This is a genomic window from Kitasatospora sp. SolWspMP-SS2h, assembly GCF_003259315.1.
Classification (GTDB): domain Bacteria; phylum Actinomycetota; class Actinomycetes; order Streptomycetales; family Streptomycetaceae; genus Kitasatospora; species Kitasatospora fiedleri.
On the sequence record NZ_QLLT01000010.1, the window covers coordinates 111,483 to 168,776 of the forward strand.

Here is a 57,294-nt window from a genome sequence, read left to right on the forward strand (position 1 = left end):
CATCAGCTTCTTCGTCACCCAGGCGTAGGCGCCGCGCGGCACCGAGGTGGCGATGGTGGGGATGCGGGCCTCGTGCCAGCCGATGCCGGTGTTGATGATCGTCGCGCCGGCCGCCTCGACCTCGCGGGCCAGGCGGACCACCTCGTCGAAGGTGGAGCCGCCGGGGACGAGGTCGAGCATGGAGAGGCGGTAGATCAGGATGAAGTCCGGCCCGACCCGCTCGCGCACCCGGCGGACGATCTCGACCGGGAAGCGCATCCGGTTCTCGTAGGAGCCGCCCCACCCGTCGGTGCGGTGGTTGGTCTGCGCGGCGACGAACTCGTTGATCAGGTAGCCCTCGGAGCCCATCACCTCCACGCCGTCGTACCCGGCGGAGCGGGCGAGTTCGGCGCAGCGCGCGAAGTCCTCGACCGTCCGCTCGATCTGCTCGGCGGTCAGCTCGTGCGGTACGTACGGGCTGATCGGGGCCTGGAGGGCGGACGGGGCGACCAGGTCCTCGTGGTAGGCGTACCGGCCGAAGTGCAGGATCTGCAGCGCGATCCTCCCGCCCGCGGCGTGCACGGCGTCGGTGATCGCCCGGTGCTCGGCGGCCTCGGCGGCGGTGGTCAGCTTGGCGCCGCCCGACCAGGGCCGGCCGGCCTCGTTGGGGGCGATGCCGCCGGTGACGATCAGGCCGACGCCGCCGCGGGCGCGCTCCGCGTAGAAGGCCGCCATCCGCGCGAAGCCGTCCTCGGCCTCCTCCAGCCCGACGTGCATGGAGCCCATCACCACCCGGTTCGGCAGGGTGGTGAAGCCCAGGTCGAGCGGGGCCAGCAGGTGGGGGTACGCAGCAGTCATCGACGCCTCCGGTCGGGATTTGTTACCCAACGGTAGGGCGCGGCGGACCGGCCATGCAACTAGTTGCACAAACGCGGGCGGACCGGCGGCTCCCCCGTCACCGCCGCCGCCCCCGCCGGGTGCCCTCCGCCCACCGGACGGCGGGGACGGCCAGCGCGAGGAAACCGGCCGCGGCGGCCAGCACGGCCGCCCAGGCGATCCAGGCCCGCCCGGGGCCGAGCCCCGCGAGCCAGAAGTGGTGGACCGCGGCGAACGCGGCGCAGAACGCCGACATGCCGGCCGTGACGGCCGTGAGCCGGACCTGGTACGAGGCCATCACCCCTCCTCGGGTTCGACGTGCGGCGCGGGTCCGCGGGGCGGCGGCCCGGCGGCCGCGCCCCGCGGACGGTGTCGGTGTCACGCGGCTGCCCCGGCGGGTCACCCGTGCCGGGGGTGGCCCGCGTCGCCCCCCACCACGACCCGGTCGGCGCCGGGCTCCTCGGACCGCTCCACTATGGTCACGTCGACCTCCCCGTCCCCGGTGGTGTCGAACTGGTAGAGGTCGGCCTTGCCGTCGCCGGTGGTGTCGGTCAGCCAGACGTCGGGCCTGCCGTCACCGTTGGTGTCGGCGCTGAGCAGGAGGTGGTCCTCGCCGCCCTGGGTCTCGATCGGCTCTTCGGTGCGCTCAGTGGTGTCCATGGCCCCCGGCTGCCCCCGGGCCGCCGGGCGAAACGGCCTGACCCGGTGTCAGCCCGGTGCCCGTCCCCGGGTCCGGACCGCCCGGGCCGGGCCCGGCGTTAGAGTCGTGGCATGAGTGCGGACGAGACGAGCGCGCGGATCGACAGCTGGATCTGGGCGGTCCGGCTGATCAAGACCCGCTCGGCGGCGGGCGCGGCCTGCCGGGCCGGGCACGTCAAGCTGAACGGGGCCGCCGCGAAGCCCGCGCAGCACGTCAAGGCGGGTGACGACGTCCGGGTCCGGATCGAGGGCCGGGAGCGGATCGTCCAGGTGGTGCGCCCGATCGCCAAGCGGGTCGGCGCGCCCGTCGCCGAGACCTGCTACGTCGACCACAGCCCCCCGCCGCCGCCGCGCACCGAGCGCCCGGCCGCCGTCGCCCAGCGCGACCGGGGCGCCGGGCGGCCGACCAAGCGCGAGCGGCGCGACCTCGACCGGCTCAAGGACGGCTACCGGCCGTACTTCTGAGCCCCGCCCGCGCCCCGCTGCCCCCTGCCCCCCGGTAGCGGCTCACTCCCCGTCGGCCGGCTCCTCCTCGGCCCGCTCCTCGGCGATCCGGACCTGCTCGGCGAACTGCTCGGCGGAGATCCGCTCCACCGCGGCCCCGTACTTCGCGGCCAGCGCGTCGGCGGGCCCGGTCTCGTCCTCGACCAGGTCGACCACCAGCAGGGCGCGGCCGTTCTCGACCCGCGAGGAGAGCACGATCAGGCCCGCGCCGCCGTCGGTGATCTCGGCCTGCTCGGCGGCGTTGCCGATCGCCGCGCCCGCGGCGAAGCCCAGCAGCACGCCGATCGGGCCGCCGAGCAGCCCGACCAGGCCGCCGACCAGGCCGGAACCGACGGTGGGGACGCCCGCGCCGCGGATGTGGCTCTCCGGGACGTCGAGGATGCCCTCCGCGTCGCGCTCCAGCACCGCGACCTGCCGGGCCCCGGGCAGGTGGATCGCGTCCTCGTAGGCCAGGCGGCAGCGCGCCCGGTCCTCGAAGCCGAGCAGCAGCACGTTGTGGTGGTGGTCGTGGTGGTCGCTCATCGCGGTTCCCTTCGCCTTGCCGACAGTCGTCCCGCCCCGGCGCGCCGCGCCGGACACGGCACGGGCCCATCCTGCCCGCGCCGCCCGGACCCATGCCCGCGCCGCGCCGCCGGGAACGGACGCGGGGCGGCGGCCGGACGGCGGCCGGACGGCGGCCCGCGCACCGCCGGGCCCCCGGGCGGAGCGGCGATAATGGACCCCATGGCCCGCCGACGCACCCCCGCCCCCGCCGCTCCCGCCGCCCCCGCCGACTGCCCGTGCGGCCTGCCCGCCCGGTACGCCGACTGCTGCGGCCGGCTGCACCGCGGCGAGGCCGCCGCGGGCAGCGCCGAGCAGCTGATGCGCTCCCGGTTCAGCGCCTTCGCGGTCCACGACGAGCCGTACCTGCTGCGCTCCTGGCACCCGGACACCCGGCCCGCCGCGGTGGACTTCGACCCCGCGCTGCGCTGGGAGCGGCTGGAGATCCTCGGCTCCGGCGAGGGCGGCCCGTTCCACACCGAGGGCACCGTCGAGTTCCGCGCCCACTACCTGGAGGGCGGCCGGCCCGGCGCGCTGCACGAGCGCAGCCGCTTCGTCCGCCACCGGGGCGAGTGGGTCTACCTGGACGGCGACACCACCACCTGACGGACCGTCAACCCTCGTTCGCCAGGCGGTGCTTGAGGCCGAGCAGCGCCCCGCCCGGGCCGCGCGGGCGCAGCCAGCCGGTGTCGGTGCGGTCGACGGCGCCGAAGCGGTACTTGTACGGTTCGGCGCCGCGCAGGAAGTCGAAGGTGCGCACGCCCTCGGCCGCGCAGGCGCGGATCGCCGCGTCGACCAGCGCGGTGCCCAGCGAGTCGGCGGCGAAGCGCGGGTCCCAGCCGGTCTGGTAGTAGGCGAACCGGTCGGCCCAGCGGAAGCCGTACAGCACGCCCACCACCTCGTCCCCGCGCCGGGCGAGCTGGAAGGCCGGTCCGCACCCGGGGGCGGAGCCCTGCACCAGCAGCCGGTGCAGCGGCAGCCGGTCGGCCCCGAAGCTGCTGGCCCCGCCCGCGGCGGCGGCCCGGCGCAGCCGGTGCAGGCGCAGCAGGTCGTCCAGCAGGTCGGGCCGGGCGGCGGTGGGCGGCAGCCAGTGGAAGTCGATCCCGGCCGCGGCGAGCCGCCGGTGGGCGCGCCGGTTGGCGGCCCGGAAGTCCCGCGAGCCGAGCCGGTCGGGCCCGGCGGCGAGGTCGGCGCGCGGGCAGGCGGTCCGGGCCACCGGGCGGGCGCCGGCGGGCGGCAGGCCGGCGTGCGCGGGGTCCAGGTTGGGCAGCCAGAGCGTCTCGCGCCGGGCCCGGTCGGCCAGCCAGGCGGCCACCTCGGCCCGCCGGTGCGGGCGGGCGGCGGGCCCGCAGTGGTCGGCGGCGCCGGGTCCGGTGCCGAGCAGGGTGAGCACCGGCACCTCGACCGGCGCCCGCCGGTGCACCCGCAGCCGGGCCGTGCCGAGCGGCAGCACCGCCTCGGCCCGCCCGTCCGGGCCGCGCCACACCGCGACCTCCCCGGGCTGCCCGGCCCCCAGCGTGCGCCACCAGGCGAGCACCCAGTCCGGCCCGGCGAACCACGAGCCGTCCGGGTCCCCGGCGACCAGCTCCCGCCAGTCGTGCACGAGTTCCCCGCCCAGTTCGGGCGTCCGGTGGATCTCCGGCACCGCCCCGCCCGCTCTCCCGCCCGTCACGTCCCGCCCCTTCCGCCCCGCGCCGTCCGCCCCGGCCCCGACCGCTGTCAACCCTCGCCGTCCAGAGGGGGGTTCACCTTCCGCCGCGCAGCCGGTGCACGGCCGGGTGCAGTCCGGACAGGATGGTGTCGAAGCGGTCCCGGCCGGTGTGCGAGTTGACCCGCAGGCGGCTGATCCGCAGCCGGTGGGCCGGGGCGAGTTCGGCGTGCCGGTGGTCGAAGAGGAATCCGGTGCGGTAGCCGAGGGTGCGCAGGACCCGGTCGGCGCGCGGGTCGTAGTTGCCGTTCGGGTAGGCGAAGGTGGTCGGCGGGCGGCCCATCCACCGGGCCAGCCGTTCGTGCGCGCCCAGGAGTTGGGCGTCGAGGTCGGCGTCGGCGCAGCGGTCCAGGCAGGGGTGGGAGGCGGTGTGGCTGCCGATCGCCACCCCGGCGTCGGCCAGGGTGTGCAGGTCGGCGCGGCTCAACTGCCGCTGCCGGGGCGCCTGCCGGGTCGCGGTGGTGCGCAACTCGGCCAGGGCGCGCCGCCGTTCGGGGTCGGCCAGGTCCTTGAGGCGGCGGACGGCGGCGGTCGGGCCGAGGCCGTGCAGCGGTTCGGCGCGGGCGCCGTGCCGGACCAGGTGGGCGGCCTCGGTCCACCAGTACGGCTGGTCGGTGCCGATCAGGTCGGTGATCACGTAGGCGGCGGCCGGGATGCCGAGCCGGGCCAGCACCGGCAGCGCCTCGGTGAGCACGGTGCGGTCGCCGTCGTCGAAGGTGACCAGCACGCTGCGGGCGGGCAGCGGGCGGCGGTGCTCGGCGGCCCGGGCGACCTCGTCCGGGCCGACCGGGCGGGCGGTGCGGGCCAGGCGTTCCATCTGGGCGCGGAACGCCGCCGGGTCATCGACGCCGTGGTAGGCGAGCACGGCGAGGCGGCGGGCGGCGCGGGCCCGGAAGACCGGTTGCAGCGGGGAGCGCCGCAGCAGGGCGTCGATGTTCCGCCGCCCCCCGGCGGTACGGTCCGTCGTCGGCATGGCCGTCTCCCCTCACGGTGGTCACGGTGGCGGGTACGGGTGCCGCGGGCGGTCGGCCCGCCGGTCCGCCGGGGTCGAAGGTCATCAGAGTCCCATGAACGGGTAATGCCTGTCCCAAATTCGCCGAAGCCCGCCGGGCGGGCCGGCCGCCACCTGTCCGGATCATCCGCTGAGCGGGGCGTACCACGCGTTGGCATAGTTCAGGGGGACCGCTGCCCGCCCGCCCAGGGGAGTGCCCGCACGATGACCATGCCCGGCTTCGGCTCCTTCGGTTCCGACGACGCCTTCTCGGAACTGCTCAACCGCTTCTTCGGCCTCAACCCGGCCGCGTCCCCGCCCGCCGTCCAGCGCGTCCCGATCGGGCGGCTGCTGACCGAGTCGTCCCGCGACCTGATCGCCCGCGCCGAGCTGCGCGCCCAGGAGGACGGCAGCACCGACCTGGACACCCCGCACCTGCTGTGGGCCGCCACCCAGGTCGAGCCGTCCCGCGGCCTGCTCGCCCGGTCCGGCGCCGACCCGGACCGGCTGGCCGCCGCGATCGAGCGCAGCCTGCCCGCGGGCGCGGCCGACCCCTCGGTCGACCCCGGCCTCACCCCGGCCGCCAAGCGGGTGCTGATCGGCGCGCACGCCCGCTCGCAGGCCGCCGGCGTCTCCTACATCGGCCCCGAGCACATCCTGGCCGCCCTGCTGGACGACCCCGACTCGGCGGCCGGCCGCCTGCTCGGCGCGCAGGGCGCCGACCCCTCCCGGCTCCAGCGCGGTGCCGAGGCCGCCGCCCGGGGCGAGCGCTCCCCCGCCAAGCCCGAGAGCGCGACGCCGACCCTGGACGAGTACGGCCGCGACCTCACCGAGGACGCCCGGATGGGCCGGCTCGACCCGGTGGTCGGCCGGGCCGAGGAGATCGAGCAGACCGTGGAGATCCTCTCCCGCCGGTCCAAGAACAACCCGGTGCTGATCGGCGAGCCCGGCGTCGGCAAGACCGCCATCGTCGAGGGCCTGGCCCAGCGGATCGTCTCCGGCGACGTCCCCTCCACCCTCAGGGACCGGCGGGTGGTCTCGCTCGACCTGTCCGGGCTGGTCGCGGGCTCCAAGTACCGCGGCGAGTTCGAGGAGCGGCTGAAGAACGTCATCGACGAGGTCCGCGAGGCCGCCGACTCCACCGTGCTGTTCATCGACGAGCTGCACACCGTGGTCGGCGCGGGCGCCGGCGGCGAGGGCGCGATGGACGCGGGCAACATGCTCAAGCCCGCGCTGGCCCGCGGCGAGCTGCACGTCATCGGCGCCACCACCATCGACGAGTACCGCAAGCACATCGAGAAGGACCCGGCGCTGGAGCGCCGCTTCCAGCCGGTGCTGATCCCCGAGCCCTCGGTCGAGGAGACCGTGCAGATCCTGGAGGGCCTGCGCGACTCCTACGAGGCGCACCACCAGGTCCGCTTCACCGACGAGGCGCTGCGCGCCGCCGCCGACCTCTCCGACCGGTACGTCTCGGACCGCTTCCTGCCCGACAAGGCGATCGACCTGATCGACCAGGCCGGCGCCCGGGTCCGGCTGCGCGGCCTGGGCCGCTCCACCGAGGTGATCGGCCGCGAGGACGAACTGGCCAAGCTCCGCCGCGAGAAGGACGAGGCGGTCGCCGCCGAGGACTTCTCCCGGGCCTCCGAGCTGAAGGGTCGGATCGCCGACCTGGAGGCGCAGACCGCCGAGGTCGAGGAGCGCCGCGAGGGCGTGGTCTCGGTGACCGTCGACGACGTCGCCGACGTGCTCTCCCGGCGGACCGGCATCCCGGTCTCGCAGCTCACCGAGGACGAGAAGACCCGGCTGCTCAAGCTGGAGGACGAGCTGCACGACCGGGTGATCGGCCAGGACCGGGCCGTGGTCGCGGTCTCCGAGGCGGTGCGCCGCAGCCGGGCCGGCATGGCCGACCCGGACCGCCCGGTCGGCTCGTTCCTGTTCCTCGGCCCGACCGGCGTCGGCAAGACCGAACTCGCCAAGGCCCTGGCCGAGTTGATCTTCGGCGACGAGGACCGGCTGGTCCGCTTCGACATGAGCGAGTTCCAGGAGAAGCACACCGTCTCCCGCCTGGTCGGCGCCCCGCCCGGGTACGTCGGCTACGAGGAGGCCGGGCAGCTCACCGAGGCCGTCCGCCGTCGCCCGTACAGCGTGCTGCTGTTCGACGAGGTCGAGAAGGCCCACCCGGACGTCTTCAACGCGCTGCTCCAGGTCCTCGACGACGGGCGCCTCACCGACGCCCAGGGCCGCACCGTCGACTTCCGCAACACCGTGGTCATCATGACCTCCAACATCGGCTCGCAGCTGATCCTCTCCCACCGGGGCGAGACCGAGGAGATCCGCGACCGGCTGATGGAGGAGCTGCGCGGGCGCTTCCTGCCCGAGTTCCTCAACCGGATCGACGACATCATCGTCTTCGACGCGCTGGGCGCCGACGACCTGATGCGGATCGTCGACCTGATGCTGGCCAACTCCGAACGCCGGGTGCGGGCGCAGGGGTTGGAGCTGGAGGTCACCGAGGCCGCCAAGGAGTGGCTGGTCGACCGGGGCCACCAGCCCGAGTTCGGCGCCCGCCCGCTGCGCCGCACCATCCAGACCCAGCTCGACAACCGGCTCGCCACCATGCTGCTCGGCGGCGACCTGCGGCCCGGCGACACCGTCGTCGCCGACGCGCGGGACGGCGAACTGGTCTGCTCGATCGGCCGCCCCGAGCCGTCCTGACCCGACCCGTCGTCCCGCGCCCCCGTCACCCGGCCGCCCGCGGCGGTCGAGGTGCGGGGCCGCGGGGGCGCTGCCACGATGGGCGGCGTCCCCCCTCCCCAGCGGCCCGGAGTGTGCCCATGCCCCGCCCCCGGATCCTCGTCATCGGTGCCGGCTTCGCCGGCGTGGAGTGCCTGCACCGGCTGGAGCGGCTGCTCAAGCCCGGGGAGGCGGAGCTGGTGCTGGTCTCCCCGCACGACTACCAGCTCTACCTGCCGCTGCTGCCGCACGTGGCGGCGGGCGTCGTCACCCCGCAGTCGGTGGCGGTCTCGCTGCGGCGGCGGCTGCGCCGCACCCGCTACCTGCCGGGGTTCGCCCTGGGGGTGGACACCGGGCGGCGGCAGGTGACCGTGCGCACCAACGAGGGCGCCGAGTGGGAGCTCGGCTACGACCACCTGGTGCTGGCCGCCGGCAGCACCACCCGGCTGTTCGACATCCCGGGCGTCACCGAGCACGCGCTCGGGATGAAGACCCTGGCCCAGGCCGCCTACCTGCGCGACCACGTGATCGGCCAACTGGACGCGGCCGCCGCCACCAACGACCCCGAGGAGCGCGCCGAGCGGCTGTGCTTCGTGGTGGTGGGCGGCGGGTACGCCGGCACCGAGACGGCCGCCTGCCTGGAGCTGCTCACCCGGGAGGCCGTCCGGCGCTTCCCGCACGTGGACCCGTCGCTGCTCAGCTGGCACCTGGTGGACATCGCGCCCCGGCTGCTGCCGGAGATCGGCGAGCGGCTCGGCGACGCCGCGATGGCCGTGCTGCGCGGCCGGGGCATCGAGTTCAGCCTGAACACCAGCGTCGCCCGGGTGACCCCCCGCACGGTGGAGCTCACCGACGGCCGGACGCTGCGCACCCGCACCCTGGTCTGGACGGCCGGCGTGGCCGCCAGCCCGCTGGTGCACACCGTCGACACCGACCTGGTGCGCGGGCGGCTGGCGACCACGGCGGAGCTGACCGTGCCCGGCGCGGAGGGCGTGTTCGCGGTCGGGGACGCCGCCGCCGTCCCGGACCTGGCCAAGGACGACGGCAGCATCACCCCGCCCACCGCGCAGCACTCGCAGCGCCAGGGCAAGGCGGTGGCCCTCAACGTGGCCGCCCGGCTGCGGGGCACCGCGATGCGGCCCTACTTCCACCGCGACCTGGGCCTGGTGGTGGACCTGGGCGGCGGCTACGCGGTCTCCCGGCCGCTGGGCGTGGAGCTGAGCGGCCTGCCGGGGCAGGCGGTGGCCCGCGGCTACCACCTGATGGCGCTGCCGACCGTCACCGCCCGTACCCGGGTGCTGGTCAACTGGGCGCTGAACGCCACCACCGGCAGCGACTTCGTCAGCACCGGCTTCCAGGACGGCCGCCCGGCCACGCTGCCCGACTTCGAGCACACCGGCGCGTACCGCCCGGCCTGACCCCGCTACCCGGCCCGACCCCGCCGCCCGGGGTCAGCGGCCGTACCTGCGGCGGGCCCCGGCGACGGCCACCGACCCGGGACCGACGCCGAAGTGGCGGCGGACGTCCTCGCGGGTGCCGGAGAGGCCGAAGCCGTCGGTGCCGATGGAGTTCCAGTCCTGCGGGATCCACCGGGCGATCCGGTCGGGCACCGCGCGCATCCAGTCGCTGACCGCCGGCACCGGCCCGGGGACGCCCGCGAGGGCGCGGGTGACGTACGGGGTGCGCTCCTCGCCGCGCAGCAGCGCGTCGTCGCAGGCCGGCGCGTCGCGCCGGAACTCGTTCCAGGAGGTGGCCGACCAGACGTCGGCGGCCACGCCCCAGTCGTCGGCGAGCAGGCGCCGGGCGGCCGGGGCCCCGCGCACGGCGGTGCCGGAGGCCGGCGGTCGCGGGCGGGGCGGGGCACCGGGCCCGGGGCGGGGACCGGCTCCGCACCGGGCCCGGCCGGGCCGCCCGGCTCGCGGCGGCACGCACCGGCTCGCACGGCGCGCGTGCGCGCGACCGCACCGGCCGGGACGCCGCACGCCGGTGTGCGAAGGGCCCCCGGACCGGGACAGTGGCCGGGACGTCCGTCGCGTCGTCCCGGTGTGGCCGGGGCGAGCGGCCGGGCGGCACGAAAGGGGTGCGGGATGAGGGGTTACGGACCGAGGGGTGACGTGCCGGGGGCGGCCCGCGGACGGTGGCGGGGCCGGGCGGCGACGGCCCTGCTGGGCGTCGCCGCGCTGGCCGCCGGGACGCTGGCCGGGACCGGGCCGGCCGCGGCGAACGCGCCGGGGAACCCCGGCACGCCGAGCGCGCCGGTCACCGTGTTCACCGAGGACTTCGAGAACGGCCAGGGCCCGGCGGTCACCCTGCTGACCGACTACACCGGCGCCGCGCCGACCGCCGAGCAGTACACCGCCGACCCGGCCTGGCTGACCGCCTGCAACGGGCTGATCGTCTCCGCGCAGGGCCCGGCCGCCCCGCCGCCCGGCGTCTACTGCGGCAGCTACTGGGCCGCCAACAAGCAGATGGCCGCCGCGCTGGGCAGCTGGGCGGGCGGCGACGCCGCCACCAACCACTCGCTGACCGCCTACACCTCGGCCGACCCGGGCGCCGGGCGCACCGAGCTGGAGACCGTGCGGCCGGTCCCGCTGAGCGCGCAGAACCGCTTCCTGACCTTCTCGGTGGACGCGGCGGCCCAGAACTGCTTCGCCAGCCACCCGCTGCTCGCCTTCTACCTGCTCGACGGCGGCACCGCGCGGGCCGCGTTCAGCTCCCCCATCGACCCCTGCCAGAACCCCGGCCGGGTGATCGGCGGCACCTCGGTGGGCACCTACGCCAGCAACGGCTCGGTCCTGTTCAGCGGCGACTCGGCCGGCATCCGGCTGGTCAACGAGCAGCCCAGCGGCGGCGGCAACGACGGCGCGATCGACAACATCCGGCTGCTGGACGCCACCCCGCAGCTCGACCAGTCCTTCGCCCCGGCCCAGCTGCCCGTGGGCGCGCCCGCCACGCTGACCTTCACCGTCACCAACACCGCCGAACTGGCCGCCAAGGAGGGCTGGTCGTTCACCGGTCGACTGCCCGCCGGGCTGGTCCTCGACCCCGGCGGCGCCACCACCGACTGCGGCTCCGGCACGGCCGTCGCGGACCCCGGGGCGGGCACCGTGACCGTGCACGGCGACCTGGCCGCCGGACAGCCGTCCTGCACGGCCACCGTCCGGCTCACCTCGCTCACCGGCGGCACCTACCGGGTCTGCGCGGCGGACGTCACCGCCCGGATCGGCCTCGACCCGCCCGACTGCACCTCGGTGACCTTCACCGCGCCGGTCTTCGACGCCCGGGCGCACGGCGTCCGGCTCACCTCCCCGGCGGTGAACATCGGCCCGCTGCCCGCCTCCGCCCACTCCTGCACCCCGCTGCCCGGCCAGGACGCGCACGCGGTGCTCAGCGCCGGACTCGGCGGCGTCGGCACCCTCGGCGTGCTCACCACCGACGCCTCCGGCACCGTCGACCCGGACGGCACCCGCACCGCGGCGGCCCACGCCCAGGTCACCGGGGTCAGCCTGCTCGGCGGGCTGGTCACCGCCGACCTGGTCGGCACCTCGGCCCGGGCCCGGCAGCCGCTCACCGCCACCGGCCCGGGAGCGGTCGAACCGAGCGGTAGCACCACCCTGGTCAACCTCCGGGTCGCCGGGCTCCCCGTCGCCGCCGACACCGCGCCGAACACCACCATCGGCCTCCCGCTGGTCGGCTCCCTGGTCGTCAACCAGCAGACCCCGATCGCCGGGGGCCGGGGCGTCACCGTCACCGCGCTCTCGCTGACCCTGCTCACCGGGACCCGCCTGACCGTCGCCCAGAGCACCGCGGCCCTGCTCACCACGGCCGACACCTGCCCCACCTCCTGACACCCGCGCGCGGAGCGGCCCCCGGCGCGTGTCGGGGGCCGCTCACGTGCGGGGGGCCTAGCGGGGCGCGGAGCTCCTGCGGCCCATCCGGACGCCCGCCACCAGCAGGGCGCCGACGAACAGCACCGCGCCGATCACCAGCAGCCAGAGCAGGCCCTTCACCAGCGCGCCGACGAACCCGCACACCACGGCGATCAGCACGATCAGCAGCAACCACACCATCTCGGCCTCCTCCACTCGTCGCTCGTCCCGCACCCGGTGTGTCCGGCGGGGCCGGGCCCGAGGGCCGGGCCCCGCCGGAGGACGTCACCGGTGGCGGCCCCGACCCGGGTCGCCCTTGCCGGTGTTCGGCGGCAACTTGCCTTCGGCGTCCGGCAGTTCGGCCTCGATGCGTTCCTTGCGCACCTCGCCCGTGACGGTCTGCTGCTCGACGTGCTCCTCGGTCACCAGCCGCACCCGCTCCACCGGCACGGCCTCGGTGCGCACGACCGGGCGCTCCCCGTGCAGGACCACGTCGTACTCGGCCTCCGAGATGGCCTCGCCGGTCAGCGCCTCGCCCCGGTTCGCCTCGGTGATCGGCTCGCGCTCGATCCGGACCTCCTCGTGCCGGACCGGCACGGTCTGCTGCTCCTCCTCGGTGACGACGTACTTGCGCAGCCGGGCGTGCCCGGTCTCGTACCGCTCGATGCCGACGTGCATCCGCTCCTCGGAGCGGGTCATCGCCTCGTCGTCGTGCTCGGTGCGGCCGGTCCCCCGGACGGCGGGGCCGGGCGCGGCGGCAGCGGCGGCGCGGGCGTCCAGGTCGGAGCGCGCGTCCATGCCGGAACGGGCGTCGGTCCGGCCGCCCGCCGTCGCACCGGCGGCGGTGGTCCCGGCCGCAGCAGCGGTTCCGGTGGCCTTGGCGGTCCCGGTGGTGCCGGTGGTGCCGGTGGCCTTGGCGGTCCCGGCGGTCCCGGCGGCGTCGGTGAGCCGGGTGCGGCCCGTCTTCGACCCGGCCGCCGCGCCTGCCGCACCGGCCGCGCCCGCCGCACCGGCGGCGGTGCCGGTGTCGCCCTCCCGGTGGGCCCAGCCGCCCTCGCCGGGCTGGTTGGCGGCCTTCCACGCGTCGTCCCAGGCGATGCCGTAGTGCTGGTACAGCCGGCGCTCCTCCTGCTCGGAGAGGTGGCCGCCGTTGTCCACGTCGACGTTCGGCGCGTCCTTGACCTTGTCCTTGGCGTAGGGGACCTGGAGGTGGCCGTCGACCACGTCGGCGTCCCGGATCGGGACGAACGACTCGCTCGAACCGAACCAACCGGTCTTCACGCTCACCCACTCGGGCTTGCCGGTGGCGTCGTCGAGGAAGAGGTGGTCGGCCTTGCCGATCTTGTTGCCCTGAGCGTCGTGCACGGGGTGGTTCAGCATGGAACGGATCTGCTGTTCGGTGATCATGTGCTCACGCCTCCTTCACATTCCAGCACTGGGCGCGTGGCCCGCTCGGCCGGACTGAAACCCACTTCCGGGATACATTCACGCAAAGTGACCGAAATCGGGCGAATTCGCCGCCCTCGCTCACGCTGCGTCCCCGGTGCGGACCGTGCCGCACCGGGGACGTCCGGCGGAGTGCGCCCGGCGGGCCGGGCTACACCCCGTCCCCGTCGCCGTCGCCCTCCCCGGCCTCGACGCCGTCCCCGTCGCCGGGGTCCAGGCCGGCCTCCTCGCGGTCCTCCTCGGTGCGCTCTTCCAGCTCGGTCTCGTCGGGCCGCCGCGGCAGGCCGCCGCCGTGGCCGGTGTCGGGGTCGCCCTCGACCGCCTTGTTCGACTTGTGGTGGGACACGGTTGCCTCCGGCAGTGGTGCGGACGTTGCTTCCCTCCATCACCCCCCGCCGCCGGACGGTCCGCAAACCGGGGAGCCGGGCCGTGCGCCCCGCCCCTAGGCGTTCTCGGCCCGCACCTCGCCGGCGGCGATCGCGGCGGTGAGGCGGGCGTGGTCGGCGGCGTTGAGCTCGGCGTAGCGGTGGGCGAAGGCGGTGACGGCGCGGTCGAAGGCGTCGCCGCGGCCGAGGTAGGCGGCGATGGCGATCCGGTCGCCGGAGCGGGCGTGGGCGCGGGCCAGGGCGGTGCCGCAGAGCCGGGCGTAGGCGCGCAGGGCGCGGGTGGTCAGGGCGCCGACCTCGGCGGAGCCCTTCATGTCGCGCAGTTGGCGCCAGTAGAAGTGCCGGTCGGCCGGTCCGGTCATCCAGCCGAGGAAGATGTCGCTCGCGGCCTGGATGAGGCGCTGCCCGGCGACCACCCGCTGCCCGTGGTGGACGTACCGGCTCGGCCTGGCGTAGGGCTCCAGGACGGACGCCCCGGCCTCCTTGACCTGGAGCATCAGCGGGTCGCCGGCGTCCCGGCCCTGGAGCAGGACGACGTGGCAGCGGGTGCCGACGCTGCCGACGCCGACCACCTTGCGGGCGGTGTCGACGTAGCGGTAGCGGTCGAGCAGCCGCCCGCGCTCCTCGGGGAGGGTGGCGCGGTAGTCGGCGAGCATGCCGTGCACCTCGTCCGGGTCGACGCCGACGTGCTCGATCAGCGGGGGCTGGTCCTTGAAGCGGCGGCGGCCGGTGGCGGTGGTCTCGGTGAGCTTGCCCGCGGCCTGGAGGCTGTCGCGGCGGCGGGCGGCGGCCAGGTCGGCCTCGACCCGGCGGCGGGGCTTCCCCGTGAGCCGGGCGAGCAGGTCGTCGGCGTCGATCCGCCGGTACCAGACCGGGAGTTCGCCGAGCCCGGCGAGCTGCCGGACGTGCTCGCGGTAGGCGCGGACGGCCTCCCGCACCACCCGGTGGGCGTCCTCGGGGCGCTCGCCGTTCTCCCGGGCGGCGACGGCGAGGCTGGCGGCCAGCCGCTGGACGTCCCACTCGAACGGGCCGGGCAGCGTCTCGTCGAAGTCGTTCAGGTCGAACAGCAGAGCCCGTTCGGGCGAGGCGAAGAGCCCGAAGTTGACCAGGTGGGCGTCGCCGCAGAGCTGGACGGTCAGGCCGCTGTCGGGGGCGGCGGCCAGGTCGCCGGCCATCACGGCGGCGGCGCCGCGCAGGAAGGCGAACGGGGAGGCGGCCATCCGGCCGGTGCGGATCGGGACGAGTTCCGGGACCCGGTCGGCGGCCTGGGCGCGCAGCACGGCGAGCGGGTCGGGGCGGTCGGCGGCGGGCCGCCAGTGCCCGGCGGTGGAGCGCGGGGCGCGGGCCCGGGCGGCGCGGCCGGCCTCCGTGCGCTCGTCGACCGTCAGGTAGGGGGCGGGGGCGTCCATCGGCGGGGCTCCTCACGGCGTCGGGGCCGGAGACGTACCCGCCCCGGCGCGCCGCCGTACCGTCGGCGGGCACCGGGGCGGCGGTCGCTCACCCGGAGGGCCGCACTACATGTTGATCATGTGTCCGGCCAGGCCGTGGATCGCCTCCTTGACGGCCTCGCCCAGCGTCGGGTGGGCGTGCACGTTGCGGCCGACCTCGTGCACCGTCAGGTCCCACTGCTGGGCCAGCGTCAGTTCGGGCAGCAGCTCGGTGACCTCGGGGCCGATCAGGTGGGCGCCGAGCAGTTCGCCGTGGGTCTCGTCGGCGATGACCTTGACGAAGCCGACCGGCTGGCCGAGGCCGTGCGCCTTGCCGTTGGCGGTGAACGGGAACTTCTGCACCTTGACGGCGTAGCCCTGCTCGCGGGCCTGCGCCTCGGTGTACCCGAAGCTGGCGACCTGCGGCTGGCAGTAGGTGGCGCGCGGGACCATCACGAAGTCGATCTCCATGGTCTCGGCCCCGGCGATGGTCTCGGCGGCGATCACGGCCATCGCCTCGGCGGCGTGCGCGAGCATCAGCTTCGCGGTGACGTCGCCGATCGCGAAGATGTGCTCGACGCTGGTGCGGCCCCGGCCGTCGACGGCGATCGCGCCGCGCTCGGTGAGCTGCACGCCGGTCGCCTCCAGGCCGTAGCCCTGGACGCGCGGCACGAAGCCGATCGCCTGGAGCACCTTGTCGGCCTCCAGTACCTCCTGCTTGCCGTCCCGTGTGACGGTGACCTTCACCGGGCCCGCCGGGTCGGAGTCGTCGATCGCGTCGACCCGGGTGGAGGTGAGCACCTTGATGCCCAACTTGCGGTACTGCTTGGCGAGTTCGGCGGAGACGTCGGCGTCCTCCAGCGGCACCATCCGGTCCAGGAACTCGACGACGGTGACCTGCACGCCGTAGTTGTGCAGCACGTACGCGAACTCGACGCCGATCGCGCCGGCGCCCGCGATGACGATCGACTCCGGCAGCCGCTCGGTGAGGATCTGCTCCTCGTAGGTGACGACCCGCTCGCTGAGCGAGGTGCCGGGCAGCAGCCGGGTGGTGGCGCCGGTCGCGATGACGCAGTGGTCGAAGGTGACCATCTCGAAGCCGCCGGCGGCGAGCTTGACCTGGAGGGTGTGGTCGTCGACGAAGGTGCCCCAGCCGTCGTACTCGGTGATGCCGTTCTTCTTCATCAGGTAGTGGACGCCCTTGACCCGGCCGTCGGCGACCTGCCGGGAGCGGCTGAACGCCTTGCCGTAGTCGAAGGAGACCTTGCCGTCGACCTGGAGGCCGTACAGCTCGGCCTCGTTCAGCACGGTGTGCGCGAGCTCGGCGTTGCGCAGCAGGGCCTTCGAGGGGATGCAGCCGACGTTGAGGCAGACGCCGCCCCAGTACTTGGCCTCGATCACGGCGGTGCGCAGGCCGAGCTGGGCGGAGCGGACGGCGGCGGTGTAGCCGCCGGGGCCGGCGCCCAGGACGACCACGTCGTAGTGCGTGCTCATATTCCTCGATCCTTCAGGAAGCGGCGGACGGCCTCGCGGCCCGTGCCTCCCAGTACACCAGGCCGGGGGGCCGGGGACGGCTCCGGCTCCGGGACGGGCAGGTCGGGCAGCGCGCCCCGGTGCAGCCAGGCGTCGAACAGCGGGCCGAGCGGGCGGTCGGTGTAGCGGGCGGCGTGCGCGGCGAGGTCGGCGGTGGTGGCCACGGCGTGCCGGTAGGCGGTGGCCCAGTCGCGCAGCAGCCGGAAGAAGGCGGGGTCGCCGAGGGCGCAGCGCAGCGCGTGCACGGTCAGGCCGCCGCGCTCGTAGACCCGGTCGTCGAACATGTGCCGCTTGCCGGGGTCGCCGATCGCCAGGTCCTGCGGCAGGCCGCGCAGCTGGAGGTGGGCGGCGGCGGCCAGGCGCTGGGCGGTGGGGCCGCCGGTGCGCTCGGACCAGAGCCACTCGGCGTACTTGGCCAGGCCCTCGTTGAGCCAGATGTGCCGCCAGTCGGCGACGGTGACGCTGTTGCCGAACCACTGGTGGGCCAGCTCGTGGGCGACCAGCCGTTCCCAGCCGCGCCGCCCGTCGAGGTGGTTGCGGCCGAAGGTGGCCATGCCCTGCGCCTCGACCGGCACGTCGAGGTCCTCGTCGACCACGGCGACGGTGTACCCGTCGAACGGGTACGGGCCGAACAGCTCCTCGAACAGGCGCATCATCTGCGGCTGCCGGGCGAAGTCGTGCTCGAACCGGGCCGCCAGCGGCTGCGGCACCCAGCCGCTCTGCGGGACGGTGCCGGGGGCCCGCTCGGTCAGCGGGACCTGCCGCAGCGGGGCGATCGCCAGCCCGACCAGGTAGGGGGCGGTGGGCGCGGGCTGCTCGTAGACCCAGGTGGTGGCGGAGGAGCGGGTGGTGCGGCTGAGCAGGCGCCCGCCGGTGACCACGGCGTACGGGGTCGCGGTGGTCACCGTCAGCTGGTAGGCGGCCTTGTCGGCGGGGCGGTCGTTGCAGGGGAACCAGGACGGGGCGCCGACCGGCTGGGAGGCGACCAGCGCGCCGTCGGTGATCTCCTCGAAGCCGATCCCGCCCCAGGGACTGCGCACCGGGCGCGGGTTGCCGGACCAGTGCACCTCGCAGGTGAAGACCGCCCCGGCGGCGGGGGCCTTGGCGGGCCTGATCCGGAGCTTGCCGTCCCGGTGGGCGTAGTGCGCGGCCTTCCCGTCGACCAGCACCCGGCCGATCCGGAAGTCGGTCAGGTCGAGGGTGAACTCGCGCAGCGGCTCGGGCCCGGCGATGGCGGCGATCCGGGCGGAGGCGGCCAGCCGGTTGGGGCCGGGCCGGTAGTCGAGGGCGAGTTCGTAGCGGTGGGCGCGGTAGCGCGGGTCCCCGTGCCGGGGGAAGTACGGGTCGGCGGCGGGGGCCGGCTTGGAGCTCAACGCGGGGGTTCCTCCTGGCGCGGGGGCGGTCACTGCTTACTGCCAGGCTTCGATCGGGTTGCCGAGCCAGCGGGTGTCGGCGGGCACCGTCTCGGCCCGCATCACCAGGGAGGCCGGGCCGAGGGTGGAGCGCTCGCCGACGGTGCTGCCGGGCAGCACGATCCCGCCCGGGCCCAGGGTGGCGCCCGCGCGGAGCTCCACAGTATCCAGCCGCATGATCCGGTCGTGGAAGAGGTGGGTCTGCAGCACGCAGCCGCGGTTGACGCTGACGCCGTCGCCGAGGGTGACCAGGTCGGCCTCGGGCAGCCAGTAGCTCTCGCACCACACGCCGCGGCCGATCCTCGCGCCGAGCGCGCGCAGCCACAGGGTCATCAGCGGCGTCCCGGCGGTGCGGCCGACCAGCCAGGGCACGGCGAGGACCTCGGTGAAGGTGTCGGCCAGCTCGTTGCGCCAGACGAAGCCGGACCACAGCGGGTGCTCGACCGCCCGGAACCGGCCGACCAGCAGCCACTTGGCGGCGGCGGAGACCAGGCAGGCGGCCAGGCCCGCGCCGAGCAGCACCGGGCCGGACAGCAGCGGCGCGTCCAGGGCGCAGAGCGCGGCGGCGGTGAGCACGGCCAGCGCGGCGGAGGCGAGCACCGGGACGATCCGGGCCAGTTCGGTCAGGCCGCGGGCCCAGCGCAGCCGGGCGGGCGGCTCGTAGGTGAGGGCGAGGTCGGCGGTGTCGGCGGCCCGGGGCAGCCTGACCGGCGGCATCCCGAGGTAGGAGCTGCCGCGCTTGGCCTTCTTGGGCGTCGCGGAGAGCACCCCGACCAGGCCCCGGTCGGGGACGGCCCGGCCGGGCGCGGTCATCCCGGAGTTGCCGAGGAAGGCCCGCTCGCCGATCTCGGCCCGCCCGATCCGCAGCCAGCCGCCGCCCAGCTCGTACGGGGCGATCAGGGTGTCGTCGGCGAGGAAGGCGCCGTCGCCGACCTTGGTCAGGCTGGGCAGCGCCAGCACGGTGGAGACCTCCGCGCCCTTGCCGACCCGCATGCCGAGCAGCCGCAGCCAGACCGGGGTGATCAGCCCGGCGTACAGCGGGAACAGCGTCTCGCGGGCCAGGTCCATCAGCTGGCTGACCGTCCAGGCCTGCCAGCCGGTGCGGCCGTGCAGCGGGTGGTAGCCGGTGCGCAGGCCGAGCGAGAGCAGCCGGACGCCCGCCAGGACGAGCGCGGCGTAGGCCAGCCCGTAGGCGAGGGTGGCGGGGACGAGGGCGGCCAGGGCGCCCCGCAGGGCCTGGGCGAGGTCGTCGCCGGGGTGGACGAACTGCCCGGCGATCAGCAGGCCGGGCAGCGCGGCGAGCAGCGGCAGCAGGGAGAGCGCGAAGCCGGTGGCGCCGTAGGCGGCGGCCCAGCCGGGGGTGCGCGGGGGGCGCTGCGCGGGCCAGCCGCGCTGGGCCTTGCCGGTCTTGGCGGCGGGCGCGCCGGCCCAGCGCTGGCCGGTGGGGACGGCGCCGGTGACGCCGGAGCCGGGGGCGATCTCGGCGCGCTTGCCGATCTTGGCGCCGGGCAGCAGGGTCGAGCGGGTGCCGACCACGGCGCCCGCGCCGATCCGCAGCGCGCCGATCTCCAGCCGGTCGCCGTCCAGCCAGTGGCCGGACAGGTCGACCTCGTTCTCGACCGCGCAGCCCTTGCCCAGGCGCAGCAGGCCGGTGACCGGCGGCAGGGCGTGCAGGTCGACGTCGGGGGCGACCCGGCAGCCGAGCGCCCGGGCGTAGCGGACCAGCCAGGAGCCGGAGAGGCCGACCGCGCCGGAGGCTTCGGCGAGCCGTTCGGCGGCCCACAGCCGCAGGTGGACGGAGCCGCCGCGCGGGTAGCTGCCGGGGCCGACGCCGCGCAGCAGCAGCCGGGCGCCGCCGGCCGCGATCGCCAGCCGGCCGGGCGCGGAGTACAGCAGCAGGGCGCTGGCGGCCAGCAGCCACCAGGGCGCGCGGGGGGCCCACGGGTAGTCGCCGAGCAGGTGCAGGACGGTGCCGAGCGCGCCGAGGGCGAGCGACCAGCGCAGGCCGGTGAGGGTGGCCAGCGGCAGCGTCAGCAGCAGTTGCAGGGCCTGGGCGCGGCGGGGCGTCGGGGTGACGGTGCGGGCCGGGCCCCCGGCCTGGGCGGACTTCTCCAGCAGCCGGGCCAGCTTGCGTAGGGTGGGCTGCTGGTAGATGTCCAGGACGGAGACGGCCGGGTAGCGGGCGCGCAGCAGGGTGGTGAGCTGGGCGGCGGCCAGCGAGCCGCCGCCGATCGCGAAGAAGTCGTCGTCGGCGCCGCGCACCGGGGTGCCGAGGATCTGCGCCCACTGCTCGGCGAGCCACGCCTCGGTGCCGTAGAGCTGCTCGGCGGGCCCGGCGGTCTCCAGCTCGGGCAGCGGCCAGGGCAGCGCGTCCCGGTCGACCTTGCCGGAGGTGCGGGTGGGCAGGTGGTCGACGGGGGCGAGCAGCGGGACGAGGGCGGCGGGCAGTTCGGCGCGCAGCCGGGCGACGGCGGCGTCCCGGTCGAAGCCGTCCTGGGTGACCAGGTAGCCGACCAGCAGCTGGTTGCCGCCGCGGGCGGTGCGCACGGCGGCGGCGGCGCCGGAGACGGCGGGCAGCGCCTGGAGGGCCGCGTCGACCTCGCCGAGCTCGATCCGCCGGCCGCCGAGCTTGATCTGCTCGTCGGCGCGGCCGAGGAAGACCAGGCCCTCGGGTTCGGCGCGCACCAGGTCGCCGGAGCGGTAGGCGCGCTCCCAGCCGAGGGACTCCAGCGGGGCGTACTTCTCGGCGTCCTTGGCCGGGTCGAGGTAGCGGGCCAGGCCGACGCCGCCGATCACCAGCTGGCCGCTGCCGCCCATCGGGACGGGTTCGCCGGCCTCGTCGACGACGGCGAGCTCCCAGCCGTCCAGCGGCAGGCCGATCCGGACCGGGGGGCGGCCGGTCAGCAGGGCGCCGCAGGCGACCACGGTGGCCTCGGTGGGGCCGTAGGTGTTCCACACCTCGCGGCCCTCGGTGACCAGGCGCTCGGCGAGTTCGGGCGGGCACGCCTCGCCGCCGAAGATCAGCAGCCGGACCTCGTTGAGCGCCTCGGCGGGCCAGAGCGCGGCCAGGGTCGGGACGGTGGAGATCACGGTGATCTCCTGCTCGGCCAGCCACGGCCCGAGGTCGGCGCCGGAGCGGACCTGGGCGCGCGGGACGGGCACCAGGCAGGCGCCGTGCCGCCAGGCCAGCCACATCTCCTCGCAGGAGGCGTCGAAGGCCACCGACAGCCCGGCCATCACCCGGTCGCCAGGGCCGACCGGCTCCTCCCGGAGGAACATCGCGGCCTCGGCGTCGACGAACGCGGCGGCGCTGCGGTGGGTGACGGCGACGCCCTTGGGCCTGCCGGTGGAGCCGGAGGTGAAGATGATCCAGGCGTCGTGCTCCGGGCCGGGCTCCCGGGCCTCGTGGCCGGACGGCTTGACCTTCTCCAGCCGGTGGTCGGCGCCGATCACCGCGTTCACGTCGGCCTCGCCGAAGACCAGCTCGGCCCGCTCGTCCGGGTCCTCGAAGTCGACCGGCACGTAGGCGGCGCCCGCGGCGAGCACCGCCAGGATCGCCACGTACAGCTGGTTGCCGCCGGAGGGGACGCGGACGCCGACCCGGTCGCCGAGGCCGACGCCCGCCCGGGCCAGGTGCCGGCGGACCCGCTCCACCTCGGTGAGCAGCGCCGCGTAGCTGAGCGTCTCGCGCCCGTCGTCCAGGGCCGGCTCCTGGGGGTGGGCGGCGGCGGTGGCGGCCAGCACGTCGACCAGGGTGCGCGGCGCGGGGGCGGCCTGGGCGCGGAACAGCGCGGTATCGGGAACGGTCATCACGGCCACACGGTCCTCGTCCTGGGTTCCCCGGCGGTCAACCGAAGGCGTCGAAAGCAAGACAACCTGGGCAAGTTTACCGGTCAGGCGGGGTGCGGGGCCGGAGGCGGCGGGCCGGCGGACCGGTGGACGGGGGGCCGGGACGGCGGGCGGGGGCCGGGCGCGGGCCGACGGGTGGTCGGCCCGCGCCGCTGCGCGGCTGGTTGCGGGGGGTGTGCGGGCGGCCGGGCTGACGGGGCGTCAACCGGCTGGCGCGCCGGAGTACTCCCGGTATTCATCCAGTGTTCACGCGCCCGCCTCGTCGGTGTGGTCAGCGGCCCCGGGTGGGTTCGCCGCGGCGCACCGCGCCGGGGGCCCGGCCGGCGGGGCGGTCGGCGCGGTGCGCCGAAGTGAGCTGCCAGGGCACCGAGATGACCATCACGCCGGGGGTGAACAGCAGCCGGCTCTTGAGCCACAGGGCGGTCTGGTTGTGCAGCAGGTTCTCCCACCAGCGGCCGACCACGTACTCGGGGACCAGCACGGCCACCGCGTCGCCGGGGTGAGCGGCCGTCAGCTCCCGCACGTGGGCGACCACCGGCTTGGTGATCTCCCGGAACGGCGAGTCGAGCACCCGCAGCGGCACCTCGACCCCGGCGCCGTCCCACCGGGCGCGCAGGTCGGCGGTGGCCTCCGGCTCGACGTCCACGGTGAGCGCCTCCAGCGTGTCGGGGCGCATCGCCTGCGCGTAGCCGAGCGCCCGCAGGGTGGGCTTGTGCAGCTTGGAGACCAGCACCACGGCGTGCACCCGCCGGGGCCGGTCGGTGCCGGGCTCCTCGGCCGCGAGTTCGGCGGCGACGGCGTCGTAGTGGCGGCGGACGCCGCGCATGGCCAGCCAGAGCAGCAGGGCGGCGACCACGGCCAGCCAGGCGCCCTGGGTGAACTTGGTGATCAGCACGATCACCAGCACCAGCGCGGTGGTGCCGGCGCCCAGCCCGTTGATCACCCGGGAGCGGCGCGCGGCGGCCCGGGCGGCGGGCTCGGCCTCGGTGGCCAGCGCCCGGTTCCAGTGCCGGACCATGCCGATCTGGGAGAGCGTGAAGGAGGTGAACACGCCCAGGATGTAGAGGTGGATCAGGCTGGTGACGTCCGCCCGGTAGAACCAGAGCAGCGCCCCGGCCACCACGGCGAGCGCGATGATGCCGTTGGAGAACGCCAGCCGGTCGCCGCGGGTGTGCAGCTGCCGGGGCAGGTAGCGGTGCTGGGCGAGGATCGAGGAGAGCAGCGGGAAGCCGTTGAACGCGGTGTTCGCGGCCAGGATCAGCACCAGTGCGGTCACCGCCTGCACCGCGTAGAACAGCACGCTGTCCGAGCCGCCGAAGACGGTGGCGGCGAGCTGGGCGATCACGGTCTGCTGGGTGTACGTGCGGCAGTCCCCGGCCAGGCCGGTCAACTGGCAGGCGTCCTCGACGTAGTGGACGTGCGAGGTCAGCGCGAGCAGCGTGACGCCGGCGAACATCACCACCGCGACGACGCCCATCACCGCCATGGTGGCCGCGGCGTTGCGGGACTTCGGGGCCCGGAACGCGGGCACCCCGTTGGAGATCGCCTCGACGCCGGTCAGCGCGGTGCAGCCGGAGGCGAAGGCGCGCAGGCCCAGCATCAGCAGCCCCAGGCCCTGGAGCGCGTCCTTGCCGTGCTCGGGCGCGACGCCCAGGTGCGCGGTCGGCGCCTGCGGGCTGTCGCCGAACGCGAGCCGGACCAGGCCGGTGGCCACCATCAGCAGGATGGCGCCGATGAACAGGTACGTCGGCGCGGCGAACGCCCGGCCGGACTCGCGCACGCCGCGCAGGTTCACCGCGGTCAGCAGCGCGGTGAAGCCGAGCGCCAGCGCCACCCGGTGGTCGGCCAGCGAACCGAACGCGGAGATGACGTTGTCCACGCCGGAGGCCACCGAGACGGCCACCGTCATCACGTAGTCGACCAGCAGCGAGGCGGCCACCACCAGCCCCGCGTTCGCCCCGAGGTTGCGCGAGACCACCTCGTACGAGCCGCCGCCGCTCGGGTAGGCGTGCACCACCTGCCGGTAGGAGAGCACCACCACGGCCATCAGGGCGACCACGCCCAGCGCGATCCACGGCGTCAGGTACAGGAACGCGGTGCCGCCGACGGTGAGCACCAGCAGGATCTCGCCGGTCGCGTAGGCCACCGAGGAGAGCGGGTCGGAGGCGAAGATCGGCAGCGCCAGCCGCTTGGGCAGCAGCGTCTCGCCGAGTTCCTCGCTGCGCATGGCGCGGCCGATCACGAGGCGCTTGAGCGCCTGGGGGAGGTTGAGCACAGCACGGGAGCGTATGTGGCCCGTCCACCCGGCAAGCCGCCTGTCCAGCCCGCCCGTTTCCCGCGTTTCCGCAGGCCAGCGGCGGTTTCACTGATCGAATCGAAGGCCGGGGGTGGTGGGGGCCACCCGTTAAGGATTCGTCAATATCGAGCGGGAGCGTGGGACGAAGCGGCCGGAAACGGTCGAAAAAGGTCAGCCGGTCGGGGGTGGCCGGGCCTCGGCCGCGGGCGGCAGATGCGGGCGGCGGGCGGCGGGTGGCGGGTGGTTACGGGCGGCGGGTGGCCAGCAGCAGGCCGGAGGCGCAGTCCAGGGGCGTGGCGTGCAGGCGGGGGTCGCCGGTCAGCCGCTCGACCAGGGCGTCGACCGCCGCGGCGTGGTCGGCGGGCCAGGTGGGCTGCGGCAGCAGGTCGTCGACCAGGTACAGGCCGCCCGGGGCGAGCAGGTCCAGCGCCCGGTCGAGGTGGTGGAACTTGCCCGGCCAGGTGTCCGCGAACACCAGGTCGAAGCCGCCGGGCGGCAGCGCGTCGATCAGCTCCGCCCCGTCCCCCACCACCAGCTCCAGCCGCGGGTCCGCCGCCAGGTGCTCGGCCGCGACCGCCGCGACCGCCGCGTCCAGCTCCACGCTCAGCAGCGTCGCGCCCGGGTCCATCCCGCTGAGCAGCCAGCTCGTGCCCACCCCCGCGCCCGTCCCCAGCTCCAGCAGCCGGCCCCCGGGGCGGGCCGCCGCCAGCGTCCGCAGCAGTCGTCCCGTCACCGGGTCGCAGGACATCTCGAACCCGAGCGCCGCGCACCCGCGCGCGATCGCGGCCAGCACGGCGGGGTGGGAGTCGGTCGTGAGCGCCATGGCGCGGCCTCCGGGGGTGACGGTCCGTCAGTGGTCGCGACACGCTAGCGGCGCCACCGGGCCCCGCACAGCGAATTCCGCCCCGTGGGCGCCGACGGGGCCGGGGCAGGTGTGCATCGGGCGGGCGATACGCAATAAATGTGAGGTACGTGACCTTCTTCCCTTCTGGGCGGTACGGGTGTTTGCCAGCCTGGTCCGCATCCGACCTGCCGAAGGAGACCCCCGTGACCGGCACCCCCCGGCGCGCCGTCCGGCTGCTGCTCATGGCCGCGGCCTCGCTGTCCGTCCTGCTGCCGCTGCTGCGCGGCGCCACGACGGCGGGAGCGCTCGCCGAGTTCGGGGCGGGGCGCGGGACGGCGGTGGCCGCCCAGCTGGGCTCGGCGCTGGCGCTGCTGACGGCGCTGCTGGTGGCGGGACGTGCGGTCGACGCCCGGGGGTGGCCGAGGGTGCTGCGGTGGGCGCTGGGGGTGATGGCGGCGGGCGGCGCGGTCGCGGTCACGGCCGGGCACTCCTGGACGTACCTGGCCGGGCGGGCCGTGGCGGACGCCGGGTCGGCCGGGGTGCTGATCGCCGCGCTGGCCTCCGTCCCGCTGCTGAACCTGCCCGGGCGGATCACCCGGGTGGTGGGCGGGGCGGTCGCGGGCGTCGCCGTGGTGCTGGTGCTCGGCGCGAACGTCGCGGTGCGGATCGACACGGCGGCCGGCTGGCGGCTCGGCGAGGCGGTGGTCCCGGCCGCCGCCGCGCTGCTGCTGCTCGTCGCGCTGCGGCTGCTGCCGCGCGACCGGCTGCCCCGTTCGACCGCCCGCTCAGGGCCCGTGGGCGGACCGGGGGTGGCGGCGGCGGTGCTGCCGGCCGTCGCGGGCCTGGAGCTGGGCCCGCTGCGCGGCTGGTCGGACCCGGTGGTGGGCGGGCTGCTGGTCGCCGCGGCGGCGCTGTTGGCGGCCGGCCGGGTGCGGGCCGTCCGGCGCGCCCGGAGCCGTCCGGGCCCGGCGGTGCCCGGCGTCCCGGCCCGGGCCGCGGCCGGGGCGCTGGTCGCGGGCGCCACGCTGGGCTTCACCCAGCTCGGGCTGACCGCGGCCGTCCCCGTGCTGCTGCTCCAGCGCGGGGTGCCGGCGACCCACGTGACGCTGTCGATGTCCGGCTACGGGCTGGGCATGCTGGCGGCCGGGCTGACCGCCCGGCACTGGCGGCTGACCCCGCTGACCAGCTCCTCGCTGGGCCTGCCGCTGGCCGCCGTCGGCCTGGCCTCGCTGCACTTCCTGCCGGACGGGGCCGGGCAGGCGGCGCTGGTCGCGGGCGCGGTGGCGGTGCTGGTCGGATTCGGCCTGGTGATCACCCAGATCCCCTACCTGGCCGGGTTCCTGGCCGCGCTGCCCCGCCAGCGGCGGGCCGCCGCCTCCGCGCTGTACCCGGTGGCGATCCTGCTCGGCGGCGTGCTGGCCCAGACCGTGCCGGGCAGCTCGGCGCTGCTGACCGGCACCGACGACCCGGACGCGCTGAGCACCGTGCTCTGGGTGGCCTGCGGCGCGGTCGCGCTGGTGGCGATGGTGCTGGGCCGCCCGGTGGTGTCGCTGACCGTCGCCGCGGCGGCCGGGCTCCAGCACCTGCTGCTGGTCGCGCTGGCCGGCGAACGGGTCGCCGACCGCCCCGGGGCCGCGGTGGCCGCGCTGGCGGTGGGCGCGGCGGCCGGGCTGGTGGCCTGGAGCCGCCGCCAGCAGTCGGAGCGGCTGGCCCGCGTCCGGGCCAGCGAGATCGCCCTGCAACAGGCGGTGCTGCACCCCATCCCGGCCCGGCTGGGCGAGCTGCGCCTGACCGGCCACTACCAGCCCGCGACGGCGGGCACCGGCGTCGGCGGCGACTTCTTCGAGGCGGTGCGCACCCCGCACGGCACCCGGCTGCTGATCGGCGACGTCCGGGGCAAGGGGTTGCAGGCCGTCCAGACCGTCACCGAGCTGCTGGGCTGCTTCCGCTCCCAGGCGCACGAGACCGCCGACCTGGGCGAGCTGGCCGCCCGGCTGGACCGCCAGCTCGCCCGGCTGGCGGCGGCCCGCGGCGACGAGGAGCTGTTCGCCACCGCGCTGCTGCTCCAGCACCGGGACGGCGTCGACCAGGTCGAGGTGGTCAACTGCGGGCACCTCGCGCCGCTCCGGGTCGGGCCGGACGGGGCCGGTGCCGTCCCCGTCCCGGCGCTGCTGCCGCTCGGCCTGGGCGCGCTCGGGCACGGCCCGGCCCCCGCCCCGACCCCGCTGGCCCTGCCGGGCGGCTCGGCGCTGCTGCTGCACACGGACGGGCTGAGCGAGGCGCGCAACTCCTCCGGCGAGTTCTACCCCCTGGACGAGCGGCTGTCCGTGCTGGGCGCCGCCGACCCGGGCCGCCTGATCGCCGGCCTCGTCTCGGACGTCCGGGACTGGACGCACCAGCTGTCGGACGACATCGCGCTGATCGCCCTCACCCGGGCGCGGGCCGGCTGACGCGCCCGGGTGAGGGCTCCCCGGGTGGTGGCTCCCTGGGTGCGGGGGCGGGGGGCGACTCCCCCGGGTGGGGACGGTCGGCCGGGCTCCGGTGGCGGAACCGGGGCAGCGCCGGGAGGGTGGCTGGCGGGGGGACGCACCGGATGTCCCGAACCGGAAAGAGCGAGAGATGCCCGAAGTCACCACCCCGTACGCGACCGGCACCCCGTGCTGGATCGATCTGATGGCGAAGGACCAGCAGGCGGCGCTGGACTTCTACCGCGACCTGCTCGGCTGGCAGGGGCAGCCCGGCCCGGCCGAGTTCGGCGGGTACGCGGTCTGCGAACTGGACGGCAAGGCCGTGGCCGGGATCGGCCCGGCGATGGCGCCGGAGGGCATGCCGGAGCCGCCGACCGTCTGGACCGGCTACCTGGCCAGCACCGACGCCCAGGCCACCCAGGACGCGATCGTCGCGGCGGGCGGCACGCTGATCGTCCCGACCGTGGAGGTCGGCGGCCTGGGCCGGATGCTGGTCGCGGCGGACCCGCAGGGCGCGGTGTTCGGCGTCTGGCAGCCCGGCGAGTTCCACGGCGCGCGGGTGGTCAACGAGGCCGGCGCGCTGGTCTGGAACGAGCTGCACACCAACGACGTGCCGGGCGCCACCGCGTTCTACGGCGAGGCGTTCGGCATCGAGATCGAGCCGGTGGACGGCATGGACTCGTACTGGGAGCTGCGGGTCGGCGGCCGGGCCGTCGGCGGGGTCACCCTGCTGGCCAACGACCCGCCCGGCACCCCGGCGCACTGGCTGACCTACTTCGCCGTCGACGACGTGGACTCCACCGTGGACGCGCTGGTCCGGCGGGGCGGGACGGTGCTCGCGCCGCCGTTCGACATGGCGGCCGGGCGGATGACGGTGGTCGCCGACCCGCAGGGGGCGCCGTTCGCGATGATCAAGCCGCAGCCGATGTCGTAGGGCGCGCCGCGCCGGCGTGAGCCGCGCCGCTGCCCGTCCAGCCGCCCGTCCCGGTTCCGTCCGGGGCGGGCGGTGCGTCGTGCCGGGCGGTGCGTCGTGCCGGGCGAGGCGGCGGGAGCGGCAGGCCGGGCGGGGCGGCGGGCGGGGGCGGTGTCGGCTGTGTCAGGATTTCCGCAGGTCATCGGGACAGCGTCGCTCCCGGCCGGATCGGAGAGAACAGCCGTGCCCACAGCCGTCGCCCCTAAGCCCCTGCTGCTCCGGGACGGGCGTCCCGCCGCCGCCGGGTGGTCGCTCGACCCCGGGATGCGGCACCTCAACCACGGTTCGTTCGGCGCGGTGCCGCTGGTCGCGCAGCGCGAACAGCAGCGGCTGCGCGAGGAGATGGACGCCTCGCCGGTGCTGTGGTTCCCCGGGCTGCCCCGGCGGGTCGCCGCCGCGCGGGCCGCGATCGCCGAATTCCTGCGCGTACCGGCCGAGTTCACCGCGCTGGTGCCGAACGCGAGCGCCGGGGCGAGCGCCGTGTACGGCAGCCTCCCGCACCGGGACGGCGGCGAGGTGCTGGTCACCGACCACGGCTACGGGGCCGTCACCATGGGCGCGGCCCGGCTGGCCCGGCGCTGGGGCGGCTCGGTGCGCACGGCGCACGTGCCGCTGGCGGCCGGTCCGGCGGAGGCCGCGGCGGCGGTGACCGGGGCGGTGACCGAACGGACCGCGCTGATCGTGCTGGACCGGATCACCTCCGCGACCGCCCGCTACCTGCCGGTCGACCTGATCGGCGCGTTCGCCCGCGAGCGCGGCGTCCCGCTGCTGGTCGACGCCGCGCACGTGCCCGGCCTGGACGAGGACCCGCTGGCCGGGGCGGACTGCGACGCCTGGGTCGGCAACCTGCACAAGTTCGGCTGCGCGCCGCGCGGCACCGCCGCGCTCGTCGCCCGGGGCGAACTCCGGCACTCCCTCCACCCGTTGATCGACTCCTGGGGCGCGGAGGAGCCGTTCCCGGAGCGCTTCGACACCCAGGGCACCGTGGACGTCACCGGCTACCTGGCCGCGCCGACCGCGCTCGACTTCGTCGCCGAGCAGTGGGGTTGGGCCGACACCCGCCGCTACATGAGCGAACTCGCCGACTACGCCCAGCAGTTGGTCGGCGAGACGATCACCGCCGCGACCGGCGAACTGGCCACGGCGGAGGTCGGCATGCCGGTGGGCGCCCTCCGCCTGGTCAGGCTCCCGGCCGGCCTGGGCCGCACCCGCCTGGAGGCCGACGGCCTGCGCGACCGCCTGGCCGCCGAGTTCGGCGTCGAGGCCGCCTTCACCAGCTTCGGCGGGACGGGGTACTTCCGGCTGTCCACGCACGCGTACAACACGGCGGAGGACTACGAGTACTTCGCGGAGCGGTGCGTACCGGTGCTGTGCGCCTGGGCCCGGGAACGCTGACCGCACCGGCACGCGGGCGCGGTCGGCGGGGCCGGCGCCGAAGGTGGTGGCGGAGTGGGCGAAGGCGAAGGTTCCCGATGGGCGCACGGGCGCGACTGCGGGCACCGGCACCGACAATCATCGGAACGCGGGGCGAAGCACCTGCCGGAACGTCATCCGGCCTCGGGGGTGGTCTCGGTGTCGAGCCAGGCGAGGTAGGCGGGGGATCCGGCGGTCACCGGGACGGCGATCACCTCCGGGGTGTCGTAGCTGTGCAGTTCGCCGATCCGGGTGACGAGGCGGTCGGCCAGCGCGGCCCGGGTCTTGAGGTCGACGCGCCACTCGGGGGCGTCCCGGACCTCGCCGTCCCACCGGTACACCGAGCGGACGGGGTGCAACTGCGCGCAGGCGGCGAGGCGTTCGCGGACCAGGGTGGCGGCGAGGGCGCGGGCGGCGGCCTCGTCCTCGTGGGTGGTCGTCACCACCAGGTACCGGTGCGGGGGCGGGGGCTGCTGCTCGGTCATGGGCCGAGCGTACGGGGCCGGCGGGTTCCGGGCCGGGGGTCCGGCGGGTTCCGGGCCGGGGTGCCGTGACGGCCCGGGCACCCCGCACGCGGGCCGTCACGGCGTTCGGCGGGCGCGGCCCCGGTCGCCCGGGGTTCCCCTCCCGGGGAGCGGGCCGCGCCGCCGGTTCGGGTGGCTGTCGCCGCTGACCGCCCCACGTGGGGGTGGGGTCGGTCAGCGGCGGGACCGGGGGTGGTCAGCGGCGCTGCCAGAGGGCCGGGACGTTCGGCGGCTCCCAGCCCGCGTACGCGATGTGGCCCTGGAGGCAGACGTAGCCGACGCCGTTGTAGCTGACCAGGTCGCCGGCCTTGTAACTGGCGCCGACCGCCCAGGTGGTGGAGCCGCCGGGGGTGGAGGCGCTCGGGCCGGGGCTCGGCGAACCCTGGGTCGGGCTGCCGCTGGGGCTGGGCGTGCCGGTGCCGTTGACGTTGAGCACGAAGTCGAAGCCGGCCTCGCGCCCGTTGCCGACCTGGCGGACCGTCATCACCAGGTCGGGGTCGAAGATGGTGTCGGTGGAGTTGCGCGGCTCGTTCGGGAAGTACAGCTGGGTGGTGAGGATCGGCTGCCCGGGGGCCTGCACCTTGACGTGGAGGTGCCGGGTGCGGCCCGGGTAGAGGCCGGGGACGATCGTGGTCAGCGTGTACGCGCCATTGGCGGCGCTGAACTGGTGGCCGCGGAAGGTGTAGCCGGAGTTGTCGTAGGTGCCGTTGGTGTCGGCCTGCCAGAAGTCCAGCAGGGCACCGGAGATCGGCAGGCAGTTCCGGCCGAAGACGTAGCCGCTGACGGTCAGCGGGGTACCGGGGGTGCCGCTGGTGACCAGGTTGGTCCGCAGCGGGGAGCCGGGCTTGAAGTACGGGCCCTCGATCTGCTCCTCGGTGACGTGCCCGTCGGTGCACTGGGGGGTGAGCGGGGCCGGGACGTCGGCGGCGACCGCGTCGCGGGCCAGGGCGACGCCGCCGCCGATCAGGACCGGTGCGGCGCCGGCCAGGGCGGCCGCCTTGAGCAGGCCCTTGCGGCTGATCCGGCGATCGGCCAGTTCGCTCAGGCCGTCCAGCGGGTTGTGGGGGGTGGGCATGGCTCTCCGTTCGACTGCTGCGGTGGTCGCCGCCCGCCCGGGGCTCCTTGGACGGGACATGACATGCGGCGGGGTCGGGCCTCCCGGCGCGGCGGCGCTGTGGGGTGCCTCCGACGCTAGGCCCTGCCCGGCCGGACCGTCGATGGACGGGGTCGGCGGGACGTGGTGCATTCCTCAACCGCCGCCGGGCTGTCGGGTTTCCGGGCCGCCAGGCCGTCGGGTTTTCGGGCCGTCAGCTCGCCTGCTCGCGGAACTCGCCCGGGGTGCGGCCGACTTCGCGGCGGAAGAAGCGGCAGAAGTAGGCCGGGTCGGAGAATCCGGCCGCCGCCGATACCTGACGGACCGTCATGTCGGTGGTGGTGAGCAGGTGTTTCGCCTCCAGGGTCTGCTGCTCGCGGACCAGCCGGGCCGGGGTGCGGCCGGTGGCCTCCTTCACCACCTCGTGCAAGTAGCCGGTGGAGACGCCGAGTTCACGGGCGATGGCGAGCACCGAGCGGTCGGCGCGGTCGGCGTCGGTGATCATCCGGGTGAACCGGGCGGCCAGCGGATGACCGGCCGCCCGGGGAACCGCGGCCCCGCCGCCACCGTGGGCCACCCGCAGCGCACGCACGAGCAGGACGTGCAGCAGCGCCTGTAGCACGCCCACCGCACCGTCCAGACCGGCCTCGTGCTCGGCCGTCAACTCCCTTAGCAGGCCCAGGATCTCGCGGTGCTCCCGCCCCTCCGGCCGGACCGCCGGGCCACCGGCCAGGGCGCGCAGCAGGGCCAGGTCCTCCGGATGCCGGTGCAGGAAGTCCTCGTTGAACAGCAGCACCCACCCGTCGAGCCGCCCCGCCCCGGACCAGCGGTGCACCTGACCGGGCAGCACCGCGTACAGCGTGGGCGGCTGGATGCGGTGCTCGACCAGGTCGATGACGTGCGTCCCCCCGCCCGCCGTGACGTAGACCAGCTCGTAGAACGAGTGCCGGTGCGGGAAGTCCGCCCGGGAGAGCGGCCCGACGGCGTCGAAGCTGCCCGCCGCGAACGGCAGCAACCCCGGGTCGGGCACGTCCAGGTCGTGCAGTTCCAGGCCGCTGGCCGGTCGGAGCCTCATCGAGCCAGTGTGCGCAAACGCCCCGCGAACCGTCCAGCGGCCCAGCCCGACCGGCACGCACCGGCAAGCGGGGGTGGGGGTTCGATGGAGGGAGGTGGGAGGGCAAGGCCGACCGTCGGGCCTCCGTCCGGGCGTCATGCCCGCGTTGGACGGCCAGTCCGCTGCCGGGCGGCTGCTCACGGACCTCGGCCCGGGCGGGTGCGGCGTGGCGGCCGACCGTCTCGCCGTGTCCCGGTGCCGCACCGCCTGCCGCGCCACGACGCCCGTCCCCCGTTCACCTCCGCGTTCCCGGTCCTGCTCCGGGCGGGCTTGCGCGGGCCGTGGGGGGGGTCAGACCAGCAGGAGGGTGCCGCAGGATTCGGTGAGGGCGGTGCGGGCATCGGTGGGGAGGGCCTGGTCGGTGATGAAGCAGTCGAGGTCGGTGAGGGCGGCGAAGCTGCTGAGGCCGACGATGCCCCACTTGGTGTGGTCGGCGACGGCGACGGTGCGGTGGGCGGAGGCGATCAGGGCGCGGTTGGTCTGGGCCTCGGCGAGGTTGGGGGTGGTGAGGCCGGCGCGTTCGCTGACGCCGTGGGCGCCGATGATCAGGAGGTCGACGTGGAGGGAGCGGATGGCCTGGTCGGCGAGGGGGCCGACCAGGGCGGCGGAGCGGGTGGGGGCGCCGCCGGTGAGCAGGAGGGCGGGGCCGTCGTCGCCGCGGGTGCGGACGAGTTCGGCGACGGGGAGGGAGTTGGTGACCACGGTGAGGCCGGGGACGTCGAGCAGGCGGGTGGCGACGGCGTAGGCGGTGGTGCCGGCCGAGACGGCGACCACGCTGCCGGGCTGGACCTGGGCGGCGGCGGCCTCGGCGAGGGCGGCCTTGGTGTCGGCGGCGAGGCTGGACTTGGCCTCGAAGGCGGGCTCGTCCGCGGTGGTGGTGCGGGCGACCGCGCCGCCGTAGACCTTGCGGACGGCGCCGGTGCGGGCGAGGGCGTCCAGGTCGCGGCGGACGGTCATGTCGGAGACGCCGAGTTGGTCGACCAGTTCGGCGACCTTGACGGCCCCGTCCCGGCGGACCAGGTCGAGGATCAGGGCCCGGCGCTGGTCGGCGAGCAGTCCGCCGTCGGTGGTCACTGTGGTCCTCCACGGGTGCTGGGGTGGGAGGGGATCAGCATAGTTCGCCGGGGCCGCGCCGACCCTGTTCGGGTGTGGGGTTGTGTGTTTGAATGTGTTGGATATGTTGCCCGACCGCTCGTGGACGGCCCGTGAACGCCGCTGAACGCCCGCTGGAGTGCCCGATGACCACCGATGCCGCCACCGATGCCGCCGCCGTTTTCGCCTCCGCCTTCGGCGACGTCCCCGACGGCGTGTGGGCCGCCCCCGGCCGGATCAACCTGATCGGCGAGCACACCGACTACAACGAGGGCTTCGTGCTGCCCGCCGCGCTCCCGCACGCCACCCGGGTGGCGGCCCGCCGCCGCTCCGACGGCCTGGTGCGGCTGTTCAGCGCGCAGGGCGACGGCGCGGTGGCGGAGTTCGCGGTGGACGGGCTGGCCCCCGGGACGGTGTCCGGCTGGGCGGCGTACCCCGCCGGGGTGTTCTGGGCGCTCGCCGAGGCCGGGCACCCGGTGGGCGGGGCCGACCTGGCGTTCGACTCGGACGTGCCGTCCGGGGCGGGCCTGTCCTCGTCCGCCGCGCTGGAGTGCGCCACCGCGCTCGCCCTGGACGAGCTGTACGGCCTGGGCCTGGACGCCCCCGGCCGGGCGCTGCTCGCCCAGCGCGCCGAGAACGCGTACGTCGGGGTGCCGTGCGGCGCGCTCGACCAGATGGCGTCCAGCTGCTGCGTCGCGGGCCACGCCTACTTCCTGGACACCCGGACGCTGGCCGGCCGCCAGGTGCCGCTGGACCTGCCCGCGGTCGGCCTCTCCCTGCTGGTGATCGACACCCGGGTCAAGCACGACCTGGGCGACGGCGCGTACGCGGGCCTGCGGGCGGGCTGCGAGCGGGCGGCCGGGCTGCTGGGGGTGCGGGCGCTGCGCGACCTGGGGGTGGCGGAGCTGGCGGCGGCGCAGGAGCGGCTGCCGGCCGAACTGCGCCCGCTGGTGCGGCACGTGGTGACGGAGGACCAGCGGGTGCTGGACGCGATCGCGCTGCTGGACGCGGGCGACCCGCGGGCGCTGGGCCCGGTCCTGACCGCCGGGCACGCCTCGCTGCGCGACGACTACCGGGTCTCCTGCCCGGAGACAGACCTGGCGGTGGCCGCGGCGAACGCGGCGGGCGCGCTGGGCGCCCGGATGATGGGCGGCGGGTTCGGCGGCTCGGTGCTCGCCCTGGTGGACACCGAGCGGCTGGCGGCGGTCGAGCGGGCCGTGCGCGAGGCGTTCGCGGCGGCCGGGTACGCCGACCCGCACGCCTTCCCGGCGGTGCCCGCGCAGGGCGCCCACCGGGTGCGGTAGCGGGCGGGGAAGCGGGTGCGGTAGCGGGCGCGGTAGCGCGGGGAAGGCCGCAGGCCCGTCCGGGAGGTTCCGGGCGGGCCCTTCTCCGTGCGGGGCGAGGGTCGCGTGGGGCGGGGGGTGGGGTGCGGGGCCGCGGGTCAGAGCGCGCGGAGGGTGCGGGCGGCGGTCTCGGGGTTGATGTCGTTCATGAACGCGCCCATGCCGGACTCGGTGCCGGCCAGGTACTTGAGCTTGTCCGCGGTGCGGCGGAGGGTGAACAGCTCCAGGTGGAGGGCGAGTTCGGCGGGGGCGGGGCGGGGGGTCTGGTGCCAGGCGGCGATGTAGGGGGCCGGGGCGGGGAACAGGCGGTCGAAGCGGCGCAGCAGGTCGAGGTAGACCCGGGGGAACTCGGCGCGGGCGGCCTCGTCCAGGGCGGTGAGGTCGGCGGCCCGGCGGTTCGGGTAGAGGTGCACCTCGTACGGCCAGCGGGCGGCGAACGGGACGAAGGCCGTCCAGTGCTCGCCGGCCAGCACGACCCGGGAGTCCGGCTTGCCGGTGGTGGCGCGTTCGGCGGCCAGCACGTCGTCGTACAGGTCGCGGCCGGTGGCGGCGCGGTGGGCGGCGGCGCGGTCGAGGGCGAGGGCGGTGCGCGGGGTGGTGAACGGGAAGGCGTAGACCTGGCCGTGCGGGTGGCCGAGGGTGACGCCGATGTCGGCGCCGCGGTTCTCGAAGCAGTAGACCTGCCGGACGCCGGGGCGGGCGTACAGCTCGGCGGTGCGGTCGGTCCAGGCGTCCAGGACGAGGCGGGCGCGCTCCTCGGTGAGGTCGGCGAAGGAGGCGTCGTGGTCGGCGGTGAAGCAGACCACCTCGCAGCGGCCGGTGCCGGGGGTGAGCGCGTACGGGCCGTCCGACCGGGGGGTGACGTGGGCGGCGGAGGAGTCGGCGAGGGACGGGAAGCGGTTCTCGAACACCGCGACCTGGTAGTCGGCGGCCGGGATCTCGCTGAGCCGGCCGTCCCGGGACGGGCAGAGCGGGCACTCGTCGGCCGGCGGGTGGTAGGTGCGGCCCTGGCGGTGCGCGGCGATGGTGACCGCGTCGCCGCTGAACGGGTCGACCCGGACCTCGGAGGCGCTCGCGGCCCGCTCCAGCGGGCGCCGGTCGACGGCGTCGCGGGGGGTGGGCTCGGTGTCGTAGTAGATCAGCTCGCGGCCGTCGGCCAGCTCGGTCACCGTCTTGTGCACGGCGGCACTCCTCGTGGTTCGCAGCGCGGCTCGGGCAGGGCGGGGCAGGGTGAGCCGACACATCAAACATCTTCGAACAGACAGCATCACAATGCAACACCCCTCCGGCGCGGCGGCCGGAGGGGTGTCGTGGCGGGAACGGCGGCGGGACGGCGGCGGGCGGCGGGTGGCCCGGGGAATGGCCCGGCGCGGGGGCAGGTCAGACCTTGGCGAGGACGTCGCCGACCAGTTCGCGGGCCTCGGACTGGACCTGGGCGAGGTGCTGCTCGCCCCGGAAGCTCTCGGCGTAGATCTTGTAGACGTCCTCGGTGCCGGAGGGCCGGGCCGCGAACCAGGCGTTCTCGGTGGTCACCTTGAGCCCGCCGATCGCCGCACCGTTGCCGGGGGCGTGGGTGAGCACGGCGGTGATCGGCTCGCCGGCCAGCGTGTCGGCGGTGACCCGGGAGGCGTCCAGCGCGGCCAGGGCGGCCTTCTGCTCGCGGTCGGCGGGGGCGTCCACCCGGGCGTAGACGGGGTCGCCGTGCCGGGCGACCAGCTCGCGGTGGAGCGCGGAGGGGGTGCTGCCGGTGACGGCGGTGATCTCGGAGGCGAGCAGGGCCAGCAGGATGCCGTCCTTGTCGGTGGTCCACGGGGAGCCGTCCCGGCGCAGGAAGGACGCCCCGGCGGACTCCTCGCCGCCGAACGCCACGCTCCCGTTCAGCAGCCCGTCGACGAACCACTTGAAGCCGACCGGGACTTCGAGCAGTTCGCGGCCCAGCCCGGCGGCCACCCGGTCAATCAGCGAGGAGGAGACCAGGGTCTTGCCGACGGCGGCCGCGGCGGGCCAGCCCTCGCGGTGGCGGTACAGGTAGTCGATGGCGACGGCCAGGTAGTGGTTGGGGTTCATCAGCCCGCCGTCGGGGGTGACGATGCCGTGCCGGTCGGCATCCGCGTCGTTGCCGGTGGCCAGCGCGTACGCGTCGCGCCTGTCGATCAGCGAGGCCATCGCGTACGGGGAGGAGCAGTCCATCCGGATCTTGCCGTCCCAGTCCAGGGTCATGAACCGCCAGGTGGGGTCGGTGAGCGGGTTGACCACGGTGAGGTCGAGCCGGTGGGTCTCGGCGATCCGGCCCCAGTAGGCGACGGACGCGCCGCCCAGCGGGTCGGCGCCGATCCGCAGGCCGGCGTCCCGGACGGCGTCCAGGTTCAGGACGGCGGGCAGGTCGTCGACGTACGTGCCGAGGAAGTCGTAGCGGCCGGTGGTGTCGGCGGCCAGCGCCCGGGCGTAGGGGATCCGGCGGACGCCCTCCAGGCCGGCGGCGAGCAGCGCGTTGGCGCGGCGCTCGATCCAGCCGGTGGCGGTGGAGTCGGCGGGGCCGCCGTGCGGCGGGTTGTACTTGAAGCCGCCGTCGGCGGGCGGGTTGTGCGAGGGCGTCACCACGATGCCGTCGGCGAGCGCGGCGGGGCGGGTGCGGTTGTGGGTGAGGATCGCGTGCGAGACGGCCGGGGTCGGCGTGTAGCCGTCGGCGGTGTCCAGCAGCACGGTGACGCCGTTGGCGGCGAGCACCTCCAGGGTGGTGGCCCGGGCGGGCTCGGACAGCGCGTGGGTGTCGATGCCCAGGAACAGCGGCCCGGTGGTGCCCTGTTCGGCCCGGTAGTCGCAGATCGCCTGCGCGGTGGCCGCGATGTGGTCCTCGTTGAAGGCGGTCCGCAGCGCCGAGCCCCGGTGGCCGGAGGTGCCGAAGGCGACCCGCTGGGCGACGTCCTCCGGGTCCGGGTGGAGCGTGTAATAGTCCGTCACCAGGCGGGCGACGTCGATCAGGTCCTGCGGCTGGGCCGGCTGCCCGGCCCGTGCGTGCACCATCGTGGCTACTCTCCTCGTTCGGTACGGCAACAGTGCCCGCGACCATCATGCGGGCCGCGGCACCCCATCTGCGGGAACGCCGGGGAGCGCGCGGACGGCACCCCGTCGGCGGACGCGTGACGCGACTACCCCGCCGACCAGGCCGTTACCCCCCGTGCACACCACCGACACCGTACGCGGCGGGCGGCGCGCGGCGGGTAGCGCGGGGCGGGCGACGCGCGGCGGCGACGCAGGGGGCGGCGGGACGACGGGGCGGCGGGGCGACGGGGCGACGGGGCGACGGGGCGACGGGTGGCGGGGCGACGGCATCGGTCGGCGGCTTTCCGGCTACCGGACGCCGCGTCGCCCGCCCTAGGTTCGGTCCATGGCCGAGATCAGCTACCGGGCGACCGACGCCTGCGCCCTGCACGCCACCGTCCTCGGGTCGGGCCCGCCCCTCGTCCTCCTGCACGCCGGCGGGCCCGACCGCCGGAGCCTGCTGCCGCTGGCCGAACGGCTCGCGGACCGCCGCACGGTCGTCCTGCCCGACCTGCGGGGCTACGGCCGTTCGGTCTGCCGGGACCCGGCCCGCCACACCTGGGCCCGGTACACCGAGGACGTGATCGGGCTGCTGGACCACCTCGGCCTGCCCGGCGCCGTCCTCGCCGGGGCGGGCCTGGGCTCCACGGTCGCGCTCCGGACCGCGGCCGCGCACCCGGACCGGGTGGAGGCCGCCGTGCTGATCGGGGTCGAGGACATCGAGGACGACGCGGCGAAGGAGGCCGAGATCCGCTTCCTGGACGCGTTCGCCGCCCGGGTCGCGGCCGACGGCATCGAGGCCGCCTGGGCGCCCGTGCTCGCCGCCCTCCCGCCCGTGGTCGGGGCCATGGTGCGCGACGCCGTCCCCCGGTCCGACCCCGCCAGCATCGCGGCCGCGACCGCCATCGGCCGCGACCGCGCCTTCCGGCACGTCGGCGAACTCGCCCGGATCACCGCGCCGGTCCTGGTCTTCCCCGGCACCGACCCGCGCCACCCCACGGCCCTCGCCGCGCAGGCCGCCCGCACCCTCCCCCACGGCCGGCTGGCCGCGGTCCGGATCGACGCCGACCTCCGAACGCCCGAGGACCTCGCCCGGGCCGTCGCCCCGGCGATCCGAGCCTTCCTGGACTGAGCCCCCCAGCGCCTCGGCTACTTCTTGCGGCCGCCGCCGCCGCTACCGCCGCGCTTGGGCTGGGCGGTGCGGGTGCCGCCGGCGCGGCGGGGCTGGCCCGGCTTGGGCTTGGCGCCCTGGCCGGTGCGGTGCTGAGACTGGGCGGGCTGCGGGCGGGCGGGCTTCTTGGCGGACGGGCGGCGCTGTTCCTCGGCGGCGGCGGTGCGGCCGCGCGAGCTGTTGGCGGTCCGGCCGCGGACGATGCCGATGAACTCCTCGACCAGGTCGGTGGTGGCGGCCTCCGGCCAGGCCAGGGCGACCTGCGACTGCGGGACGTCGACCAGCGGGCGGTAGGTGAGGTCGCGGCGGTGGTGCAGCCGGGCCAGCGACTGCGGGACGGCCAGCACGCCGACGTTGGCGGCGACCAGCTCGATCGCGTCGGCGGTGGTGGCGGGGCGTTCGAAGGCGGGGCGGCCGGGCGGCTCGGGCCAGTCGAGAGTGTCGTCCTGCGGGTGGAAGACGACCTCCTCGGCGAGGTCGGCGGCGGTGACCTCCTCGGCGGCGGCCAGCCAGTGGTCCTTGGGGAACACCACCACGGTGGTCTCGGTGTACAGCGGGATCGCGCTCAGCACCGTCCGGTCCACCGGCAGCCGGACCAGCCCGGCGTCCGCCCCGCCGGAGAGCAGCAGGGCGTGGCCGTCGGCGGGCGCCGACTGCAGCAGTTCGACCGGGACGTCCGGCAGCCGCTCCTGCCACACCCGCAGCCACTTGGTGGGCGTCACCCCCGGCACGTACACCAGGCGGAAGGGGGCGGGGGACTGCTCGATCTCGGTCACGCGTTCCAGGCTAGCGGGCCGCGGCGCCCAGGCCCGTCCCGTCCGGATCGGTGGGGACGGCCGCGGGGACGGCGGTGGGGACGGCGGCGGAGGCGGGGGCGGGGCGGGGGCCGTGACCTGGGCGTGGGCGTCCGCCGCACCCCCGGGGCGATACCCTTGGGCTCATGACTACGCCCAAGCCCAAGACCTCCCAGACCATGAAGCCCGCGACCGCGGCCAAGAAGCTGGGGATCTACCTGGCGGCGACCCCCGCCGAGTTCCAGGCGGGCGTCGTCACCCGCGACGAGCTCAACGCGATGCAGGCCGAGCCCCCGCAGTGGCTCGCCGACCTGCGGCGCAACGGTCCGCACCCGCGCCAGGTGGTGGCCGCCCGGCTCGGCATCTCGGTCACCGGCCTCGGCCGCGCCGGGATCACCGAGGCGCTGACCACCGAGCAGATCGACGCGCTGCGCGACGAGGACCCGGAGTGGCTGCGCCGCGAGCGCGCCACCCAGGCCGACGTGCGCAAGGAGGCGCAGCGCGCGAAGGAGGCGGAGGCGAAGGCCGCGGCGGTGAAGGCCGCCCGGACCGCGGGCCGGGCCACCGCCGCCAAGTCCGGCCGCAAGTAACACGATCTGATCGTTCCAGCGGCGTCCGCGCGCGTCGGCACCCTTTCGGATGATGCGGGTCCGACATAAACGGCGGTGCACAGTACGTGAGCTGACGGTCCGTCAGCATGGCGGCCATGACGTCGCTACGCCGTACCAGCACCGCAGCTCTCGTCGCCTGCGCGGCCCTGCTGCTGCCGCTCGCCCCCACCGCCCACGCCGCAGACCGGGCCGGCTCCCGTCCCACCGAAGCGGCCGTCGCCGGTCTGCTGGACGGGATCCGGCAGGACCCGGCCCGGCTGGACGCCTTCCTGCGGGCGATGCCCAAGGGCGGGGACCTGCACAACCACCTGTCCGGCGCGGTCTCCACCGAGCTGCTGATCCGGCTGGCCGCGCAGGACGGCCTGTGCATCGACTCGGTGACCTCCACCGCGGCCACCGGCCCCTGCGAGGGCACCCTGCGCCCGGCCGGGGACGCGCTGGCCGAGGGCGAGTTCCGCACCCAGGTGATCCGGGCCTGGTCGATGCAGGACTTCACCCCGGGCGAGGAGTCCGGTCACGACCACTTCTTCGCCACCTTCGGCAAGTTCGGCGAGGCCAGCTGGCGCCACCCCGGCACGATGATCGCCGAGGTCACCGACACCCTGGCGGCCCAGCACCAGAGCTACCTGGAGACCATGCTGACCCCGGCCTCCGGCGGGGTCGCGGCGCTGGCCGCCGAGGTCGGCTTCGACCCGGACTTCGCGGCGCTGCGGCAGAAGCTGCTGGCCGACGGCCGGATGCAGGCCCTGGTGGACTCGGCCCGCGCGGACCTGGACGCCGCGATGGCCGAGTACCGGGCCACCGAGCACTGCGGCACCGCGCAGGCCCGGCCGGGCTGTTCGGTGACGGTGCGGATCCAGTCCCAGGCCAGCCGGGCGTCCACCCCGGCGCGGGTCTTCGCCCAGTTGCTGATCGGCCTGGAACTCGCCTCCCAGGACGAGCGGTTCGTCGCGGTGAACCTGGTGCAGCCGGAGGACTACCAGCCCTCGCTGGACAACTACCAGCTCCAGATGGAGATGCTGGACTTCCTGCACCCGCTCTACCCGAACGCCCACATCACCCTGCACGCGGGCGAGTTGGTGCCCGGCCTGGTGAAGCCGGAGGACCTGACCTTCCACATCCGGCAGGCCGTGCTGACCGGCCACGCCGAGCGGATCGGCCACGGCGTGGACGTCACCCACGAGGACGACGCGGCGGACCTGCTGCGCACCCTGGCCGAGCGCAAGGTGCTGGTCGAGGTGCCGCTGACCTCCAACGCGCAGATCCTCCAGGTGGAGGGCCGGGAGCACCCGTTCCCGCTGTACCGCAAGTACGGGGTGCCGACGGCACTGGCCACCGACGACCCGGGCGTGGAGCGGATCGACATCACCCACGAGTACGTCCGCGCGGCGCGGACCTACCACCTGGGCTACCAGGACCTGAAGGACCTGGCGCGCAACTCGCTGGAGTACGGCTTCGTGGCCGGCCGCAGCCTGTGGCGGGACCGCGACGGGTTCAAGCCGGTGCCGGAGTGCCAGGGCCGCGCCCTCGGGTCGGAGAACCCGGCGCCGAAGTGCGCGGCGCTGCTGGCGGCCAGCCCGAAGGCGGCGCTGGAGTGGAAGCAGGAGGGGGCGTTCCGGGCCTTCGAGACCTCGGTGCTGCACCTGAAGTAGCCTGCGGCGCAGGTGGTTCGGCGGCCCGCCGGGGGTGTCCCCGGCGGGCCGCCGGCCGGTTCGGTGGCGGGCCGCCGGCTGGCTCGGTGGCGGGCCGCCGACCGGTTCAGCCGCGGGTGAGGTGGGCGCGGAGTTCGATGAGCGGTTCGGCGGCGTCGGCCGCGTCGGCGGCCCGGAACGCGGCGATCGCGGCGTCGAGTCGGGCCAGGGCGGCGGGGCGGCGGTCGAGCCGGTTGGCCTCCAGCACGGCGGCGACCCGGATCGACTCGGCCCGGCCGTGGTGGGCGCCGGGGCCGTGGGCGGCGAACGCGGCGATGGCGCGTTCCATCTCGGCGAGGGCCTCCTCGTCGCGGCGCAGGGTGCTCAGGGTGCGGGCGCGGGTGTCGTGCAGGGTGCCGTCGGGGCAGCCGCTGCCGAAGTCCTGCTGTTCGCGTTCGGCGGTGCGGGCCACCTCGGCGGCCTCGTCGAGCCGGGCCAGGGCCTGGTCGGCGGCCTCGGGGTGGTCGGGGTCGTACCGCTCGGCGGTGTGGCGGGCCTGGCGCAGCAGCATGTCGAAGACCGCGTCGGGGTGCGGGGCGGTGCGGTGGCTGTCGAGGGCGCGCTGCCGGGCGAGGTCGGCGGCGGGCCACTGCTCGGCGGCGGCCAGGGCGGCGGCGGCCTCGGCGGCGACCATGGTGTGGATGTGCCGGTCCTCGAACCCGGCGACCTGGTCGGCGAGCAGCAGGTACTCCTCGGCGGCGGCCCGGGGTTCGTCGATCTCGCGCAGGCCGCGGGCCAGGTTGAGCCGGGTCTGGGCCTGTTCGCGGACGTCGAGCCCGGTGAACTCCGGTTCCAGCAGCACGGACTCGAGGACGGCGACGCCGTCGTCGGCGCGGCCGGAGCAGCACAGGACCTGGCCGAGCATGATGCGCGCGGAGACCGCTTCGGCGGCGTCGCCGTTGCGGTCGTAGCGGGCGGCGGACTCGGTGAACGCGCGGGCCGCCTCGGCGGGGCGGTCCAGACCGAGGTAGGCGCGGCCGAGGCCGTCGTGCACCCGGGCGACGCTGGAGGAGCGGTCGCCGTACCGGGCGGCGCTGTCGGCGGCCTTGCGCAGGAAGCGCTCGGCGGTCGCCAGGTCGCCGGTGTACAGGGCGAGTTCGCCGCGCTGGCCGTGCACCTGGGTGAGCCGCCAGGGGGCGCCGGCCCGTTCGACCAGCTGCTCGGCCTCGGTGATCAGCCGGTCGGCCTCGGCGAAGGCGTCGCCCTCCTCCTGGTGGCGGCCGGCCAGGAAGCGGGCCCGGGCGCCGAGCAGGCGGGCGTTGGCCTGGCGGTGCGGGAAGCCGTGCCGGGCCGCCTCGGTGTACAGCAGGTCGAGGGTGGCCTCGGCCTCGGCGAGGGCGGCCGGGTCCGGTCCGGGGCCGTCCGGGCCGCCCGCCCGGGCGGCGGCCTCGAAGAGCGCCCGCAGTTCGGTGTTGGCCTGGAGTTGCAGCACGGCGACCAGTTCGCGCCCGCCGAACGGGACATCGTCCTCGGCCAACTCGGCTATCTTCCCGCGCAGTTCGCGGATCACCGCGAGGTCTCCCGGGTGGTCGCCGGTGGGGCCGGCCAGCCGGGCCCGGCAGCCGAGGGCGCGGGCGGTCAGCCCGGCCTGCTCGAAGAGTTCGGCGGCGCCGGCGTACAGGGCGGCGGCCTCCTCGTCGGAGGTGCGCTCCTCGAAGGCGCGCTCCAGGGCGAGTTCGGCCCGGAGCTGGGCGAGCGAGCCGAGGCCGGAGCGCTCGGCGTCCTCGGGGTGCCGGTGGTCGGGGGCCTTGATCAGGGCGCCGATGCGGTTCCAGTGCAGGATCGCGTCGGGGTGGTTGGTGACGCTCAACTCGCGCGCCTTGGCGACGAGTTCGGCCAGTTCGGCGGGCCCGTCCGGGGCGGTGCCGGCGGCCGGTTCGGCGGTGGCCCGGTCGGTGGCGGCCGGGGCGGGTGGCGGGGCGGCGGGCGCGGGGCCGGTGGCGCGCAGGCCCAGCGGCAGCGGCTCGGCGAACAGCGGGGTGCGGGCCAGCCGGGCGCGGCGGGCCGCGCCGACCGCGTCGGTGCCGTTGCGGGCGTCGTAGCGGGCGGCCAGTGCGTCGCCCTCGGTGCGCAGTTCGGCGTGCAGGGCGGCGGCGGTGCGGTGCGCGCCGGGCGGGCCGGCCACCGGGACGTCGCCGTGGCCGTCCTCGACCAGCCGGGACAGCAGGAGTTGGGCGCCGGTGAGGAAGTGCAGCCGGGAGAGCGGGTCGCCGTGCCGGTCGAACAGGTCGCGGTTCTCGGCCAGGATCTCCAGGCCGCGCGGCTCGTTGCGGGTGAGCACGCAGAACTCCAGGTGCAGGCCGATCGGTTCGGCGGCGGCGGAGCGGCCGCGGGCCCAGCGGTAGCCGGTCAGGTGCGCGGAGCGGGCCTGGTCGAGGCGGCCGGTGCGCAGCAGCGGCAGCAGGGCGAGGGCCCGGCTGACGTGCGGCTCCTCGGAGCAGGAGCGCTCGCCGGAGAACACCGGCTGCCAGATCTCCAGGGCCCGCTCGTCCTCGCCGAGGGCGACGAAGTGCCGCGCCTGCTCGCGCAGTTCGCAGGCGTGGCAGTCGCTGTAGCGGGAGCGCCAGCGGCCGGCCCAGAGTTCGAAGGCGTCCTGGACGCCCTGGCCGGTGTGGGCGGCCAGCCGGTACTGCCGGGCGTAGTAGGGCTGGAGGTCGTGGCCCCGGGCGAGGTAGTGGGCGCGCAGTTCGCCGTGCCAGCGGCGGACCGCCTCCAGCGGGACGTCGGGGACGCTCAGCAGGGCGGCGGCGACCCATTTGTAGCGCCAGTCGGTGGCGTGGTTCTCCCAGTCGCCGAAGCTGTCGGGGTGCTCCTTGCGGAGCTTGGCGATCCGGGCGAACACCACGGGCAGTTTGCGCTGCTCGGCGTCGTACTCGTACGCCTCGGTGAGTTCCAGCAGGGCGAAGGCGAGCAGCTGCGGGTCGTCGAACTGCTCGGCGGCGTCGACGAGTTCCTCGGCGGTGACGGTGCGCGGGCGGCCGTGCGGCAGCTCGTCGTTGGCGCGCAGGGCGGCGCGGACGGCGTCGGTGGTGTCGAGCATCACGGCTCCTGGTGCGGTGTGGTCGGGCCGGGACGGCCGGTGGCGGGACCGCCGGGGGCGGCGGGACCGTCGGGGGCGGGCTCGGTGGGGGCGTGGCCGAGCATGGCGTGGTCGAGCAGGGCGAGGAAGGAGCGGTTCAGCAGGGCGGACTCGCTCGCCTTGAGCGGGCGCCGGGTGAGCAGCAGGGCCTGGCCGTAGAGCGCCTCGACGGTGGTGGTGGTGAGTTCGCGGTGCCGGATCGCGGCGGCCCGGCGCACCAGCGGGTTGAGGTGGTTGAGGACGAGCTGGGCGCGGGGCGCGGAGCTGCCCAGCGAGCCGAGGATGTCGGCCCACAACCCGTCGGCCTGGTCGGCGAGTTGGGTGCGGGTGCGCTCGTGCCGGGCCTCCCGGTCGTCGAGCAGCAGGGCGGGGGCGCTGCTGGGGTGGAAGGTGCGCAGCGCGACGTCGCAGTCGAACCGGCCGAGCACCTCGCGGGCGGTGGCGAGGAACGCGGCGGCGGCGAGCTCGGTGGCCGGGTCGACGTTGTCGAGGTGCGCGGTGACGGTGGCCGGGTCGAGGTCGGCGACGGTGGTGCCGGTACGGATCTCGGGCAGCCGGTGCACCAGGTCCCGGTCGTAGGTGTAGCCGCCGTTGATGACGCCGAGGCCGGCCGCGCCGGCGATCGGGGCGACCTGGCGGAACTCCTCGACGGTGCGGGTGACCAGCACCACCGGGTGGGCGCGGGCGAACTCGTCCAGCGTGACGTTGCCGTCGGTGGTCTCGAACGGCAGCCAGGGCAGCAGCATCCGCAGCAGCTGGTCGTCGTGCCGGGCCAGCGACTTGACGGCCAGGTGGTGCACGGACAGGAAGCGGTGCAGCAGGCCGGGGTCGCTGGCGGACAGGTCGGTCAGCCAGTCGCGGATCCGCAGGCCGAGTGCGTCGCGGACGGCGGCCAGCGTCTCGTCGGCGTACAGCGCCTCGCGGGAGGCGGTGGGGCGCAGGCGTTCGGCGTCGACCACGCAGCGCACGAAGAACGCCCACTCGGGGAGCAGTTCGTCGGCCTGGTCGGAGAGCAGCATGCCCTTGAGGTGCACCCGGTGCCCGGCCCGGCGGGAGGGCGGGACGGCCTCGGGCAGCACGTAGGCGACGCCGCTGAGGCCGACCAGCGGCAGGTCGAGGTCGATGGTGTCGAGCGGGGTGAAGTCGAAGGTGTCGCGGCAGTGCGCGGTGAGCGCCTCGCGCCGGGCGGCGGGGGTGTCGTGGCGGCGGGCCCAGGGCGCGGGGGTCCGGTTGATCTGCGTGGCGCGCCCGGCGCCGTCGACCACGGTGACCCGGTGGCGCAGCAGACTGCCGTAGTGGCGGGCGAGTTCGAGGACCCGGCGGGGCGCGGTCCACTCCTCGGCGTCGGCGCGCGGGGTGAGGGTGACGGTGGTGCCGGGCTCGGGGCGGGCGTCGGCGGGCAGGGTGGTGATGGTGTAGCGGCCGTCGGAGCGTCCGCGCCACTCGACCACCGGGGCGTCGGGGGTGCGGGCCGAGCGGGTGGTGACGGTGATCTCGTCGGCGACCACGAAGCAGGCGAGCAGGCCGATGCCGAACTGGCCGATGAACTCGCTTCGGGCGTCGGCGAGCTGCCCGGCGTCCAGGTCGCCGTCGGCGGTCCGCTTGGAGCTGCGGCCGATGGTGGCGAGGAAGGTGTGCACGTCGGCCTCGGTGAGGCCGACGCCGGTGTCGGAGACCGAGAAGCCGTCGCCGGTCGTCACGGTGATCCCGGCGGGCGCGGCCGGGTCGAGGGCCTGCCGGGCGGTGATCGCGTCGACCGCGTTCTGCAGCAGTTCGCGCAGGTAGACGCGGGGGCTGGAGTACAGGTGGTGGGAGAGCAGGTCGACCAGGCCGCGCAGGTCCACCTGGAAGGTGTGCGCACTGGGGTCGTTCGGGGTCACCGGGCTGGTCCTTCGGCTGGTTCGGTCGGGACGTCGGGGGTGCGGGCGGCGCGGTCCGGGGTGGCGCGGTGGCGGTCCGCGGCGGTGGGGCGGTCCGCAGCGGGGTGGGTGGTACGCGGCGGGGTGGGTGGTACGCGGCGGGGCGGGCGGTACGCGGCGGGGTGGGTGGTACGCGGCGGGGTGGACGGTCAGTACCCGGCGCACTGCCGGCGGGTGCGCTGGTACACCTCCACCGGGTCGCCCCAGTACGCCCAGGGCAGTTCGGTGACCCGGTCGCCGAGTTCGCCGAGCAGCAGGTGGGCGGCGGCGGGCTGCCCGGAGAGCGCGAACGCCATCGCGAACTCGTTGTGGGCGACCGGCCAGTCCCGGCCGCGGACGTAGGCGGGGTGCCGGACGGAGCGGTCGGCGGCCTCGTGCAGCTGCGCGCGGACGTGCTCCTGGCCGATGTACGCGGCGTCCTCCTCGACCGGCAGCGACAGCCAGTGCTCGATGTGGGCGCGGGCGACCAGCTGGCCGAGCGGGCTGCCCTCGGGGGCGGCGAGCATCGTGTCGCGGGCGAAGGCGTGCATCCGCTCGTGCGAGCCCTGCCACTTCTCGCACAGCTGCTGGAGGCGCTGGCGGTGCGAGGCGACGTGGCCGGGGCTGCGGCGCAGCGCGGCCTCGAAGCGGTGGCTGGCGGCGTTCCGCTCCAGGGAGGCGCCGCGACCGCTGATCTGCAGGAAGTACCAGGGGCCGAGCAGGTCGGGGTCGAGTTCGGCGGCCCGGAAGAGGTGCTCCTCGGCGATCTCCAGGCGCTCGTGGAAGAGCTTCCACTGCTCCTCGCCGACGTGCTGGGCGCGGGCGCCGGTGCGGGCCTCCCAGGCCCAGCTGACGTGCCGGGCGCCCTGGGCGAGCCGCAGCAGCGGGTCGTCGGGGGCGGCGTCCAGGGCTGCGGCGAGCGGCACTTCGGCGCCGGTGACGTCGGCCACGGCCTCGACCATCAGGGTCAGGTCGTCCTGGCCGGCGGCGGTGTCGAGGATGCTCCGGGCGCCCTCCCAGGAGCCGGCCCCGACGGCGGCGCGCAGCCCCGTCAGCCCGGCGTCGCCGAACGCCGGGTCGATGGCGGGGAGCCCCGGGGCCCCCGTGCCGGCCGACCGGTCGTCGCCGGTGTCCCGGCGGCCGAGCAGCCGTGCGAACATTCCCATTCCCGGGTCCCCTCCGATGTGCGATGCGTTGCCGCGGGGGCGCGTGTGCGGCGGCCCCCGGACGGAGATTCCTATCACGTCCGGGCGACAGGTGTGCGAAGGGTTTTCCGGGGGGTGCCGGGCCGGACGCCGGCGGGTTCGCCCGGCACGATCCGGAGGGGAGGGCCTGGGGCCCGTCCTCACACCCCCGTCGCAGCCCTGCGGCGTCTGGTGCGGCGAGAGCACGCGCCAGACGCCGCGGGCAGACGGGGGTTCGAGGACGGGCCCTAGCCCCGGCCGGAGATCCGGTCGGCGAGGGTGGCCAGCGGGGAGGTGGTGGCGCGTTCGCGGCGGTCGGCGTGGCGGTAGACGGCGTACAGGGTGTGGACGCCGAGCCAGCGCAGGGGTTCGGGTTCCCAGCGGCGGACGCGGTGGCCGACCCAGGGCAGGGTGGTGAGTGCGGTGGGACCGCCGCGGCCGAGGTGGCGCAGGGTCAGGTCGCGCAGGGTGCGGCCGGCCAGGTTGGCGGTGGCGACGCCGCTGCCGACGTAGCCGCCGGCGGCGCCGAGTCCGGTGGCGGGGTCGAGGTCGACGGTGGCGCACCAGTCGCGCGGGACGCCGAGCACGCCGGACCAGGCGTGGTCGATCCGGGCGTCGGCGGCGGCGGGGAACATCCGGGCCAGGATCTCGCGGAGTTGGGCGACGGTGCCGGCGGGGGTGGCGCCGTCCTGGTCGATCCGGGAGCCGTAGCGGTAGGGGCGGCCCCGGCCGCCGAGGGCGATCCGGTCGTCGGCGGTGCGCTGGGCGTACATGTAGGCGTGCGCCTCGTCGCCGAGCACCTCGCGGTGCTGCCAGCCGATCGCCTCCCAGACGTCGGCGGGCAGCGGTTCGGTGGCGATCATCGAGGAGTTCATCGGGAGCCAACTGCGTTTGTTCCCGGCGGTGTTGGCGGTGAAGCCCTCGGTGCAGCGGAGGATCGCGCGGGCCCGGACGGTGCCGTGCGGGGTGGTGGCGCGGCCGGGGGCGAGCGCGGTGGCGGGGGTGGACTCGTACACCCGGACGCCGAGCCGGCGGACCGCGGCGGCCAGGCCGAGGACGAGCTTGGCGGGGTGCACCCGGGCCCCGTGGGGCGTCCAGGTCGCGCCCAACGCGCCCGGGACGTGGAGGCGTTCGGCGGTGCGATCGGCGTCCAGCAGCTGCACCTGGTCCGCGCCGAACGCCTGCTCGTGGGCGAACCTGGCCTTCAGGCGGTCGAGTTGGGCGGGGGTGGTGGCGACCTCCAGGACGCCGCCGCGGTGCGCGTCGCAGTCGATGCCCTCCGCCTCGGCGGCCCGCAGGGTCTCGGAGACCGTGTCGTTCATGGCGAGTTGGAGCCGACGGGCGGCGTCCTCGCCGTGCAGCCGGGCGTACCGGCCGCGACCGGCGATGCCGTTGTACAGCCAGCCGCCGTTGCGGCCGGAGGCCCCGTAGCCGCAGAACTCGGCCTCCAGCAGGACGACTTCGAGATCGGGGGCGGCCCGCTTGAGGTAGTAGGCGGTCCACAGCCCGGTGTAGCCGCCGCCGACCACGCAGACGTCGGCGGTGGTGTCGCCGTCCAGCGGGGCGCCGCGCTCGGGCAGGCCGGTGGCCGCGTACCAGAAGGAGACGCCGCCGTTGACGGTGGTCATGGTGCCTGTCCTGGGTCCGGAGGTGGGGAACGGGGGGTGAGACGGGGGTGGGGGACGGGGGGTGAGGGACGGGGGGTGCGTGCTGGGACGCTAGCCGGGCGGTCGCGGGCCGGGCAACGGACACCCTGGCAGGCCGTCCCCGCCCGGCCTGACAGGGTGTCCGGGCTTGCTCGACGGCGGGGGCGGGCGGCGGGTTGGTATGTTCTCGGACCGTCACCGCTGCCACAGCTGTTCCATGGGGGGATCCACCAGCATGCGTACCCGTCGACTCGTCGCCTCCGCAGCCCTGCTGGCCGTCGCGCTGGCCACCGCCGGCTGCGGCCCGGACGACTCCTCCGGCACCGGCTCGACCACGGCCGCCGCCCCGCCCGCCGCGTCCGGTGCCCCGTCGGCCACCGCGTCCGCCGACCCGGCCGGCGGCTCCTCCCCCACCGCGTCCGGTGGCGCCTCGGCCGCCGCGTCCGGGGCCGGGTCGACTGCCGCGTCCACCGACGGGCAGGGGGTGAGCTCCGCCGAGGAGGGGGCGTTCGAGAAGGCCAGCATGGACGTCAACGGCTGCGCCGCGTACTACAGGACCCACCAGGTGCTGCTGGTCGAGTCGGCGAGTGCCGGGCAGCTCAAGGGCGTCAAGGTGAAGACCGAATGCGGCCCGTACGGGCTCCGGTTGGACACCGGCAGCAACCCGAGCGGCACCTTCAAGCTCGCCGCCGGTGCCACGGTCGTCATGTTCGTCAGGCCCACGGCGGGCTCCTCCAACTCCAAGGGGTACCCGCGCTACGAGGTGCGGAAGGTCTCCTTCGCCGACTACGCGAAGAGCCACCAGCCGTGCTTCGACACCCCCGAGCCGGACAACCGGCCGGCCGGGCTCCAGTGCGGCGGCCTCTTCCTCTACACCACCGACGGCAGCGGCGCCGTCACCTCGATGCACGAGACCTGGGAGGTCAACGACTGATCCGCGCCGGAGGGGCGGACCAGGCCGGCGGACCAGGGGGGGCCTGGACCCGGAATCCGAGTCGCGGGGCCCGGGGCCCGTGATTCGGCTGCCCGGCAAGGGCTTTCGGCCCGGGAGCGGTACCGGCGGCGGTAGGGTCGGGGGCATGACGTCGGACACCCGGGACACCTCGCGCATCCTGCTGCTCGACCACCGGGACCGCCTGCTGCTGCTCTGCGCCCGCGACCCGCGACCGGCGGGCGGGCGGTGGTGGTTCACCGTCGGCGGCGGCGTGGACGAGGGCGAGGACGCCCTGGCCGCCGCCGTCCGGGAGCTGCGCGAGGAGACCGGGCTCGACCTGCCGGCCGAACGGCTCGGCCCGGTGGTCTGGACCCGCCGCTCCTCCTTCACCTTCGACGGCCGGTTCTCCCACCAGTGGGAGGAGTACCGCCTGGTGCGGCTCACCCCCGCCGAGACCGCCGCCGTCCGGGTCGATCCCGTCGAGGCCGCGTACGGCCACCACTGGTGGAGCATCGGGGAGTTGGCCGCCACCGACCTCACCATCCGCCCCCGCGACCTGGCCCCGCTGCTCACCGACCTGCTCCGCGACGGCCCCGGCCCGTCCCCGCTGCACCTCGGCGACGTCAACGACGACGAGGAGGAGCCGCCGGAGGAGGGGAGGCGGGGTCGTCGCGGCGGAGGTCGGTGAGGGCGAGCAGGAGGGCGGCGGTGGCGGGGAGGGCGACCATGGCGCGCAGCAGGGCGTTCTCGGGATAGGTGTCGTGCCGCAGGTGCAGGGCGAGGCGGGCGGCGGCGAGGCCGGCGGCGCAGGCGAGGGCGAGCGGGCGGGCGGCCGGACGGAGGCGGGGGGTGGCGAGGGCGGCGAGGGCGACGGTCAGGGCTGCGGCGGCGGCGAGTCCGGGGTGCGCGAAGCCGAGGCCGTAGCGGATCGCCAGGGCGGGGAGCAGGAACAGGACGAGCGTCCGCCGCAGCAGCAGGTCGAGGGCGGCGGTGCCGGGGCCGGTGGCGGCCGGCCCGGGGCGGCGGTCGAGGGCGGTGGCGGCGAGGAGGGCCGGGGCGAGCACGGCTTCGGGCCAACGGTCGGACAGGTGGCGGAGGTTGTAGAGCAGCGCGGTGTCGTAGACCACCATCACCAGGGTGCCGACGGCCCACAGTTCGGCGGCGAAGCGCAGCAGCCCGAGGGTGTCCGACCGCCGTTCGGGGCCGGGTGCGCGGCGGGCGACGCGGAGCAGCAGCGGGGCGGTGAGCAGCGCGGACAGCGCCCGGATCACCACGTCCTGGACGGTCCACGGGTTGCGCAGCGCCCCCTCGACCACCCCGAACACCAGCGTGTACGAGGCGGCGGTCGCCCCCACCAGTGCCGGTGAGCCCAGGACCGCCCGCAGCAGCGCGGGGCTGAGGCGGTACAGCACCGTGGCGTAGGCGGCCAGCACGAACGGCAGCTCCAGGAACGCCTGCACCCGCAGCACCGTCGGCGCGAACAGCCCGGGCGCCGGCAGGTGCGCGGCCAGCGCCCGGACCACCGGGTGCCCCGTCGGCTCGGCGAACCACCCGGGCGGCAGGTAGCGGGTGACGTACCCGGCGTCCCCGCCGTGCACCCGCAGCAGGTAGGCGGAGCAGAGCAGTTGGTTCAGGTAGACCAGCCCGGTCACCGCCGCCAGCAGCACCTCCGGCCGCACGCCCCGCCCGGGGCGGGCGGGGGCACTCCCGGCGGCCGGTGCGCGCAGGGCCCGGGGGCCGAGCAGCAGGGCGGCGCCGGTCGAACCGAGGACGGCGGCGTCGACCAGCAGCGCGGTGATCGTCATCCGGGAGATGCTACTGCGGGCTGCCGGGCTGTCGGGCTGTCGGGCTGTCGGGCTGTCGGGCTGTCGGGCTGTCGGGCTGTCGGGCTGTCGGGCTGTCGGGCTGTCGGGCTGTCGGGCTGTCGGGCTGTCGGCCGGGTGTCCCGGGGCCCGCGGCGGGTCCGCAATGGATTTGACGGGCGTCTTCCGCTGCCGGTAATCGTCGGGGTCGGCAGTGCCGGGCCGCCGTACGGTCCGGGGCGCCGACCGCCTCAGGGGGAGGGCATCGTCATGCAGGCTTGGGGCTGGACGCTCCTGCTCGTGCTGGTCGCCGTGGGCGCGCTCGTGCTCCGGCAGTTGCGCCGCTACCCGGGCGGTTGGCGGTTCGCCTTCGGCGCCGAGTACGGCGCCGCGCGCGGTGACCTCGACCGGGCGCGCGGTGAGCTGTCGGGCCTGGAGCGTTCCGCGCGGCAGGAGTTGGCCGGTGCGCAGGGCGCGGTCAAGGCCGCCGTCGTGGCCCACGGGCGGCGGGTGCGCGACGCCGAGGGGCAGGTGGCGTACCTGCGCGACCCCGGCCGCGGGGGCTACCGCGCCGAACTCGGCGGCCTGTGCCTGTACGAGCACGTCCTGGCGGTCTCGACGTACGACTACAGCGGGGACCTGCCGCTGCACGAGACGGCCGTCCGGTCGGAGCACACCCCCCGGGCGAGCCACCTCTACGTGATCGGTCCGGACGGACGCCAGCACCTGGTGACCTACCCGGCGGCGGAGACCCCGGAGGGGCACGTCCGCCAGTTCGTCGTGGACGTCCACAACGCGATCGCCGAGGCCAAGTCGTTCCGGCGGGACCGGCCCGCCCAGCTCCGGGAGGCGCGGGCCGAGCTGCGCCGGGCCACGAACGACACCGCCGAGCAGGAGGCGGCCCGGCGGCACCTCGAAGAGGTCACCGCCCGGCAGGGCGGCGACCTCCGCATCCCGGCGGCGCGGCAGAGCCGCGACGCCGCGTACGACCGCTGGCAGCAGCTCACCGGGCACCGCCCTCGCTGACCGCGCGGCGGAGGCCGTTGCCCCGCGCCCGGGTCGCCGCCGATGCCCCGCTGGTGCCCGGTGGGGGTCGCGGCCGCGGCCGTCACGGCGCGTCACCGGGGCCGGGGGTGTCCGGGCGGCGGGCGGGCGGTCGCCGGGGCGGTTTCGGGCGGTCGCTCGCCGTCCGGGGAATTCGGCGCTCCGACTTCCGGTGGGAAAAGTACGTTCGGGCACCAAGCGTGCTTGTTCGGTCGGGGTGGTTATCGTGCGGGCGCGCCCTTTCCGCGAATTCCGGCCGGGATGCGGAAAAGCGGGTCAATTCGCCGACGCACCGTCACCTGCCGGACGCGGCCGGGTTCGTGGCCGCACCGGCCGGGCGGTCGCCGGTCCGTACCGGCCCGGTCGGGGCGATCACGGAACGTGGCCGGAAGGCGGGCGCAGGGCGTTCACGGCGCGGCCACGGATTCTTCGGACCGCCCGCCCAACAACCATTGTGGGGCCGGATCGCGGGAGGTAGAGTCCGGGTTCGCCGAAGCACGGACGGGCACCTCTGGGCATTTTCTTGGAGCGCGCATGTCAAAGAACGGCGGCGTCAACAGACCGGGCTCCGATCTGCTCGACGCGTTCGAGGAAACCGCTCTCAGGTGGCCCGGACTAACCGCGATCGAGTCTCCCACTTGTACGCTCAGCTACCGTCAACTCACGTTTTACGTCCGCCAGTTGGCGGACGCGCTGGGCGACCGGCCGGGCCCCGTGGCGGTCTCGGCCGGGCACGCCCCGGAGACCGTGGTCGCCCTGCTGGGCATCCTCGCGGCGGGCGGCGCGTACGTCCCGCTGGATCCGGCCTTCCCGGTGGAGCGGCAGCGCGCGATGGCGGCGGCGGCCGGCTGCACCGCGCTGGTGGGGTCGGCCGAACAGGCCGCGCTGCTCGGGCTGCCGCACGTCGGGGCTGGGCTCGCGGCGGCAGCGGACGGGCCGGCGGGCGGTGGTGCGGGCGGGACGGCAGACGGGACGGCGGGCGGTGGTGCGCCGTGGCGTCCGGCCGTCGCGGTCGGGCCGGAGGAGCCCGCGTACCTGCTGTTCACCTCCGGGTCGACGGGGCGGCCGAAGCCGGTGCTGACGCCGCGCCGGGCGATCTCGGCGGTGGTGGGTTCGCTGCGCGGGCTGTTCGGGGTGACGCCGCGGGACCGGGTGCTGCAGTTCGCCTCGCTGAACTGGGACACCTGCTTCGAGGAGATCCTGCCGACCCTGGTCTCCGGCGCCCGGCTGGTGTTCGAGCCGGAGGCGCACTCCGGGTCCCTCCCCCGGCTGCTGCGGGCGGTGGAGCGGCGCGGGATCACCGTGCTGGACCTGCCCACCGCGTTCTGGCACGAGCTGGTGCTGCACCTCGCCGAGGACGGCCCGGACGCCGAACTGCCCGCCTGCCTGCGGCTGGTGGTGATCGGCGGCGAGGCCGCCGACCCGGCCCGGCTGGCGGACTGGAGCCGGTTGGCGGACAGCGGCCGGATCAGGCTGCTGAACACCTACGGCTGCACCGAGACCACCCTGATCACCCACGCGGTGGACCTGCTCGGCCCCGACACCCCGGAGCCCGGCCGCCGGTGGGACCCGGCGGAGCGCGCGCCGATCGGCCGCGCCCTGCCGCACGTCGAGGAACTGCTCACCTCTGAGGGCGAGTTGCTGATCGGCGGCCCCGCCCTGGCGGCCGGCTACCCCGGGCTGCCGGAGGTCACCGCGGAGCGGTTCACCGAACGGGCCGGACGGCGCTGGTTCCGGACCGGCGACCGGGTCTCCCGGGCGGCGGACGGGGTGCTGGCCCACCGGGGGCGGATCGACCACGAGGTGAAGATCCGCGGCATCCGGGTCGACCCGGCCGAGGTGGAGGCCGCCCTGGGCACCCACCCCCGGGTGGGGCTGGCGGCCGTCACCGCGACCACCCTGGCCGGCCGCACCGCGCTGGTCGCCTACGTCGTCCCGCGCCCCGGAGCGGACCGGCCGGCGCCGCCGACCTCCGAGGAACTACTGCGCCACCTCCGGGAGTTGCTGCCCGCCCACCTCGTCCCGAGCCGGCTCGCCGTCGTCCCCGAGCTGGCCCGCACCCCCGGCGGGAAGATCGACCGCGCGGCCTCGCACCTACTGCACAGCGGCACCGCCGCAACTGCCTCCGCCGCTGCCACGGCCGCCACGGCCGCCGCCGTCGGCTGAACCACCGCACCACGCAACGCCGCATCGCGCACCGCGTACCACCCGTCCGGGCGCACCACCGACCGGACGCGGCACCACCGTTCAGGCACAGCACCGCGCACCACGCACCGCTGACACCACCGGACCACGCGCACCCCGCACCGGTCGAAGGAGACCCGCTGATGAGCCTCGACACGCCCGCCGTCACGCCCGCCGCCCCGCCCTCCCCCGCCGGTGTCCCCGGCACCGACCTGCTCGACGCGCTGACGGCGGTGTTCCGCCGCGTCCTGGAGCTGGCGGAGGTGCCGCCGGACGGCAACTTCTTCCTGCTGGGCGGGGATTCGCTGGTCGCCACCCGGGTGCTGAGCGCGGTGGCGCGCGCCCACGGGGTCGAGCTGACCTTCGAGGACTTCCTGGCCGATCCGACCCCGGCGGGCCTCGCCGACCGCGTCGCCACGGCCAGCGTCGCCATGGCCACCACCACCCCCGCCACCGTCGCCACGGCCACGGCCACCGCCACGGCCGTCCGGTGAGCGCCGCCACGCCCTCCCCCGCCGTCCCGCGCCCGACCGCCGTCCCGCGTCCGACCGCCGTCCCGCGTTCGGCCGTCGTGGTCGGTGCGGGCCTGGCCGGGCTGACCGCCGCCGTGGAGCTGGCCGAGCGGGGCGTGCGGGTGACGGTGCTGGAGGCCCGGGAGCGGGTCGGCGGGCGGGCCCGGGGCGTCGAGGTGGCGCCCGGGCGCTGGGTGGACGCGGGCGCCGCGTACCTGGGCGACCGGCACACCGAGTTGCACGCCCTGCTGTCCGCCTGCGACCTGAAGACCGCGCCGACCGAGATGGTCGGGGCCGGCCGGTTCGCGCTGGGCGCGGACGGCGGCGACGGCGCGGGCGGCCCCGCGGTGACCACCGACGGGCGGTTCCCGCCGTTGAACGCGGTCGCCCTGGGCGACCTGTTCGAGCGGTTGGAGGAGCTGGCGGCGGCCGTCCGCCCGGACGCGCCCTGGCTGACGCCGGACGCCGGACGGCTCGACGCGCTGACCGCCGCCGACTGGGCGGACCGGCAACTGGCCCACCCGGACGCCCGGTTGTTCTTCCCGCTGTTCCTGGGCGAGATGATGGCCGCCGATCCGGCGAAGGTCTCC

At 76.0% G+C, this 57,294-nt stretch carries 45 protein-coding genes and 1 pseudogene (2 of these 46 running past the window's edge); 18 read left to right on the forward strand and 28 right to left on the reverse strand.

The genetic code is table 11. The features are described 5' to 3' along the window. The 3 genes from K353_RS14465 to K353_RS14475 all read right to left on the reverse strand — a co-directional run. On the reverse strand, positions 1–837 hold the 5' portion of the coding sequence (locus K353_RS14465; RefSeq protein WP_111554000.1) for an NADPH-dependent 2,4-dienoyl-CoA reductase. 1,167 nt of this gene lie to the left of the window's left edge; 837 of the gene's 2,004 nt are visible here — the first part of the coding sequence; its start codon is at positions 835–837; the stop codon falls past the left edge of the window. A gap of 97 nt (positions 838–934) precedes the next feature. After that, positions 935–1,153, reverse strand: coding sequence for a hypothetical protein (locus K353_RS14470; RefSeq protein WP_111554001.1), 219 nt, complete (start codon positions 1,151–1,153; stop codon positions 935–937). 101 nt (positions 1,154–1,254) lie between these two features. Continuing rightward, the gene (locus K353_RS14475; protein WP_100839727.1) at positions 1,255–1,515 is read right to left on the reverse strand and encodes a hypothetical protein; all 261 of its coding nucleotides are present in this window, start codon (positions 1,513–1,515) and stop codon (positions 1,255–1,257) included. 111 nt (positions 1,516–1,626) lie between these two features. Here K353_RS14475 and K353_RS14480 point away from each other — a divergent pair, with 111 nt between their 5' ends. After that, positions 1,627–2,019, forward strand: coding sequence for an RNA-binding S4 domain-containing protein (locus K353_RS14480; protein ID WP_111554002.1), 393 nt, complete (start codon positions 1,627–1,629; stop codon positions 2,017–2,019). 42 nt (positions 2,020–2,061) lie between these two features. Here K353_RS14480 and K353_RS14485 read toward each other — a convergent pair whose 3' ends face one another. Then, positions 2,062–2,580 carry a histidine kinase gene (locus K353_RS14485; RefSeq protein WP_111554003.1) on the reverse strand — a complete coding sequence of 173 codons (519 nt, stop codon included), beginning with the start codon at positions 2,578–2,580 and terminating at the stop codon, positions 2,062–2,064. A 201-nt stretch (positions 2,581–2,781) separates the two neighbouring features. Here K353_RS14485 and K353_RS14490 point away from each other — a divergent pair, with 201 nt between their 5' ends. Further along, positions 2,782–3,204 (forward strand): YchJ family protein, encoded by a 423-nt coding sequence (locus K353_RS14490; protein ID WP_111554108.1) that lies wholly within the window; start codon positions 2,782–2,784, stop codon positions 3,202–3,204. Between the two features lie 7 nt (positions 3,205–3,211). Here K353_RS14490 and K353_RS14495 read toward each other — a convergent pair whose 3' ends face one another. Then, positions 3,212–4,270, reverse strand: coding sequence for a GNAT family N-acetyltransferase (locus K353_RS14495; RefSeq protein WP_146616463.1), 1,059 nt, complete (start codon positions 4,268–4,270; stop codon positions 3,212–3,214). Between the two features lie 73 nt (positions 4,271–4,343). Continuing rightward, entirely contained in the window at positions 4,344–5,279 is a 936-nt protein-coding gene (locus K353_RS14500; RefSeq protein ID WP_111554005.1) for a polysaccharide deacetylase family protein, read from the reverse strand. A 243-nt stretch (positions 5,280–5,522) separates the two neighbouring features. On the opposite strand from K353_RS14500, the gene K353_RS14505 reads away from it, so the two are divergent. Beyond that, positions 5,523–8,012 (forward strand): ATP-dependent Clp protease ATP-binding subunit, encoded by a 2,490-nt coding sequence (locus tag K353_RS14505; RefSeq protein WP_111554006.1) that lies wholly within the window; start codon positions 5,523–5,525, stop codon positions 8,010–8,012. 119 nt (positions 8,013–8,131) lie between these two features. Then, positions 8,132–9,448 (forward strand): NAD(P)/FAD-dependent oxidoreductase, encoded by a 1,317-nt coding sequence (locus K353_RS14510; protein ID WP_111554007.1) that lies wholly within the window; start codon positions 8,132–8,134, stop codon positions 9,446–9,448. A 60-nt stretch (positions 9,449–9,508) separates the two neighbouring features. On the opposite strand, the pseudogene K353_RS14515 reads toward K353_RS14510, so the two are convergent. Beyond that, positions 9,509–9,904, reverse strand: a pseudogene (locus K353_RS14515) (pyruvate dehydrogenase (acetyl-transferring), homodimeric type); the annotation flags it as partial. Positions 9,905–10,117: 213 nt separating this feature from the next. On the opposite strand from K353_RS14515, the gene K353_RS14520 reads away from it, so the two are divergent. After that, on the forward strand, positions 10,118–11,878 hold the full coding sequence (locus tag K353_RS14520; protein WP_146616464.1) for a choice-of-anchor P family protein: 1,761 nt from the start codon (positions 10,118–10,120) through the stop codon (positions 11,876–11,878). Between the two features lie 57 nt (positions 11,879–11,935). Here K353_RS14520 and K353_RS34860 read toward each other — a convergent pair whose 3' ends face one another. From K353_RS34860 to K353_RS14565, 9 genes are all read right to left on the reverse strand, one after another. Next, a complete protein-coding gene (locus tag K353_RS34860; protein WP_146616465.1) occupies positions 11,936–12,100 on the reverse strand; it encodes a DUF4175 domain-containing protein in 165 nt (54 codons plus the stop codon). An 84-nt stretch (positions 12,101–12,184) separates the two neighbouring features. Beyond that, positions 12,185–13,306 carry a PRC and DUF2382 domain-containing protein gene (locus K353_RS14530; protein WP_111554010.1) on the reverse strand — a complete coding sequence of 374 codons (1,122 nt, stop codon included), beginning with the start codon at positions 13,304–13,306 and terminating at the stop codon, positions 12,185–12,187. Positions 13,307–13,496: 190 nt separating this feature from the next. Then, positions 13,497–13,691 (reverse strand): hypothetical protein, encoded by a 195-nt coding sequence (locus tag K353_RS14535; RefSeq protein ID WP_111554011.1) that lies wholly within the window; start codon positions 13,689–13,691, stop codon positions 13,497–13,499. A gap of 96 nt (positions 13,692–13,787) precedes the next feature. Then, positions 13,788–15,140 carry a DUF2252 domain-containing protein gene (locus tag K353_RS14540; RefSeq protein ID WP_111554012.1) on the reverse strand — a complete coding sequence of 451 codons (1,353 nt, stop codon included), beginning with the start codon at positions 15,138–15,140 and terminating at the stop codon, positions 13,788–13,790. Positions 15,141–15,245: 105 nt separating this feature from the next. Then, a complete protein-coding gene (gene lpdA, locus K353_RS14545; protein WP_111554013.1) occupies positions 15,246–16,652 on the reverse strand; it encodes a dihydrolipoyl dehydrogenase in 1,407 nt (468 codons plus the stop codon). Then, the gene (locus K353_RS14550; RefSeq protein ID WP_111554014.1) at positions 16,649–18,064 is read right to left on the reverse strand and encodes a M1 family metallopeptidase; all 1,416 of its coding nucleotides are present in this window, start codon (positions 18,062–18,064) and stop codon (positions 16,649–16,651) included. The genes lpdA and K353_RS14550 overlap by 4 nt, the downstream gene beginning before the upstream one ends. A 36-nt stretch (positions 18,065–18,100) precedes the next feature. Beyond that, positions 18,101–21,913, reverse strand: coding sequence for a Pls/PosA family non-ribosomal peptide synthetase (locus tag K353_RS14555; protein ID WP_233533584.1), 3,813 nt, complete (start codon positions 21,911–21,913; stop codon positions 18,101–18,103). Between the two features lie 310 nt (positions 21,914–22,223). After that, a complete protein-coding gene (locus K353_RS14560; RefSeq protein WP_111554110.1) occupies positions 22,224–24,179 on the reverse strand; it encodes an APC family permease in 1,956 nt (651 codons plus the stop codon). A gap of 313 nt (positions 24,180–24,492) precedes the next feature. Beyond that, entirely contained in the window at positions 24,493–25,071 is a 579-nt protein-coding gene (locus tag K353_RS14565; protein ID WP_111554015.1) for an O-methyltransferase, read from the reverse strand. Between the two features lie 224 nt (positions 25,072–25,295). Here K353_RS14565 and K353_RS14570 point away from each other — a divergent pair, with 224 nt between their 5' ends. From K353_RS14570 to K353_RS14580, 3 genes are all read left to right on the forward strand, one after another. Beyond that, positions 25,296–27,542: a PP2C family protein-serine/threonine phosphatase gene (locus K353_RS14570; protein WP_111554016.1), complete on the forward strand. Its 2,247-nt coding sequence runs from the start codon at positions 25,296–25,298 to the stop codon at positions 27,540–27,542. A 169-nt stretch (positions 27,543–27,711) separates the two neighbouring features. After that, the gene (locus K353_RS14575) at positions 27,712–28,494 is read left to right on the forward strand and encodes a VOC family protein (protein ID WP_111554017.1); all 783 of its coding nucleotides are present in this window, start codon (positions 27,712–27,714) and stop codon (positions 28,492–28,494) included. A 222-nt stretch (positions 28,495–28,716) separates the two neighbouring features. After that, entirely contained in the window at positions 28,717–29,928 is a 1,212-nt protein-coding gene (locus K353_RS14580) for an aminotransferase class V-fold PLP-dependent enzyme (protein ID WP_111554018.1), read from the forward strand. 152 nt (positions 29,929–30,080) lie between these two features. Here K353_RS14580 and cutA read toward each other — a convergent pair whose 3' ends face one another. From cutA to K353_RS14600, 4 genes are all read right to left on the reverse strand, one after another. Continuing rightward, positions 30,081–30,431, reverse strand: a complete 351-nt coding sequence (gene cutA, locus K353_RS14585; protein WP_111554019.1) for a divalent-cation tolerance protein CutA — start codon at positions 30,429–30,431, stop codon at positions 30,081–30,083. A 235-nt stretch (positions 30,432–30,666) separates the two neighbouring features. Continuing rightward, positions 30,667–31,545 (reverse strand): carbohydrate-binding protein, encoded by an 879-nt coding sequence (locus K353_RS14590; protein ID WP_111554020.1) that lies wholly within the window; start codon positions 31,543–31,545, stop codon positions 30,667–30,669. A gap of 232 nt (positions 31,546–31,777) precedes the next feature. Then, positions 31,778–32,638, reverse strand: a complete 861-nt coding sequence (locus tag K353_RS14595; protein WP_111554021.1) for a helix-turn-helix domain-containing protein — start codon at positions 32,636–32,638, stop codon at positions 31,778–31,780. Between the two features lie 330 nt (positions 32,639–32,968). Beyond that, complete coding sequence (locus K353_RS14600) at positions 32,969–33,751, reverse strand: DeoR/GlpR family DNA-binding transcription regulator (protein WP_111554022.1); 783 nt, start codon at positions 33,749–33,751, stop codon at positions 32,969–32,971. A gap of 164 nt (positions 33,752–33,915) precedes the next feature. On the opposite strand from K353_RS14600, the gene galK reads away from it, so the two are divergent. Beyond that, entirely contained in the window at positions 33,916–35,073 is a 1,158-nt protein-coding gene (gene galK, locus K353_RS14605) for a galactokinase (RefSeq protein WP_111554023.1), read from the forward strand. A 137-nt stretch (positions 35,074–35,210) separates the two neighbouring features. On the opposite strand, the gene galT is transcribed toward galK, so the two are convergent. Continuing rightward, entirely contained in the window at positions 35,211–36,293 is a 1,083-nt protein-coding gene (gene galT / locus K353_RS14610) for a galactose-1-phosphate uridylyltransferase (protein WP_111554024.1), read from the reverse strand. A gap of 199 nt (positions 36,294–36,492) precedes the next feature. Further along, the gene (pgm, locus tag K353_RS14615) at positions 36,493–38,136 is read right to left on the reverse strand and encodes a phosphoglucomutase (alpha-D-glucose-1,6-bisphosphate-dependent) (RefSeq protein ID WP_111554025.1); all 1,644 of its coding nucleotides are present in this window, start codon (positions 38,134–38,136) and stop codon (positions 36,493–36,495) included. A 364-nt stretch (positions 38,137–38,500) separates the two neighbouring features. Here pgm and K353_RS14625 point away from each other — a divergent pair, with 364 nt between their 5' ends. After that, positions 38,501–39,286 carry an alpha/beta fold hydrolase gene (locus K353_RS14625; protein WP_111554026.1) on the forward strand — a complete coding sequence of 262 codons (786 nt, stop codon included), beginning with the start codon at positions 38,501–38,503 and terminating at the stop codon, positions 39,284–39,286. Positions 39,287–39,303: 17 nt separating this feature from the next. Here the strand turns inward: K353_RS14625 and K353_RS14630 are convergent, their stop codons facing one another. Then, entirely contained in the window at positions 39,304–40,101 is a 798-nt protein-coding gene (locus K353_RS14630; protein ID WP_111554027.1) for a LysR family substrate-binding domain-containing protein, read from the reverse strand. A gap of 164 nt (positions 40,102–40,265) precedes the next feature. On the opposite strand from K353_RS14630, the gene K353_RS14635 reads away from it, so the two are divergent. Further along, the gene (locus K353_RS14635) at positions 40,266–40,709 is read left to right on the forward strand and encodes a DUF5997 family protein (protein WP_111554028.1); all 444 of its coding nucleotides are present in this window, start codon (positions 40,266–40,268) and stop codon (positions 40,707–40,709) included. A 107-nt stretch (positions 40,710–40,816) separates the two neighbouring features. Beyond that, on the forward strand, positions 40,817–42,382 hold the full coding sequence (locus K353_RS14640; RefSeq protein WP_111554029.1) for an adenosine deaminase: 1,566 nt from the start codon (positions 40,817–40,819) through the stop codon (positions 42,380–42,382). A 106-nt stretch (positions 42,383–42,488) separates the two neighbouring features. Here K353_RS14640 and K353_RS36545 read toward each other — a convergent pair whose 3' ends face one another. From K353_RS36545 to K353_RS14660, 4 genes are all read right to left on the reverse strand, one after another. Continuing rightward, on the reverse strand, positions 42,489–45,461 hold the full coding sequence (locus tag K353_RS36545; protein WP_111554030.1) for a tetratricopeptide repeat protein: 2,973 nt from the start codon (positions 45,459–45,461) through the stop codon (positions 42,489–42,491). Continuing rightward, complete coding sequence (locus tag K353_RS14650; protein WP_111554031.1) at positions 45,461–47,380, reverse strand: HSP90 family protein; 1,920 nt, start codon at positions 47,378–47,380, stop codon at positions 45,461–45,463. Before K353_RS14650 ends, K353_RS36545 begins: the two co-directional genes overlap by 1 nt. Before the next feature lie 188 nt (positions 47,381–47,568). Continuing rightward, positions 47,569–48,564 (reverse strand): hypothetical protein, encoded by a 996-nt coding sequence (locus tag K353_RS14655; protein WP_146616466.1) that lies wholly within the window; start codon positions 48,562–48,564, stop codon positions 47,569–47,571. A 266-nt stretch (positions 48,565–48,830) separates the two neighbouring features. Beyond that, positions 48,831–50,210 (reverse strand): FAD-binding oxidoreductase, encoded by a 1,380-nt coding sequence (locus tag K353_RS14660; protein ID WP_111554033.1) that lies wholly within the window; start codon positions 50,208–50,210, stop codon positions 48,831–48,833. A 253-nt stretch (positions 50,211–50,463) separates the two neighbouring features. On the opposite strand from K353_RS14660, the gene K353_RS34350 reads away from it, so the two are divergent. Both K353_RS34350 and K353_RS14675 read left to right on the forward strand, forming a co-directional pair. Continuing rightward, the gene (locus tag K353_RS34350; RefSeq protein ID WP_158585409.1) at positions 50,464–51,162 is read left to right on the forward strand and encodes a hypothetical protein; all 699 of its coding nucleotides are present in this window, start codon (positions 50,464–50,466) and stop codon (positions 51,160–51,162) included. 145 nt (positions 51,163–51,307) lie between these two features. After that, positions 51,308–51,850 (forward strand): NUDIX hydrolase, encoded by a 543-nt coding sequence (locus K353_RS14675; RefSeq protein WP_111554036.1) that lies wholly within the window; start codon positions 51,308–51,310, stop codon positions 51,848–51,850. Here K353_RS14675 and K353_RS14680 read toward each other — a convergent pair. Then, positions 51,786–52,967 carry a hypothetical protein gene (locus K353_RS14680; protein WP_111554037.1) on the reverse strand — a complete coding sequence of 394 codons (1,182 nt, stop codon included), beginning with the start codon at positions 52,965–52,967 and terminating at the stop codon, positions 51,786–51,788. The two genes, K353_RS14675 and K353_RS14680, sit on opposite strands and share 65 nt — an antisense overlap. A gap of 267 nt (positions 52,968–53,234) precedes the next feature. Here K353_RS14680 and K353_RS14685 point away from each other — a divergent pair, with 267 nt between their 5' ends. The 4 genes from K353_RS14685 to K353_RS14700 form a co-directional block, all read left to right on the forward strand. After that, positions 53,235–53,990 carry a hypothetical protein gene (locus tag K353_RS14685; RefSeq protein WP_111554038.1) on the forward strand — a complete coding sequence of 252 codons (756 nt, stop codon included), beginning with the start codon at positions 53,235–53,237 and terminating at the stop codon, positions 53,988–53,990. Between the two features lie 552 nt (positions 53,991–54,542). Continuing rightward, positions 54,543–56,174, forward strand: a complete 1,632-nt coding sequence (locus K353_RS14690; RefSeq protein ID WP_158585410.1) for an AMP-binding protein — start codon at positions 54,543–54,545, stop codon at positions 56,172–56,174. Positions 56,175–56,335: 161 nt separating this feature from the next. Continuing rightward, positions 56,336–56,686, forward strand: a complete 351-nt coding sequence (locus tag K353_RS35605; RefSeq protein WP_111554040.1) for an acyl carrier protein — start codon at positions 56,336–56,338, stop codon at positions 56,684–56,686. Then, a protein-coding gene (locus K353_RS14700; protein WP_305000303.1) for an FAD-dependent oxidoreductase crosses the window boundary here: on the forward strand, positions 56,683–57,294 show its beginning. Its footprint extends 807 nt past the window's final position; 612 of the gene's 1,419 nt are visible here — the first part of the coding sequence; its start codon is at positions 56,683–56,685; its stop codon lies beyond the right edge, outside the window. The genes K353_RS35605 and K353_RS14700 overlap by 4 nt, the downstream gene beginning before the upstream one ends.

Excerpts from the sequence above, each read along its gene's own strand:
- K353_RS14635 (WP_111554028.1), top strand. The coding sequence starts at position 40,266 with ATGACTACGCCCAAGCCCAAGACCTCCCAGACCATGAAGCCCGCGACC.
- K353_RS14520 (WP_146616464.1), top strand. The coding sequence starts at position 10,118 with ATGAGGGGTTACGGACCGAGGGGTGACGTGCCGGGGGCGGCCCGCGGA.
- cutA (WP_111554019.1), bottom strand. The coding sequence starts at position 30,431 with ATGACCGAGCAGCAGCCCCCGCCCCCGCACCGGTACCTGGTGGTGACG.
- K353_RS14505 (WP_111554006.1), top strand. The coding sequence starts at position 5,523 with ATGACCATGCCCGGCTTCGGCTCCTTCGGTTCCGACGACGCCTTCTCG.
- K353_RS14480 (WP_111554002.1), top strand. The coding sequence starts at position 1,627 with ATGAGTGCGGACGAGACGAGCGCGCGGATCGACAGCTGGATCTGGGCG.
- K353_RS14470 (WP_111554001.1), bottom strand. The coding sequence starts at position 1,153 with ATGGCCTCGTACCAGGTCCGGCTCACGGCCGTCACGGCCGGCATGTCG.
- K353_RS34860 (WP_146616465.1), bottom strand. The coding sequence starts at position 12,100 with ATGGTGTGGTTGCTGCTGATCGTGCTGATCGCCGTGGTGTGCGGGTTC.
- K353_RS14575 (WP_111554017.1), top strand. The coding sequence starts at position 27,712 with ATGCCCGAAGTCACCACCCCGTACGCGACCGGCACCCCGTGCTGGATC.
- K353_RS14500 (WP_111554005.1), bottom strand. The coding sequence starts at position 5,279 with ATGCCGACGACGGACCGTACCGCCGGGGGGCGGCGGAACATCGACGCC.
- K353_RS14530 (WP_111554010.1), bottom strand. The coding sequence starts at position 13,306 with ATGATCACCGAACAGCAGATCCGTTCCATGCTGAACCACCCCGTGCAC.
- K353_RS14475 (WP_100839727.1), bottom strand. The coding sequence starts at position 1,515 with ATGGACACCACTGAGCGCACCGAAGAGCCGATCGAGACCCAGGGCGGC.
- pgm (WP_111554025.1), bottom strand. The coding sequence starts at position 38,136 with ATGGTGCACGCACGGGCCGGGCAGCCGGCCCAGCCGCAGGACCTGATC.
- K353_RS14675 (WP_111554036.1), top strand. The coding sequence starts at position 51,308 with ATGACGTCGGACACCCGGGACACCTCGCGCATCCTGCTGCTCGACCAC.
- K353_RS14640 (WP_111554029.1), top strand. The coding sequence starts at position 40,817 with ATGGCGGCCATGACGTCGCTACGCCGTACCAGCACCGCAGCTCTCGTC.
- K353_RS14560 (WP_111554110.1), bottom strand. The coding sequence starts at position 24,179 with ATGCGCAGCGAGGAACTCGGCGAGACGCTGCTGCCCAAGCGGCTGGCG.
- K353_RS14555 (WP_233533584.1), bottom strand. The coding sequence starts at position 21,913 with ATGACCGTTCCCGATACCGCGCTGTTCCGCGCCCAGGCCGCCCCCGCG.
- K353_RS14625 (WP_111554026.1), top strand. The coding sequence starts at position 38,501 with ATGGCCGAGATCAGCTACCGGGCGACCGACGCCTGCGCCCTGCACGCC.
- K353_RS14685 (WP_111554038.1), top strand. The coding sequence starts at position 53,235 with ATGCAGGCTTGGGGCTGGACGCTCCTGCTCGTGCTGGTCGCCGTGGGC.
- K353_RS14680 (WP_111554037.1), bottom strand. The coding sequence starts at position 52,967 with ATGACGATCACCGCGCTGCTGGTCGACGCCGCCGTCCTCGGTTCGACC.
- K353_RS14510 (WP_111554007.1), top strand. The coding sequence starts at position 8,132 with ATGCCCCGCCCCCGGATCCTCGTCATCGGTGCCGGCTTCGCCGGCGTG.
- K353_RS14655 (WP_146616466.1), bottom strand. The coding sequence starts at position 48,564 with ATGGGAATGTTCGCACGGCTGCTCGGCCGCCGGGACACCGGCGACGAC.
- K353_RS14565 (WP_111554015.1), bottom strand. The coding sequence starts at position 25,071 with ATGGCGCTCACGACCGACTCCCACCCCGCCGTGCTGGCCGCGATCGCG.
- K353_RS14490 (WP_111554108.1), top strand. The coding sequence starts at position 2,782 with ATGGCCCGCCGACGCACCCCCGCCCCCGCCGCTCCCGCCGCCCCCGCC.
- galK (WP_111554023.1), top strand. The coding sequence starts at position 33,916 with ATGACCACCGATGCCGCCACCGATGCCGCCGCCGTTTTCGCCTCCGCC.
- K353_RS14590 (WP_111554020.1), bottom strand. The coding sequence starts at position 31,545 with ATGCCCACCCCCCACAACCCGCTGGACGGCCTGAGCGAACTGGCCGAT.
- K353_RS14485 (WP_111554003.1), bottom strand. The coding sequence starts at position 2,580 with ATGAGCGACCACCACGACCACCACCACAACGTGCTGCTGCTCGGCTTC.
- K353_RS36545 (WP_111554030.1), bottom strand. The coding sequence starts at position 45,461 with ATGCTCGACACCACCGACGCCGTCCGCGCCGCCCTGCGCGCCAACGAC.
- K353_RS14540 (WP_111554012.1), bottom strand. The coding sequence starts at position 15,140 with ATGGACGCCCCCGCCCCCTACCTGACGGTCGACGAGCGCACGGAGGCC.
- K353_RS34350 (WP_158585409.1), top strand. The coding sequence starts at position 50,464 with ATGCGTACCCGTCGACTCGTCGCCTCCGCAGCCCTGCTGGCCGTCGCG.
- lpdA (WP_111554013.1), bottom strand. The coding sequence starts at position 16,652 with ATGAGCACGCACTACGACGTGGTCGTCCTGGGCGCCGGCCCCGGCGGC.
- K353_RS35605 (WP_111554040.1), top strand. The coding sequence starts at position 56,336 with ATGAGCCTCGACACGCCCGCCGTCACGCCCGCCGCCCCGCCCTCCCCC.
- K353_RS14660 (WP_111554033.1), bottom strand. The coding sequence starts at position 50,210 with ATGACCACCGTCAACGGCGGCGTCTCCTTCTGGTACGCGGCCACCGGC.
- K353_RS14690 (WP_158585410.1), top strand. The coding sequence starts at position 54,543 with ATGTCAAAGAACGGCGGCGTCAACAGACCGGGCTCCGATCTGCTCGAC.
- K353_RS14595 (WP_111554021.1), bottom strand. The coding sequence starts at position 32,638 with ATGAGGCTCCGACCGGCCAGCGGCCTGGAACTGCACGACCTGGACGTG.